The organism is Rhodococcus sp. no. 34, assembly GCF_054589475.1.
The window spans coordinates 363,278-419,753 of sequence record NZ_BAAILK010000047.1 but is presented as its reverse complement, the minus strand read 5'-3'; the positions used below and the strand labels follow the sequence as shown (position 1 = coordinate 419,753).

At 62.7% G+C, this 56,476-nt stretch carries 55 protein-coding genes; 29 read left to right on the top strand and 26 right to left on the bottom strand.

Annotation, left to right across the window (positions count from 1 at the left end; genetic code table 11):
- The first annotated feature begins 6 nt into the window (after positions 1-6).
- Genes ACYP01_RS27645 through ACYP01_RS27630 form a run of 4 tightly spaced genes read left to right on the top strand, consistent with a single transcriptional unit; the run spans position 7 to position 4,432 of the window.
- Positions 7-438 carry a type II toxin-antitoxin system Rv0910 family toxin gene (locus ACYP01_RS27645; RefSeq protein ID WP_003944139.1) on the top strand — a complete coding sequence of 144 codons (432 nt, stop codon included), beginning with the start codon at positions 7-9 and terminating at the stop codon, positions 436-438.
- A gap of 7 nt (positions 439-445) precedes the next feature.
- Entirely contained in the window at positions 446-1,321 is an 876-nt protein-coding gene (locus ACYP01_RS27640) for a MaoC/PaaZ C-terminal domain-containing protein (protein ID WP_019746344.1), read from the top strand.
- Between the two features lie 41 nt (positions 1,322-1,362).
- Positions 1,363-2,229: an SDR family oxidoreductase gene (locus ACYP01_RS27635; RefSeq protein ID WP_007735961.1), complete on the top strand. Its 867-nt coding sequence runs from the start codon at positions 1,363-1,365 to the stop codon at positions 2,227-2,229.
- 4 nt (positions 2,230-2,233) lie between these two features.
- Positions 2,234-4,432 (top strand): acyl-CoA dehydrogenase, encoded by a 2,199-nt coding sequence (locus ACYP01_RS27630; protein ID WP_459683222.1) that lies wholly within the window; start codon positions 2,234-2,236, stop codon positions 4,430-4,432.
- A 19-nt stretch (positions 4,433-4,451) separates the two neighbouring features.
- Here ACYP01_RS27630 and ACYP01_RS27625 read toward each other — a convergent pair whose 3' ends face one another.
- From ACYP01_RS27625 to ACYP01_RS27610, 4 genes are all read right to left on the bottom strand, one after another.
- Positions 4,452-5,864 (bottom strand): amidase, encoded by a 1,413-nt coding sequence (locus tag ACYP01_RS27625; RefSeq protein ID WP_459683220.1) that lies wholly within the window; start codon positions 5,862-5,864, stop codon positions 4,452-4,454.
- Positions 5,865-5,954: 90 nt separating this feature from the next.
- Positions 5,955-6,113, bottom strand: coding sequence for a hypothetical protein (locus ACYP01_RS27620; protein ID WP_003944172.1), 159 nt, complete (start codon positions 6,111-6,113; stop codon positions 5,955-5,957).
- Positions 6,114-6,256: 143 nt separating this feature from the next.
- Positions 6,257-6,907: a sterol desaturase family protein gene (locus ACYP01_RS27615; RefSeq protein WP_030535853.1), complete on the bottom strand. Its 651-nt coding sequence runs from the start codon at positions 6,905-6,907 to the stop codon at positions 6,257-6,259.
- Positions 6,904-7,626: a FadR/GntR family transcriptional regulator gene (locus ACYP01_RS27610; RefSeq protein ID WP_042920615.1), complete on the bottom strand. Its 723-nt coding sequence runs from the start codon at positions 7,624-7,626 to the stop codon at positions 6,904-6,906. Before ACYP01_RS27610 ends, ACYP01_RS27615 begins: the two co-directional genes overlap by 4 nt.
- 166 nt (positions 7,627-7,792) lie before the next feature.
- On the opposite strand from ACYP01_RS27610, the gene ACYP01_RS27605 reads away from it, so the two are divergent.
- Positions 7,793-8,815, top strand: coding sequence for an ABC transporter substrate-binding protein (locus ACYP01_RS27605; protein WP_459683217.1), 1,023 nt, complete (start codon positions 7,793-7,795; stop codon positions 8,813-8,815).
- The gene (locus ACYP01_RS27600; RefSeq protein WP_459683215.1) at positions 8,812-9,825 is read left to right on the top strand and encodes an ABC transporter substrate-binding protein; all 1,014 of its coding nucleotides are present in this window, start codon (positions 8,812-8,814) and stop codon (positions 9,823-9,825) included. Before ACYP01_RS27605 ends, ACYP01_RS27600 begins: the two co-directional genes overlap by 4 nt.
- A gap of 12 nt (positions 9,826-9,837) precedes the next feature.
- Here the strand turns inward: ACYP01_RS27600 and ACYP01_RS27595 are convergent, their stop codons facing one another.
- Genes ACYP01_RS27595 through ACYP01_RS27585 form a run of 3 tightly spaced genes read right to left on the bottom strand, consistent with a single transcriptional unit; the run spans position 9,838 to position 13,807 of the window.
- Positions 9,838-11,289, bottom strand: a complete 1,452-nt coding sequence (locus ACYP01_RS27595) for an amidase (RefSeq protein WP_459683213.1) — start codon at positions 11,287-11,289, stop codon at positions 9,838-9,840.
- A 33-nt stretch (positions 11,290-11,322) separates the two neighbouring features.
- A complete protein-coding gene (locus tag ACYP01_RS27590) occupies positions 11,323-12,585 on the bottom strand; it encodes an amidohydrolase (protein WP_030535849.1) in 1,263 nt (420 codons plus the stop codon).
- A gap of 13 nt (positions 12,586-12,598) precedes the next feature.
- Positions 12,599-13,807, bottom strand: a complete 1,209-nt coding sequence (locus ACYP01_RS27585) for an MFS transporter (protein WP_030535848.1) — start codon at positions 13,805-13,807, stop codon at positions 12,599-12,601.
- A 99-nt stretch (positions 13,808-13,906) separates the two neighbouring features.
- Here ACYP01_RS27585 and ACYP01_RS27580 point away from each other — a divergent pair, with 99 nt between their 5' ends.
- Positions 13,907-14,941 carry an Lrp/AsnC family transcriptional regulator gene (locus tag ACYP01_RS27580; protein WP_459683210.1) on the top strand — a complete coding sequence of 345 codons (1,035 nt, stop codon included), beginning with the start codon at positions 13,907-13,909 and terminating at the stop codon, positions 14,939-14,941.
- Between the two features lie 3 nt (positions 14,942-14,944).
- Here the strand turns inward: ACYP01_RS27580 and ACYP01_RS27575 are convergent, their stop codons facing one another.
- Together ACYP01_RS27575 and ACYP01_RS27570 are read right to left on the bottom strand one after the other, a co-directional pair.
- Positions 14,945-15,658 carry a TMEM165/GDT1 family protein gene (locus tag ACYP01_RS27575; protein ID WP_058227350.1) on the bottom strand — a complete coding sequence of 238 codons (714 nt, stop codon included), beginning with the start codon at positions 15,656-15,658 and terminating at the stop codon, positions 14,945-14,947.
- Between the two features lie 294 nt (positions 15,659-15,952).
- Positions 15,953-16,480 carry a hypothetical protein gene (locus tag ACYP01_RS27570; protein ID WP_003944138.1) on the bottom strand — a complete coding sequence of 176 codons (528 nt, stop codon included), beginning with the start codon at positions 16,478-16,480 and terminating at the stop codon, positions 15,953-15,955.
- A 165-nt stretch (positions 16,481-16,645) separates the two neighbouring features.
- Between ACYP01_RS27570 and ACYP01_RS27565 the strand changes: the two genes are divergently transcribed.
- From ACYP01_RS27565 to ACYP01_RS27550, 4 genes are all read left to right on the top strand, one after another.
- Entirely contained in the window at positions 16,646-17,995 is a 1,350-nt protein-coding gene (locus tag ACYP01_RS27565; protein ID WP_003944160.1) for a DUF1254 domain-containing protein, read from the top strand.
- Positions 17,996-18,151: 156 nt separating this feature from the next.
- Complete coding sequence (locus ACYP01_RS27560; protein WP_003944155.1) at positions 18,152-18,724, top strand: HdeD family acid-resistance protein; 573 nt, start codon at positions 18,152-18,154, stop codon at positions 18,722-18,724.
- A 4-nt stretch (positions 18,725-18,728) separates the two neighbouring features.
- Positions 18,729-19,877: an AI-2E family transporter gene (locus ACYP01_RS27555; protein ID WP_042920602.1), complete on the top strand. Its 1,149-nt coding sequence runs from the start codon at positions 18,729-18,731 to the stop codon at positions 19,875-19,877.
- A gap of 43 nt (positions 19,878-19,920) precedes the next feature.
- The gene (locus ACYP01_RS27550; protein WP_459683207.1) at positions 19,921-21,270 is read left to right on the top strand and encodes a YhgE/Pip domain-containing protein; all 1,350 of its coding nucleotides are present in this window, start codon (positions 19,921-19,923) and stop codon (positions 21,268-21,270) included.
- Here ACYP01_RS27550 and ACYP01_RS27545 read toward each other — a convergent pair.
- Complete coding sequence (locus ACYP01_RS27545) at positions 21,267-21,890, bottom strand: superoxide dismutase (RefSeq protein ID WP_003944189.1); 624 nt, start codon at positions 21,888-21,890, stop codon at positions 21,267-21,269. The genes ACYP01_RS27550 and ACYP01_RS27545 overlap by 4 nt on opposite strands.
- A 260-nt stretch (positions 21,891-22,150) precedes the next feature.
- On the opposite strand from ACYP01_RS27545, the gene ACYP01_RS27540 reads away from it, so the two are divergent.
- The 3 genes from ACYP01_RS27540 (at position 22,151) to ACYP01_RS27530 (ending at position 24,689) form a co-directional block, all read left to right on the top strand.
- Complete coding sequence (locus tag ACYP01_RS27540) at positions 22,151-23,329, top strand: acyltransferase family protein (protein WP_047272742.1); 1,179 nt, start codon at positions 22,151-22,153, stop codon at positions 23,327-23,329.
- Positions 23,268-23,981 carry a peptide-methionine (S)-S-oxide reductase MsrA gene (gene msrA / locus ACYP01_RS27535; RefSeq protein WP_020905733.1) on the top strand — a complete coding sequence of 238 codons (714 nt, stop codon included), beginning with the start codon at positions 23,268-23,270 and terminating at the stop codon, positions 23,979-23,981. Before ACYP01_RS27540 ends, msrA begins: the two co-directional genes overlap by 62 nt.
- A 111-nt stretch (positions 23,982-24,092) precedes the next feature.
- Complete coding sequence (locus ACYP01_RS27530) at positions 24,093-24,689, top strand: Rv1733c family protein (RefSeq protein WP_223304488.1); 597 nt, start codon at positions 24,093-24,095, stop codon at positions 24,687-24,689.
- A gap of 15 nt (positions 24,690-24,704) precedes the next feature.
- Here the strand turns inward: ACYP01_RS27530 and ACYP01_RS27525 are convergent, their stop codons facing one another.
- Both ACYP01_RS27525 and ACYP01_RS27520 read right to left on the bottom strand, forming a co-directional pair.
- A complete protein-coding gene (locus ACYP01_RS27525) occupies positions 24,705-25,634 on the bottom strand; it encodes an LLM class F420-dependent oxidoreductase (RefSeq protein ID WP_003944174.1) in 930 nt (309 codons plus the stop codon).
- A gap of 16 nt (positions 25,635-25,650) precedes the next feature.
- Positions 25,651-27,432 carry a hypothetical protein gene (locus ACYP01_RS27520; protein ID WP_214924520.1) on the bottom strand — a complete coding sequence of 594 codons (1,782 nt, stop codon included), beginning with the start codon at positions 27,430-27,432 and terminating at the stop codon, positions 25,651-25,653.
- Positions 27,433-27,847: 415 nt separating this feature from the next.
- Between ACYP01_RS27520 and ACYP01_RS27515 the strand changes: the two genes are divergently transcribed.
- The 4 genes from ACYP01_RS27515 to ACYP01_RS27500 are packed head-to-tail and all read left to right on the top strand — an operon-like array spanning position 27,848 to position 31,366.
- The gene (locus ACYP01_RS27515; protein WP_459683202.1) at positions 27,848-28,807 is read left to right on the top strand and encodes a DUF4328 domain-containing protein; all 960 of its coding nucleotides are present in this window, start codon (positions 27,848-27,850) and stop codon (positions 28,805-28,807) included.
- The gene (locus tag ACYP01_RS27510) at positions 28,804-29,568 is read left to right on the top strand and encodes a glycerophosphodiester phosphodiesterase (protein ID WP_064442952.1); all 765 of its coding nucleotides are present in this window, start codon (positions 28,804-28,806) and stop codon (positions 29,566-29,568) included. Before ACYP01_RS27515 ends, ACYP01_RS27510 begins: the two co-directional genes overlap by 4 nt.
- 11 nt (positions 29,569-29,579) lie before the next feature.
- Positions 29,580-30,494, top strand: a complete 915-nt coding sequence (locus ACYP01_RS27505) for a DUF5926 family protein (protein ID WP_459683200.1) — start codon at positions 29,580-29,582, stop codon at positions 30,492-30,494.
- 53 nt (positions 30,495-30,547) lie between these two features.
- The gene (locus ACYP01_RS27500) at positions 30,548-31,366 is read left to right on the top strand and encodes an alpha/beta fold hydrolase (RefSeq protein ID WP_003944129.1); all 819 of its coding nucleotides are present in this window, start codon (positions 30,548-30,550) and stop codon (positions 31,364-31,366) included.
- Here ACYP01_RS27500 and ACYP01_RS27495 read toward each other — a convergent pair.
- Both ACYP01_RS27495 and ACYP01_RS27490 read right to left on the bottom strand, forming a co-directional pair.
- Positions 31,363-31,908 (bottom strand): ferritin, encoded by a 546-nt coding sequence (locus tag ACYP01_RS27495; protein ID WP_030535839.1) that lies wholly within the window; start codon positions 31,906-31,908, stop codon positions 31,363-31,365. The two genes, ACYP01_RS27500 and ACYP01_RS27495, sit on opposite strands and share 4 nt — an antisense overlap.
- A 154-nt stretch (positions 31,909-32,062) precedes the next feature.
- Positions 32,063-32,989, bottom strand: coding sequence for a cation diffusion facilitator family transporter (locus ACYP01_RS27490; protein ID WP_459683197.1), 927 nt, complete (start codon positions 32,987-32,989; stop codon positions 32,063-32,065).
- A gap of 179 nt (positions 32,990-33,168) precedes the next feature.
- On the opposite strand from ACYP01_RS27490, the gene ACYP01_RS27485 reads away from it, so the two are divergent.
- Genes ACYP01_RS27485 through ACYP01_RS27475 form a run of 3 tightly spaced genes read left to right on the top strand, consistent with a single transcriptional unit; the run spans position 33,169 to position 35,130 of the window.
- Entirely contained in the window at positions 33,169-33,798 is a 630-nt protein-coding gene (locus ACYP01_RS27485) for a M23 family metallopeptidase (RefSeq protein WP_459683195.1), read from the top strand.
- Between the two features lie 28 nt (positions 33,799-33,826).
- A complete protein-coding gene (locus tag ACYP01_RS27480) occupies positions 33,827-34,186 on the top strand; it encodes a BlaI/MecI/CopY family transcriptional regulator (RefSeq protein ID WP_003944179.1) in 360 nt (119 codons plus the stop codon).
- Positions 34,183-35,130 carry a M56 family metallopeptidase gene (locus tag ACYP01_RS27475; protein WP_003944128.1) on the top strand — a complete coding sequence of 316 codons (948 nt, stop codon included), beginning with the start codon at positions 34,183-34,185 and terminating at the stop codon, positions 35,128-35,130. Before ACYP01_RS27480 ends, ACYP01_RS27475 begins: the two co-directional genes overlap by 4 nt.
- Here the strand turns inward: ACYP01_RS27475 and ACYP01_RS27470 are convergent, their stop codons facing one another.
- The gene (locus tag ACYP01_RS27470) at positions 35,131-35,775 is read right to left on the bottom strand and encodes a DsbA family protein (RefSeq protein ID WP_459683192.1); all 645 of its coding nucleotides are present in this window, start codon (positions 35,773-35,775) and stop codon (positions 35,131-35,133) included.
- 126 nt (positions 35,776-35,901) lie between these two features.
- Here ACYP01_RS27470 and ACYP01_RS27465 point away from each other — a divergent pair, with 126 nt between their 5' ends.
- Complete coding sequence (locus ACYP01_RS27465) at positions 35,902-36,843, top strand: cytochrome c oxidase assembly protein (RefSeq protein WP_459683190.1); 942 nt, start codon at positions 35,902-35,904, stop codon at positions 36,841-36,843.
- Positions 36,844-36,854: 11 nt separating this feature from the next.
- Here ACYP01_RS27465 and ACYP01_RS27460 read toward each other — a convergent pair whose 3' ends face one another.
- From ACYP01_RS27460 to ACYP01_RS27440, 5 genes are all read right to left on the bottom strand, one after another.
- Positions 36,855-37,400, bottom strand: coding sequence for a ferritin (locus ACYP01_RS27460; protein WP_003944176.1), 546 nt, complete (start codon positions 37,398-37,400; stop codon positions 36,855-36,857).
- Positions 37,401-37,437: 37 nt separating this feature from the next.
- Positions 37,438-37,908 (bottom strand): hypothetical protein, encoded by a 471-nt coding sequence (locus ACYP01_RS27455; protein ID WP_042453189.1) that lies wholly within the window; start codon positions 37,906-37,908, stop codon positions 37,438-37,440.
- Between the two features lie 99 nt (positions 37,909-38,007).
- Positions 38,008-39,243 (bottom strand): LCP family protein, encoded by a 1,236-nt coding sequence (locus ACYP01_RS27450; protein WP_192712857.1) that lies wholly within the window; start codon positions 39,241-39,243, stop codon positions 38,008-38,010.
- 160 nt (positions 39,244-39,403) lie between these two features.
- Positions 39,404-40,225 (bottom strand): CPBP family intramembrane glutamic endopeptidase, encoded by an 822-nt coding sequence (locus tag ACYP01_RS27445; protein ID WP_003945405.1) that lies wholly within the window; start codon positions 40,223-40,225, stop codon positions 39,404-39,406.
- Positions 40,226-40,235: 10 nt separating this feature from the next.
- On the bottom strand, positions 40,236-41,015 hold the full coding sequence (locus tag ACYP01_RS27440; RefSeq protein WP_003945406.1) for a DUF2470 domain-containing protein: 780 nt from the start codon (positions 41,013-41,015) through the stop codon (positions 40,236-40,238).
- Positions 41,016-41,154: 139 nt separating this feature from the next.
- Here ACYP01_RS27440 and ACYP01_RS27435 point away from each other — a divergent pair, with 139 nt between their 5' ends.
- Genes ACYP01_RS27435 through ACYP01_RS27425 form a run of 3 tightly spaced genes read left to right on the top strand, consistent with a single transcriptional unit; the run spans position 41,155 to position 43,404 of the window.
- Positions 41,155-41,793: a hypothetical protein gene (locus ACYP01_RS27435; RefSeq protein ID WP_003945395.1), complete on the top strand. Its 639-nt coding sequence runs from the start codon at positions 41,155-41,157 to the stop codon at positions 41,791-41,793.
- 31 nt (positions 41,794-41,824) lie between these two features.
- Positions 41,825-42,739, top strand: a complete 915-nt coding sequence (gene pheA, locus ACYP01_RS27430; RefSeq protein WP_003945402.1) for a prephenate dehydratase — start codon at positions 41,825-41,827, stop codon at positions 42,737-42,739.
- Positions 42,736-43,404: a histidine phosphatase family protein gene (locus tag ACYP01_RS27425; protein ID WP_042453186.1), complete on the top strand. Its 669-nt coding sequence runs from the start codon at positions 42,736-42,738 to the stop codon at positions 43,402-43,404. Before pheA ends, ACYP01_RS27425 begins: the two co-directional genes overlap by 4 nt.
- Positions 43,405-43,413: 9 nt before the next feature.
- Here the strand turns inward: ACYP01_RS27425 and ACYP01_RS27420 are convergent, their stop codons facing one another.
- The 6 genes from ACYP01_RS27420 to ACYP01_RS27395 all read right to left on the bottom strand — a co-directional run bounded on the left by ACYP01_RS27420 (position 43,414) and on the right by ACYP01_RS27395 (position 49,583).
- The gene (locus ACYP01_RS27420; RefSeq protein ID WP_459683185.1) at positions 43,414-45,516 is read right to left on the bottom strand and encodes an acyltransferase family protein; all 2,103 of its coding nucleotides are present in this window, start codon (positions 45,514-45,516) and stop codon (positions 43,414-43,416) included.
- 40 nt (positions 45,517-45,556) lie between these two features.
- Positions 45,557-46,375 (bottom strand): ESX secretion-associated protein EspG, encoded by an 819-nt coding sequence (locus tag ACYP01_RS27415; RefSeq protein ID WP_459683183.1) that lies wholly within the window; start codon positions 46,373-46,375, stop codon positions 45,557-45,559.
- Positions 46,375-47,628: a PPE domain-containing protein gene (locus tag ACYP01_RS27410; protein ID WP_459683181.1), complete on the bottom strand. Its 1,254-nt coding sequence runs from the start codon at positions 47,626-47,628 to the stop codon at positions 46,375-46,377. Before ACYP01_RS27410 ends, ACYP01_RS27415 begins: the two co-directional genes overlap by 1 nt.
- A gap of 60 nt (positions 47,629-47,688) precedes the next feature.
- The gene (locus tag ACYP01_RS27405) at positions 47,689-47,988 is read right to left on the bottom strand and encodes a PE family protein (RefSeq protein ID WP_003945399.1); all 300 of its coding nucleotides are present in this window, start codon (positions 47,986-47,988) and stop codon (positions 47,689-47,691) included.
- Between the two features lie 134 nt (positions 47,989-48,122).
- Positions 48,123-48,473, bottom strand: a complete 351-nt coding sequence (locus tag ACYP01_RS27400; RefSeq protein WP_007736028.1) for a metallopeptidase family protein — start codon at positions 48,471-48,473, stop codon at positions 48,123-48,125.
- Positions 48,474-48,476: 3 nt separating this feature from the next.
- Positions 48,477-49,583 (bottom strand): septum formation family protein, encoded by a 1,107-nt coding sequence (locus ACYP01_RS27395; RefSeq protein WP_003945397.1) that lies wholly within the window; start codon positions 49,581-49,583, stop codon positions 48,477-48,479.
- A 70-nt stretch (positions 49,584-49,653) separates the two neighbouring features.
- Here ACYP01_RS27395 and ACYP01_RS27390 point away from each other — a divergent pair, with 70 nt between their 5' ends.
- From ACYP01_RS27390 to ACYP01_RS27375, 4 genes are all read left to right on the top strand, one after another.
- The gene (locus ACYP01_RS27390; protein ID WP_047272770.1) at positions 49,654-50,049 is read left to right on the top strand and encodes an ankyrin repeat domain-containing protein; all 396 of its coding nucleotides are present in this window, start codon (positions 49,654-49,656) and stop codon (positions 50,047-50,049) included.
- A 65-nt stretch (positions 50,050-50,114) separates the two neighbouring features.
- Positions 50,115-51,368 (top strand): serine--tRNA ligase, encoded by a 1,254-nt coding sequence (gene serS / locus ACYP01_RS27385; protein WP_007736032.1) that lies wholly within the window; start codon positions 50,115-50,117, stop codon positions 51,366-51,368.
- A gap of 363 nt (positions 51,369-51,731) precedes the next feature.
- A complete protein-coding gene (locus ACYP01_RS27380; protein ID WP_459683176.1) occupies positions 51,732-54,656 on the top strand; it encodes an Ig-like domain repeat protein in 2,925 nt (974 codons plus the stop codon).
- Positions 54,657-54,876: 220 nt separating this feature from the next.
- A partial coding sequence (locus ACYP01_RS27375; RefSeq protein ID WP_459683174.1) for an Ig-like domain-containing protein occupies positions 54,877-56,476 on the top strand: 1,600 nt, incomplete at its 3' end.

Below are 56,476 nucleotides of genomic sequence, written 5' to 3'. Positions count from 1 at the left end.
TTCATCATGGCTTCCGTTTCCGTCTCCGCCGTACTGCCCGCATCCCCCGAGAAGACCTGGGATGCGCTCTCCGATCTGTCTCGCTGGGAAGAGTGGCTCACCATTCACCAGGGCTGGAAGAGTGAACTCCCCACCGAGGTGGCTTTGGGCGCCAAGTTCACCGAGGTCGTCTCCGTGATGGGTATGGCCAACAAGATCGAGTGGACCGTCGAAGAGGTCGAGGTTCCGAAGATGGTCAAGATTGCCGGTACCGGAATGGCCGGCGTCACCGTCGAATTCGTTCTCTCGGTCGAGGCCGACGGTGCGGGTTCGAAGGCAACCGTCGACGCCAGCTTCAAGGGCACCATGATCGTCGGGCCGATCGGCAAGGCAGTTGCCAAGAACGCCAAGGCTGATCTCGAGGCCTCGCTGGCCAAGTTCGCCGAGCTGGTCGGGTAACGGCTCGATGACGACACCGAAGACCAACGCGGTCGAATTCGATACGTCCGGGCTGGACGTATGGACCGATCCGGAGCACTTCGAGGTGACAGCCGAGCGCATCGCCGAATATGCCGCTGCCACAAACGACCCCATCGAGCGACACCTGAAAGGTGAGATCGCTCCGCCGGTCTTCGCGGTGGTACCCGTCTTCATGTCGATGGCACCCGCTGCGCTGTCGGTGGCGCCGGTCGAACTGCTGATGAAGCTCGTTCACGGTGAGCAGGACTTCCTGTTCCACCGTCCGATCTACCCTGGCGACCATCTGGTCGCTCGCGCCAAGCCCATCGGATTCGAGGGCCGGGACAACGGGTCCACCGTCGTCATCTACGTCGAAACCAAAACCGACAAGGGTGAATTGGTCAACGAGCAATGGATGACAGCGTTCTTCCGCAAGGTCGACGCGGGCCCCGGACTGGGCGAGAAGGCTCCCGAACACCGATTCGACGACGCTCTTCGCGCTGGTAGTCCCGCAGCGGTGGTGAATCAGCACATCGACGAGGACCAGACGTTCCGGTACTCACCGGCTTCCGGCGATCCGATGCCGATCCACCTTGACGAGGAGATCGCTCGGATGTCCGGGCTCCCCGGAATCATCAACCACGGACTGTGCACGATGGCGTTCACGTCGTGGGGAGCCCTGACCGAACTGGCAGGCGGCGAGACCGAGCGGTTGCGCCGTCTCGCAGTGCGATTCGCGAAGCCTGTGCTCCCGACCCAGGACATCGAGACGGTGTTCTACAAGTCGGGTTCGGCAGACGGAGCCACGTCGTACTCGTACGAAACCAGCGCGGTCGGTGACCTGGTCATCAAGGACGGCCTCGCGGTCATCGCCGACAAATGAGTCTTCATGTCCGACAACTGAACTGATGGGAATTTGAACTGATGGGAAGTCTCGACGGTCGCGTAGCGATCATCACCGGAGCAGGACGCGGCATCGGCCGTGAGCATGCGCTGCTCTTCGCTCGTGAGGGTGCGAGCGTCGTGGTCAACGACCTCGGCGGCGCAAACGACGGTTCCGGTGCAGATGCCGGCCCCGCGCAGCAGGTAGTCGACGAGATCGTTGCCGCAGGCGGCAAGGCCGTTGCCAACACCGACAACATCGCCACCTGGGACGGTGCCGAGGGCCTCGTCAAGCAGGCCGTCAGTGAGTTCGGCCGACTCGACGTCCTGGTCAACAACGCCGGCATTCTTCGTGACGCCTTCATCGCGGGTATGGACGAGAGCCAGTGGGACGCAGTCATTGCCGTGCACCTCAAAGGGCACGCAGCGACACTGCACCACGCTGCCGCATACTGGAAGGACCAGAGCAAGGCAGGCGAGACCGTCAACGCTTCGGTCATCAACACTGCTTCGGCTTCGGGTACCTTCATGCCCAATGCGGGCCAGGGCAACTACGGTGCAGCCAAGGCGGGCATCGCAGCCCTGACGTTGGTGGCCGCTGACGAGCTCGATCGATACGGCGTGCGCGTCAACGCAATTGCGCCGATCGCGCGTACTCGACTGACGCTGGCGACACCCGGTATGGGTGCGCTCTTCGCGGCCGAGGTCCCCGAGGGTGAGTTCGACGCGTTTGCGCCGTCCAACATCTCGCCGCTCGTGGCCTATCTCGCGGCGGCGGACTGCAAGCTCACCGGCAAGGTGTATGCCGTTCAGGGTGGGGCCATCACGGAACTCGCCGGCTGGCACGGTGTGAACACCATCGAGAGCGAGGGTCCCTGGACCACCGCTGACCTCGCAGAACGACTGTAAGCGCATGGCACGCAACGCATACGAACTCGGCCTCGGGCTGAGTGAGGAGCACACCGCGCTTGCAGATTCGGTGCGCTCCTTCGCCGAGCGCACCATCACCACCGAGCAGGTACGCGCGGCCGTGGAGTCGCGGACCGAGGACAAGTTCCCCCAGTTCTGGACGGCACTCGTCGGGCAGGACCTTCTTGGGCTCGCGGTTCCGGAAGAGCAAGGTGGTCACGGCGCCGGCCTGCTGACCTTGGCGGTGGCACTGGAAGCATTAGCCCGCACAGTCTCTCCCGGCCCGTTCGTTCCGACGGTATTGGCAAGTGCCGTTCTCGGTGTCGCCGATTCCAAGGCGGGACCCGAGTTCCTGCCCGGTCTGATCGACGGAAGTCGTACGGCAGCAGTCGCCTTGGGTGCACCGTTGGCGGCCGAGTCGTCGGACGGTGGGTACAAGATCACGGGCGCACTCGACGGTGTGCTCGGTGGTGAGCACGCCGACGTACTTCTGGTTCCGATCCAGTTGCCCGAGGGCGTTCGCTACGCGGTGCTCGAGAGCAGCGCAGTCGCGATCACCGTGCAGGACAGCATCGACGTGCTGCGCGGCAGTGCGCGGATCGAAGCTGACAATGTTCAGATCAGCGCCGAACGGGTACTCGACGGTCTCACCGAGGCGCGGGTACGGTCCATTGCCGCAGTCGTTCTCGGCGCCGAAGACGTCGGCGTCATGTCCTGGTGTGTTTCCACTGCGTCGGAGTACGCCAAGACCCGTGTGCAGTTCGGGCGACCCATCGGCCAGTTCCAGGGCGTCAAGCACAAGTGTGCGCAGATGGGCATTGCGCTCGAGCAGGCACGCGCCGTTGTGTGGGATGCGGCAAGCGCATTGGACAAGGGCGACGACACGGCAGATTTTGCCGCCGACATCGCCGCAGTCATCGTGCCGGACGCCGCAGTGCAGGTAGCGCAGGACTGCGTGCAGGTTCACGGCGGCATCGGATTCACGTGGGAGCACGACGCACACCTGTACTACCGCCGCGCGCTCTCGATCCGCGGCATTCTCGGCACCCGCGAGGATCGAGCCAATCGTGTTGCGCAGCAAGCACTTGACGGTGTCAGCCGGGCTTCGGTTCTCGAACTGCCGCCGGAGGCAGAGGAGATCCGCGGCGGCATCGCGGCCGAGCTTGCCAAGTTGGTCGAGCTCGACGAGGACGACCAGCTGATCGCGCTCGGCGACGGCGGCTGGGTTCAGCCTCACCTGCCGAAGCCGTACGGGCGCAGCGCCGCTCCGCTCGAGCAGATCGTCATCTCCCAGGAGATCAAGGCTGCGGGTATCTCGATGCCGCAGCTCCTGATGGGCACCTGGGCCGTGCAGGCCGTCGTAGCGCATGGTTCGGACAAGCAGAAGCAGGAATTGGCAGTACCGACCCTGCAGGGTGAGCTGGTGTGGTGCCAGCTCTTCAGTGAGCCCGGTGCTGGTTCCGACCTCGCATCACTGTCGACGAAGGCCGAAAAGGTCGACGGCGGTTGGAAGATCACCGGTCAGAAGATCTGGACCACGGTTGCTCAGTTCTCCGACTGGGCGATGCTGATCGCCCGTACGGACGCCGGCAAGCCGAAGCATCAGGGCATCACCTACTTCGTGCTCGATATGTCGACACCGGGCATCACCGTCCGCCCGCTGCGTGAGATGACGGGCTCGGCGCTGTTCAACGAGGTGTTCCTCGACGACGTGTTCATCCCCGACGAGAACGTGGTCGGTGAGGTCAACGACGGGTGGAACGTCGCCCGGACGACGCTGGCCGGCGAGCGCGTCGCACTGAGCCAGAAGATGGAGGCGTACGCCTCGGACTCCGATCTGCTGAAGTTCGCGAAGTCGGCAGACCTGAGCCCGATCGGACGCTACCGTGTCGGCGAGCTGGTTGCCGAGAGCCAGGCCATCGACCTCATCGGCTCCCGCGTTGTGCTCAAGCAACTTTCGGGGATCGACGTGAGTACGACGTCGAGCGTCGGCAAGCTGTTGGCGATGAAGATCAGCCAGTCGATCGCCGAGTTCGTCGTCGCCGAACTGGGTGCTGCCGGAGCGGTCAGCATCCCAGGTCAGCCAAGCGACAAGGCGATGGAGCAGCTCATTTCGGGCCGCGCCACCACCATTTACGGCGGCACAACCGAGGTGCAGCTCAACGTGATCGGTGAGCGCATGCTCGGATTGCCGCGAGACTGAGGGTATTTACCGGCGAGGCTCAGTCCTGGATTCTTCTCCAGGGCTGAGCCTCTTCCAGTTCGAAGGCCAATTCGAGGAGCGTGCGCTCGTCGCCGAGATCGGCGGAGAAATGCGCAGCCAACGGCAAACCATTGCTGGTCTGATGCATCGGTAGCGAAATCGCGGGACCTCCGGAGATGTTGTTCAGTGGCGTGAACGATGTGTACGCGATCAGCTTGTCGAAGAGTTCCTCGAAAGGCTGAGCGGGAGAGAGGTATCCCAGCTCGGGGGTGGTGTGCCCCAGGGCCGGCGAGAGCACGACGTCGTACTTCAAGAACATGGCGCTGTACTGCTGCTGGAGCCGTCGCAGACGGTAGAGCACGCGCGGCGTCTTCACCAGGTTCTTCCGGTACAGCGTGTAGAGGCCCTTGGTGAGATTGTCGGTGCCGGACTTGTCGAAGTCGGGTCCGAGCATTTGTTTGCCACCGGTGGAGATGGCAAACGACAGAAAGCCCCAGTAAATGCTGAAGTCGTCGATGAATTCGGGGCCGACGGGCAGTGCTGCGTCCTCGACATGATGGCCAAGGCTTGCAAGGAGTTCGGCCGTAGCTTCGACGGACTTGCGCGTCTCGTCGTCCGTCTTGGTGACGGTGACGGAATCGGCGATCACGCCGACGCGCAGGCGGGTTGAGCTGGGTCCTTCGATCAAGCGAACCGGTGCGAGTCGCGGATTGCGGTAGTAGTTCTCAGCCGCAGACATCCATCGTGCAGTGTCGCGAACAGTGCGAGTAACGGCGCCCTGGGCGATCAACCGGATCGGCATCGACTTGTCGGCCGGATCGGCGATGGTGCGTCCGCGAGTGGGTTTGAGTCCGACGAGTCCGCAGGCAGCGGCGGGAATGCGAATCGATCCACCGCCGTCGTTGGCGTGCGCGATCGGGAGTACGCCGGCAGCAACAAGCGCGGCTGCGCCTCCCGAGGAAGCGCCCGACGAGTACGCCGGATTCCACGGGTTGTGGACGGGTTCTTCCGTCATGTATTCGGTGGACGCACTGAATCCGAACTCGGGCAGTCGGGTCTTGCCGATCGAAATGGCCCCGGTGGAGAGGAACTGCTTCGCGAAATCGCTGTCGGCTTTGGCGGGGATCGCGGTGAAGGCGGTACTGCCCTGCTGGGTGGGAAGGCCGGCGCTGTCGGTGTTGTCCTTGATCGCGGTGGGGACACCGGCAAAGACGCCCATGGCGGGCCGGTTGCTCCTGGCGAGGGCACGATCGAAATCAGTGCAGGCCAGACCGTTCAATTGCCCCTGCACTGCCTCGGCGCGGGCGATCGATGCCTCCATGACTTCCCGTGCGGTCACCTCGCCTGATTCGATCCGGGCGGCGACGCCGGTGGCGTCGAGGTCGCCCAGGGCGTCGTCGGTGAAAGCGTGGATGGGGGTGTTCGCGGTCATGGGGATCCTTGTCAGGCGGAGGCACTCAGGTCGTCCGTCCAGCATATTGGACGGACGACCCCTGAGTGGCGCTATCTGTGGATTGCGGTATCAGCTACCGAAGATCGTCACTGCCTGCTCTGCTGCCTGCGGCGCCTGCTGGAACACTCCCTGTGGGATGAACTGCTGCGGAATGAACTGCTGGGGGCCTAACTGCTGGAAGTTCGTGACCATCGGGTGGATGACGTTGTTGAATACATCGTTGAACATGTGTTGTGTCCTTCGGTTACAGCGTTTTCGAACTTCTGACTCCATCGACACTAAGCACGGTTCTGACGAGTTTCAACGAAAATTGCTGATACACAGGCAAGTTCAAGTTCATTGCCAGCTGGGGGCCAGGAATCGGTCTTCCTTCACAGCTTGGACGCTGCGCCGTGCAGGTTCTTGGCTGTCGGGGAGGTCTCGACGGATTTGGGATCGGGGTACGTGCCCAGTACGCGATCGGCAGTTCCCGCGGTGGTGACGGTGAACCAGTAGTGCTCGTTCTTGAAGTGGTGGTTGCGGTGATTGCGCCAAACCGACCGGTAGAGAGCAGTTTTCGGCTTGTAGTCACTGTGGATGAGGAAATGTGTCCACTCGTAACCGAGGCCGAGCACGGAAATGAAGGTCAGGAACGTCAGACCGAGTTCGACGCGGGGAAATGTCAGGAGGGCGACGGCTGTCAGAACGGGAATCACGATCAGGAGCGTCTGCCACGGGATGAAGATGAGTGAGACGGTTCGCGGCGCAAAGTGGTGTTCCCGATGGCTGCGCGCCAGCCGTGAATCGAGTGTGACGCCGGCAATGGTTCGCGGCTTCCAATGGAGAACGAAGACGTGAATGATCCACTCCACGAAGGGGAATGCGGCAAGCATCACGAGCGGAACGAGGGCGTCGGTGATCTGCCAGTTGCCCACTGCGATGCGCGCCGCCGCGGCGGCCAGCAGCATGGTGCCGATCATCCACGGCGTCGGTGACTTGCGGAACGTCCGTGCGGCATCGGCGAGAGTGAGAGGCTTGCTCATGGTTTCAGTCCTTCCAGGAAGGTGAGAGCGTCGCCGATTGCCGTCGTGCCGGTGTGAAGGAGCTGTGCGGCTGACGTCTCGGCAGTTGGCTCGTCGTGTGAAGTGATGGCGGAGGCCAGTTTTCGATACAGGTCGGTCTGGCCGACTTCGGCGACCATGACGGATGCAAGTGCAGTCATAGCCGGCTCGTATGCAGCCCGAAGGCTGTTGAAGATCAAACGGAAGGCAATGGAATCTGCGCTGTCGACGACGACGTCCCAGAACGCCAGAGCGCGGTCTTGCAACTCCACTGGATCTTCGGTGGCGCCTAGTTGATCAACGGCCGTGTCGAGTTCTCGGGCGGATTCCGCGGAGATGCGACGGGCGGCCAGCACAGCGATCTGCGGTCCCATCAACTCGCGAGTTTCCAGGACGCTGCGCACCACGCTCAGGTCGGGGACGCCGTCGCGCACCAGCAGTTGGGGGAGAAGTTCGGGTCCGGCCTGGCGTCGAAAATCGCGCACCGACGTGGACTCGCCCTGGCGGACCTCGACGAGTCCGGCCTGGGCGAGCTTCTGAATTGCCTCGCGGACTGCGGGCCGCGAGACGCCGAATGCCTCGGCGAGCTTGCGCTCGCTGGGTAGTGCCTCACCCGCAGCCAGCTCTCCGGCCAGCACTTTCACCGATATCTGATCGAAGACTGCGCCGGAGGCCGAGGTACGTGCAACGGGTTGAAACATGTACCGACCGTAACCCGCTTCTCGGTAAGAGGTCAAGTGGTAATACCAGTTCAACGATTGGAGGCTTGGCGCGAAAGAGATATGTCTTGGCCAAGAGGCTTCACCGTAACGGCGCAGGTGAGAGTAATTTTAGGTAGCCCTAATTCGGATAACCGTCAGGAAACCCATGACATCGCTCCTGTTACCGACTCCAGATACCGATGCAGAGTTCGCTCGCATCACCGCTGCCCTGACTCGACGCGGCTTTCTCGGCGGAAGTGCCGCCGCGCTGTCCACACTTGCTCTCGTCGGATGCGGTAGTGGGGAGGGCGGGGACGGTGCGGACGGCGCAACTCGTACTGTGCAGACGCATTACGGACCCGTGGATGTTCCCGTCGATCCGCAGCGCATCGTCGCCGTCTCCTACAACACCCCGTGGCAGTTGCAAGCCGTCGGCGCCCGACCCGTCGCGACGCTCGACTACAGCGCGTACATCGACCAGTTCACCCCGACACAGCAGAAGTTCATCGACGGCTTGTCCACGGTGGGGGTTTTCCTCGAGGTCAACCGCGAAGCCGTCGTGGCTGCCGCGCCTGATCTCATTGTCGGCGATGCGTACGAGATCGACGAGGACAGGTTCCGCGAGCTCTCGAAAATTGCTCCGACAGCGGTGTATTCGGGCACGAACCGATCGGATTGGCGCGCTGTCGCCGAGGGTGTCGCAAACGCGGTCAACAAGGGTTCGGCATTGACGTCGAATCGCGAGAAGTATCAGGCGATGCAAGAGCGAATCCGCACCGAATACGCCGCGCAGCTTGGCGAGAATCGGTGGGCCCAGGTTGCTATCGGTGGTTCGGAAGGGCTCTTCTCCATCTTGTATCCAACCGGAGTGACCGGCGCGATGCTCGCCGACCTGAACGTGACCCGCGGCGAATTCATCCCGGACCTGCGCCCAGCCACCGGCTTCGAAGCCTTCCCGCTCGAACAACTCGAAATGCTGCGGGACGTCACCGTCGTCATCTACCCGAAGCAGCCGAACGGAACTGATTCTGCAGGAATGAAATCCGTCTTCGCCAGCCCGCTGTGGAGCCGCATTCCGGCAGCAGCTTCGGGCCGGGTATTCGGAATCAGCACTCAGGTCACCGACTACGGCACTGCAATCAACTGGCTCAACGAACTCGAAACCGGCGCCTTGGAGGCACTTTCATGACATCACTTCTATTGCCCACCGCTGACACCGATGCCGAATTCGCTCGCATCACCGCAGCACTTACCCGACGCGGTTTCCTCGGAGCCGGTGCCTTGGCGGGGATCGGATTGCTCACGGCCTGCGGAACCAGCTCCGGTGAATCGGCCGAGGGTTCGATGCGCACCATCAACACGGCTCTGGGGCAGGTGGAATTGCCCACCAACCCGCAACGGGTGGTCAGCGCCGATTACTACACGGGCCCCGCGATGTTCGACGCCGGGTTCACACCGGTCGGATTGCCGGTCGACTACGAGAACGCCGACGGCGTCCCGGAACCCTATGCGTCCGCTCTGCGGTCTCTCCCGAAGGTGGGACGCTGGTACGAGCCCAACGCCGAGGCGATAGCGGCTTTGTCTCCCGACCTGATCGTGATGACCAACCTGCTGTCGGAGAACAACCCGGATCTTTACGAGCAGATCCGGTCGATCGCACCGACCGCGGTTTTTGCCGAAGACGGGCAGTACGCATGGAAGGAGCGCGCCTTCGGAGTCGCGGACGCGCTGAACCAGAGCGCGAAGGTTCAAGAGTTGGCAGATCGGTACGAGGCGCGGATCGCCAAGTTCCGCAGCGACAACGCTGATGTGCTGAGCAAGGTGAAGGTCGTCTACACCACGTACTTCGAGGAGAGTGGTTTCTCGCTGTACTCGCCGACCAAGTATCAGACGACGGTCATCAGCGAGGCCGGGTTCCAGTTCAACGACCGTTCGCTCGCAATTCCCGCCGGCAGCAACGAGTGGTTCCCGAGGGAGCAGTTGGAGCTACTCGACGAGGCCGACGTCATCATCACCAACAGTGGCAAGGGCCCCATCAACGAGAAGTTGGCGAACGACACCATCTTCCAGCGTCTGCGCGCCGTCAAGAATGATCAGGTGTACTCGTTCGACTACGAGGGCGTCGCGTCCTTCGGTTGGGCCCTGACATTCCTCGAGCAGTTCCAGCCGATCGCTGAGGAGATCAGAGCCAAGCTCTGATCTCCTCAGCAATCAAGAGGACGCCGGCGTCACCACATTCAGCTTCGGTTGATGCTGGTCGGTGTATGCCCACGGGCGGATCTTCTCCAGTGCTTTGCCGATCCGGAACACGGTCGGTTCGTCGTACGTATGGCCGACGATCTGGACGCCCGTGGGAACACCGTTGTGTGCGTGTCCACTCGGCACCGCCAATACGGGGCACCGATTGGCGACGTTGAACGGCAATGTGAGAAGTGCTTCGGCGGTGGTGTTCACGTGCTGACCCGCCACAGTGAGGCCGTCGAGCAAAGACTCGCCTGCCGGGAAGGCGATGGTGCCCGAAGTCGGGCAGATCAGCGCATCGAATGGAGCCATCGCCTCGGCGAGCTCTCGTTGCATTTGGGTTTCTTTGCGAAGGCCGTCCAGAAATGACATTTCCGTAGCGCCCTTCGACGTGATCGCGACGTTGTCGAGCGTGTAATCGGCAAGAAGATCACCGTGGACGCGAGCAACTTCCGCGACGGATGCACCCATGATCGTTCCGAAATGGACTTTCACCGCTGCTGCCATCGAATCACGAGTCCACGGCAACTCGATCTCCTCGACGATCGCGCCGGCATCGACCAACGACTGTGCGAGAGCCCGTGTGTTCGCCTCGATGTCAGGTTCGATGGGGAAGTCACCGAGCCGCAGGCACAGGGCAATTCGCATTCCCTCGACCGACGGGTACTCGTGTGGCAGCGTGATCGCCGGCTTCAGCGAAGAATGGTCACGCGGGTCCGGCCCGATCAGAACGTTGGCCAAAAGAATTGCGTCGTCTACAGTTCGGGCCATCGGACCGTCGCCACGGTAGGAATCCATGGACAGCGGGGCGACTCCGGCGATACGCCCGTACGAGGCCTTGAGGCCGACGGTGCCGGTAAAGCCTGCCGGGCCTCTTGTCGACCCGCCGATGTCGGATGCTGTTGCCAGAGTAGTAGTTCCGGCGGACAGTGCGGCGCCGGCTCCGCCGGAGGAGCCGCCGGGACTGTAATCGAGGTTCCAGGGATTGCGGGTCACGCCCCACAAAGGAGAGTGTGTGAACGCCGCGACGCAGAATTCCGGTGTCGTCGTGCGTGCGTGAATCAGGCCGCCTGCTGCCAGAACTCGGTCGATCACGGGTGCGTTCTCGCGGGCGATGTTGCCGCGCCCCGCCAGAGAGCCTTCGGTCAGCGACTTTCCGGCAATGGAGTGTTTTTCCTTGGCAGCTACCGGAATTCCCTCCAGCGGCCGCGGGTCGGGTCCTTGGCCGCGATACCGGCTCTCGGCATCCCGGGCGCCTGCGAGTGCCTCGTCGAACATCTCTTCGGTGAAGGCATTGATGTGAGGTTCGAGCTTCTGGGTTCGGTCGATGATTGCCTGTAGCAGTTCGACCGGAGACAATTCCCGCGCGCGAAAGTGAGCAATGGCTTCGGTGGCGCTGAGGTAGTGCAGTTCGTCTGACATGGCGTTATCTCCCTGGGACAGTATGTGTGGGAATCACGCGCTCCGCGCAAGGGCTCCCAGCGCGGCCGCGGTCATGGCTGTAACACCTTCGGGTAGGGCCGCGGCGGGATCTGGGGCGAAGCGCGGTGAATGATTCGACGGCGTGCCGGGTGGTATCCGTCCCTCGGCGAGCGCGGCAAGGGCGGTTCCGTCGAAACTTTGAAGTGCCGTTCCGCCGAAATGCCAGAATACGGAGGGGCATTGGGCGGCGGTGCCGAAGATGCCGAAGTCCTCGCTACCCGAAAGTGGTTGTGACAGAGTATGCATTCCCAAGCCGGCCTGTCGCAGGTCGGACATCACCGTGGACGTGGCGTCCGGAGTGTTGACCGTGGCCGGAAAGCCGTTGTACGCATGAACGTCCGGCTGTTCGACGGCGCCTGCCCCGTCAGCTTCTGCGCGAGCGATCCTGCCCACCGATTCGAGCATGTGATCTCGCGACGACGCACTGAAAGTTCGCAGGCTGAGTAGCAGTTCGGCGTCGTCGGCAATGATGTTCGCAGCTGTGCCGGCGTGCAAGGCTCCCACCGTGAGCACAGGTGCCGTCGGGGTTGCCGCTTCATGAGCCACCAGACTTTGAATGCGCAGCGCGAAAGACGCTGCCATCAACAAAGGGTCGATGCATGCGTACGGTGAGGACGCGTGTCCACCACGGCCGTGAAAGACCACTCGTATCGTGTCGGATGCTGCCATCAAGATGTCGGGTTTGCTGACCAACATCCCCGCAGGAGTCGGGCCCACGTGCTGTCCCAGGCAGAGGTCCGGTCGTGGGAAGCGGTCGAAGATTCCGTCGTCGACCATCGCACGAGCGCCGGAGCCGGTCTCCTCAGCAGGCTGGAAGACCGCGACAACAGTCCCGGTGATCGATGTCGGATCCGCGGAAAGTGCTGCGCACGTGGCAAGTAGCGCGGTTACGTGGACATCGTGGCCACACGCATGCATGACTCCATCAGTTCTGGAGGCGTAGGACAGCCCGGTGTCTTCTGCCACCGGCAACGCGTCCATGTCGGCGCGTAGCAGGATCACCGGACCGCTGCTCCCTTCGAGAACACCGACGACACCCGTACCGCCGACCCCGACCGTGACGTCCCAGCCACCGATTCGCCGAAGTTCCTCGGCAACAATTGCGGCGGTGCGAGTTTCGTCGCCGGACAACTCGGGGTGTGCGTGTAGGTCCCGGTAGAGCTCGAACCAGTGCGGCTCGACGGTTCGCAACCGCGACGGGTCTCCGAACTCGAGATTCGAAAGCAGTTGATTCATGGTTGATCTTCTTTCAGTTGGCGGTTTTCAGTTGCACCAGGTTCAGCATCTTTTCCCGGGTTTGTGGTGCTGCCATGACCGCGACGATCGCCACGACAGGCCCGAGCGCGAGAGATACGAACGCCGCTGACCAGGAGAGGTGGTCCACGATGAATCCGAATACCAACGGCGCGACTATTCCGGCGACCATGCCGCCGAAAATGATCATCGACGAGGCTGCTCCGACCACCGACGAAGGCAGGCTACGAAGCGGAAGTGCAAAACACGGCATGAAAGCGAAAGAGGCAGCGGCAGATCCGAGGGTGACGAGAACGACGAACAAGGCCGTGTTGGAGACGAAAGGAATCGAAACGAGCATCACGATGCACGCGAGCATGGACGGCACCACGACGACACGACTGTTGCCAGCCAGCCGATCGGAGATTCGCCCGCCGATGACGGTGGTCACGGCGGCCACCACGGTAGCCGGAATCAGAAGGAGGCTTGCGCTCGAGAGGGCGATTCCACGTTCGTCATGGAGGTACGACGGAACCCACGACGACATCCCCCAGATCACGAAGTCGTATCCGAAGAACATCAAGGCGAAGAGCCACATCGCGCGGGAGCGAAGTACGGTGCGCATGTTGTCCCAGGAGGAATCCGGACCGTGGTCGTTCTCCGCCGGAAGTGCCGGCGGGAGCCACAACTTGATGCTGACGAGCGAGAGTACGCCGAGCGCCGCGACGGCCAGAAACATTCCACGCCAGCCGATCAACGGGAGAAGTGCTGCTGCAACAACGATGGCAAGAAGCGTACCGACGGCGTTTGAACTGTTCATCCATCCTGTGGCAGTGGCACGTTGCTCCGGGATGCTCCGCTCGGCAACGAGCTTTACTGCAGCTGCCGGAAACACGCCCTGCGCGAGACCGAAGAGAAAGCGAACAACCAGAAGCGTCCCGAACGACCAGGCAAGGGCAGTGAGGCCGGTGAAGACACTCCACGCCACCAACCCGATCAGAGCCATCCGGACTGCGCCGTATCGATCGGCGAGCAGTCCACCAGGCAGTTGGGCCAGCGTGTATGCAATGAAGAACGTGGAGATGATCAATCCACGCTGGGAGTAGTCGAGATCGAACTCCTCACCGAGCAAGGGGAGAGCGAGGTTGATCGCCAGCCGATCTATGTAGTCGATCGCGTACGCGACGAACAGCAACGCGACCGTGACTTTGGTGGAGCGAAGCACTGGGCCTCCAAGTGGTGAACCTGTGAAGTGATTCACACATCTTTGGCAAACAGGCAGGGATCACCGACCAGAATGCAGTAATCCGGCAATACTGGGCCGATGAAGCCGGAATCCGACGCATTTGTCATCGCGGAATCTGATCTGGAGATCATCAATGCACTTCAGCTCAACCCCCGCGCGTCGTGGACGCAGTTGTCGTCAGTGCTCGACATGGATTCGACGACGATCGCCCGCCGGTGGCGTCGCCTCGTCTCGAACGGTCATTCGTGGGTCAACGCGGTCGCAATCGGTCGAACCCACATATTCGGCTATCTCCTGATCAGGACCACACAGGATTCCGTTGCCGACGTGGGGGAGCTGTTACGTCAACTCTCCTGTGCCTATCTGTTGGCCAGGACGGAAGGCGAGTACGAATATTTCGTCGGAGTCGTGGCCGCCGACCACAAGAGTTTGGACGCCTTGGTGTGTGAGCACCTTGCCGCCGATCCTGGAATTCTGTCGATCAGAAGCCGGGTCGGGGTGAAGGTGTACCGGGACGGGTTCAGCTGGGAGCCGGGCGCTCTGGGGCAAGCGGGTCGGGCTCAGCTGGCAACGGCATCGACAAAGGGCGCTGCGGTGCCGGCAGATCCGACAGAGTTCCGCGAGTCCGACGGTGCCCTCTTGGAGGCGCTCGGCCGTGACGGACGTGCCAGCTATGCGCGTCTCGCCGCGATTTGTGGAACGAACGAGGCTGCGATTCGACGGCGCTTGGCCCAACTGACTGCGTCGCAACAGTTGATTTTCCGCTGCGATGTCTCGCAACAGGCCGTCGGTTCACCGTTCGAAGTGATCTTCGACGTCGCTGTGGACGGTTCCACCGACGAACTCGGCAATCTTGTGTCGAGTTGGCCGGAGATCAGATTGTTGGTAGCGACCACCGGAACAGCGAACATGTTGATCAGCGTGTGGCTGAGCAGCCTCGCGCAGAGTCTTGTCGTCGAGGATCGCCTCCGTCGAATCGGTAGTGTGCGGATCCTTGATCGACGTGTCTCGTTGTACCCGATGAAGCGATTCGGACAGCTGCTCGGACCAAGCGGAGTGGCGGAAGGTCATGTCCCGGTCGCAATTTGGGGTGCCGGCGACCTTCTTCGCTGAGCGTCAGTCGATCGGCGTCCGATTGTCGTCGACGAGGTGCGTAGCGGAGTCGGTCGCACGGGAGCGCTTCCAGATCATCCGAGCCAGTGCGCCCAGCACGGACACGGCCAGGACAACGCCACCGCCGATGATGCCGGCCGACGAGTCCGGGAAGATGCCCTCGAGCAGCAGCCAGACACCGAAGACGAAGAACAGCACCGCGGCGCCGATCTTGATGAATCCGTCCGGAAGGTGCTTGCCCAGCACCGAGCCGACGATGATGGCGAGAGCGTCGGCCGCCACCATGCCTACCGTCGACCCGATCCAGACGCCGATCCAGTCGTTGTCGGTGGCAAGGGTGATGGTGGCGAGCATGGTCTTGTCGCCGAGTTCTGCCAGGAAGAAGGCCGAGGCGACGGCGATGAAGGCGGATCGCGTGACGCGACCGGCCTTGTTCTGCTCGTCGTCGGTGAGATCGTCACCGCGCAAGGTCCAGAGGCCGAAGATCAGGAAAGCGATACCGCCGACGATGGAAATCGCCGCGGTGGGGAGGGCGACGCCCAGGTAGTGGCCGACGGCGACCGAGACGAGGTGAACAAGGGTGGTGGCGACGGTGATTCCGCCGAGGACGACCCACCAGCGATAGCGCAAGGCAAACGTCATTGCCATCAGTTGCGACTTGTCACCGAGTTCTGCGACAAAAATGACGCCGAAACTCAAAAGTATTGCGGCAAGCAAGATTTACTCCTCCGGTCGGTGTAGGTCGGAGGAAAAATGCGAGCCTCCGGCCTGGGCAGGCGCAGTGGGTGCGCTTGTCCGGCCGAAGGTCTCGCCCACCGAGGCCACAGGACCTTCGGTTCGCCAGGCCGGGTGCTTCGCGATCCGCACCAGGCGGAGCGCGTCGAACCAGTATGTCGACACGGGCGATTGGGGGCTACTCCCCTTCGTTGCTGCCCACGTTAGCGCGCCTGAAACGAATTGGCAAAGCGCACAGCAAGTTTGGGAGTCCGAACTTATCGCTTACCGGGGCCGTCACGAGGCGAGGAGCATGGCCAAAACAGCGGTGTCGGGATCGCTGATCGGATCGATGCCGACACGACTGATCATGGAGACGACTGTGCCGTCCGGCTCAGCCTCGACCCACGCCGCACGATGCTCCAAACCCAGATAGGGAAGGCCTGGCAGCAGTACACACCCCGACGCGCTGCCCTCGCATTCCGGCAGGCTGGGCGTGGTTTCCGACGGTGGGTGCAGCATGATCAGCGCCGGTGGCTGATGGTCGGAGAAACGGCCGGGTGTCAAGGCGAAATCGCCGAGTACCGGACCTTCGGCGACCACCAGACCGACGGTGCCTGGCTGCGGATCTTCGGGAACGTCTTCACGGACCCCGAAGACCGTCGTGGTCGGCAACAAACCTGGCATCGAGGCCACGCGGACAGCCAATGCGAGAAGCTGCGCCCACTCCTGGGTGGTGTCCGGCCAACGACCGGAAATGACGAACCCCTGCAAAGACCCAGCGGCTTGGAACGGAGAAATGCCTATTGCTTCGTTTCTGTTCATTTCTGTTCCTCCCTCGGTGCTGGGGCAAATCTCGGGCAGACGCGCATGCGTCGGTCCGGCACACCTCGTTGGGTAATCGAAATATGCACCCATTCGGTACTGGCACACAAGAGAGGGAGAGTGCCAGCCAGGTTTGCGCTGGTGAGGGCGGTGGTATGCGCAGACATGACTCTGTCGAAGAACCGTTCTCGGCTGGAAGACCTGGCAACGCAGGCGTGGATCTTCGGATATCCCCTGTTGATTGCTGCGGTATCGCGGGATGTCATGACGGCGGTGCCTTCGCCGGTGGCGATGAAAGCCCCGCTCAACCAGTTCGCATACGCGCGTACGACGCCGGATGCGACCTTCACCGATGTCGTCTCACCCAACGCGGACACTCTCTATTCGTCGGGGTGGCTGGACGTCTCGACGGAACCGCAGGTGCTCTCGCTGCCGGACTTCGGCACGCGGTACTGGCTGGTCCCCATCCTCGACGCGTGGAGCGACGTGTTCACGGTTCCGGGATCTCGGACAGTCGGGCGGACCGGGGGACCGTACCTGGTGGCCGGGCCGAATTGGAAAGGCAACGTGCCCAAGGGTTTGACGCTGCTGCGGTCTCCGACGGCGATGAACTGGATAGTCGCCCGCTACGCGACGTCGGGGGGAACAGACCTGGCAGAAGTGCACAGCCTGCAGGACCGGACGCGACTCACTCCTCTGTCGGAGTGGACGGGTGACCCGCAGGACTACACGCCCGGTGAAATGCCGGTGAACCCTGCCGTCGACACGCGGACGCCGCCGGTGGACCAGGTGGCCGCCATGGACGGCGAGGCATTCTTCACCAGACTCGACGCACTTCTCGACGACAATCCTCCGCGTCCGGAGGACACCGAGATGATGAAACAACTGTCCGACATAGGAATCGGCTCCTCCTTGCCCTGGAGGTCGCGTCCGCAGGAGGTACGTGATGCCCTCGATCGAGCTGCGCGAACCGGTATGGACGTGCTGAGCGAGATCGCCGAAGAGGCCGAGGGCAGTCCGAAGAACGGCTGGACGATGCACCGCGGCTTGGGACACTACGGAACCCATTACGCTCAGCGGGCCCTGATCGTCTGGCTCGGTTTCGGGGCCAATCTCGACGCTGATGCCGTGTACCCGCATGCCACGACGGACGTCGACGGGAAGCCGCTGACCGGGGCGAAGAAGTACGTCCTGCACTTCGAGAAGGACGAGCTGCCACCGGTCGAGGGCTTCTGGTCGCTCACGATGATGAACGAGCGGCAGTTCTTCGTGGACAACCCGATCGACCGATACGCGATTGGCGATCGAAGCGATCTGGTGTTTGCCGACGACGGTTCCCTCGACATCTATCTCCAGCACGAATCCCCTGGTGGTGAGAAGGAGCGGAACTGGCTGCCGGCTCCGTCCGGCGACTTCAACGTCTTTCTGCGCCTGTACTGGCCGAAGGCTGCAGTGCTGTCGGGATCGTGGACTGCGCCCGGTATTCGAGAAGCAAGTATTCGAGAAGCAGGCTGAAAGTCCCCTCGCTTCGTACCCGAAGAGCACAACTCGGTATCAGCCGCGCGTTTCGATGGGCGGAAAGGTCACAAGAGTCATACGATCTGTCGGTACTGCCCTGTTTGAAGAGCTGTTGAATCGGTCAGAGACACCCGCTTGTTTCGGAGGCTACTGATGGTCACGCAGAATCCGTTCGTGCAGTACGGCAAAGAGATCTGGTGGATGATCCTGATCCGCGGAATCTTCGGCGTGATCTTCGGAATCATCGCGCTCGTGTGGCCGGGAATTACCGTGGTGGCCTTGGTTTTCCTGTTCGGTATCTACTCCATCGCCGACGGTTTGATCACGATAGTTCGCGCCATCCGGGACCGCGAGCATCTGAGCTCGTGGGGTTGGTGGGTGTTCACGGGCGTCGTCTCGGTCGGAGCCGGCATCGTCGCGCTGGTCTGGCCGGGCATCACTGCGCTGGTGCTGCTGTACATAATTGCCTTCTACGCCATCATGTTCGGAATCTTCGGAATTGTCGGCGCCTTCAAGATGAAGGCGCTGCCCGGATCCAGTTGGGGATGGTTGCTCGCCGCATCGGTGCTTGCTGTCATCTTCGGCATCATTCTTCTCATCGCGCCCGGCGAAGGCATCATCAGCCTCATCTGGTTGTTGGGTTGGTACGCAATCCTGTTCGGCCTCTTCATGATCGTGGGAGCATTCCAGATCAGGAGCCGGGCAAAGGAAGCCGGTGTTCTCTAAGCCGGTGTTCTCTAAGAAGGGAAAGCCGGCCGTCGAGGCTCCCACTCCGATCCCCACGCTGTCCGGTAGTGAGAACTGGTCGATCCCGCGCGGTTTGATCGTCCTGCTCGGTATTGCCGCCACCGTGGTCGCCGTCGGCGGAATGAAGGTGTTCGGCGGCATCCTCGGACCGGTATTCCTGGCCCTGGTGCTGACGATTGCCGTTCAGCCCATTCAGGATTGGTCACAGCGCCGAGGGTGGCCCAAGTGGGTCGGGATGCTCGGCTCACTGGTCACCGTGTACTTGATCCTGCTCGGGTTGGCGGCGTCGTTGATCGTGTCGACGGCTCAGTTGGCGACGATCCTGCCGCAGTACTCCGAGGAGATGACCAACCTCCTCAACGAGGGCCGCGACAAGTTGGCCGACTTCGGAGTGAGCACCGAACAGATCCAAAGCACGCTCAGCAGTGTCGATCTCACGAAGGTTGTGGGCGTACTCGAAAGCGGGCTGGAGGGCCTGCTCGGCATCCTGTCGGATCTGGTGTTCATTCTCGCGTTGTTGTTGTTCATGGCCTTCGACGGCATGAGCATCCGCTCGCGGTTGCATGTGCTGTCCGAGCAACGTCCCGAAATCTCCTACGCGCTCTCCACCTTTGCCGCCGGAACTCGCAAATACCTGGTGGTCTCGACGGTCTTCGGTCTCATCGTGGCGGTACTCGACGGTGGCGCGCTGTGGCTCATGGGCATTCAGCTGCCCGTCCTGTGGGCGTTGCTGTCCTTCATCACCAACTACATCCCCAACATCGGGTTCGTCATCGGCGTGATTCCACCGGCGCTCCTGGGACTGTTGCAGGGCGGGCCGTGGCTGATGCTGTGGGTGATCGTCGTCTACTCCGTCATCAACTTCGTGATCCAGTCCATCATCCAACCCAAGTTCGTCGGCGACGCCGTCGGACTGTCGGTGACGATGACGTTCCTCTCACTTGTCTTCTGGTCGTGGGTTCTCGGGGCGCTCGGAGCGCTGCTGGCGATCCCGCTCTCGTTGTTGGTGAAGGCCGTCCTGCTCGACATCGACCCAGCCACGCGCTGGGCCGACATCCTGATCAGTGGGCCTCGGGACATGCCGAAGGAGGAACCCGAGGAGTCTGAGAAGCCGGCCACGCCCGCAGACTAGGGCTCTCAGTGTTTCTACAAGTTGTTGCTTTATCGTCTCGCCCATGAGCGCCGAGAACACCACAGAAAACTCCCATCGCCGGCCGTCACGACTCGGTCGACGGCTGGCAGTCGGTGGTGTGGCCGCGATCGTCGCGGCTGCGGTGGCGGGGATCGGGTTCGTGATCTTCGCGGGCGGTGCCGACACCTCGAACACCGTCGCGATCGTGAACGCCGACGCGGGAACCACGCTCGACGGCAAGGAACTTCGGGCCGGCGACACGCTGGTGGACACGTTGGGCAAGAACGAAGACTTCGACTTCCAGGTGGTCGACAACCCCGGCGGGAACTACTTCGCGACGTTGACCGTGCCGGAGGACTTCAGCGAAACCGTCGCGTCGATGTTCGGCATGGATCCACGGCAGGCGAGCGTCGACCTCGAGGTGAACGGCTCGGATTCGGAGAAGTCGGCCGAGTTGACTCGGGCCGTGTCGGCGCAGGTCGGCGCGGACGGCATCAAGGGCCTGCTGGCTCAGACGTCGGCCGCCAGACGCTCGATCGATCAAAACCTCACCACCGCACAGATTCTGGTCGCCGGAACCAACGAGGCCGGAAAGTCGATCGATCAGGTGAAAGCAGGCGCAGGCACTCTGCTGCCGTACCTCGAGACCGCACGGTCCGGGGCGTTGGAGCTGATGAGCGTCGCGGATCAGGTGTCCGGTGTTGTCGATCAGGCGTCGGGGTCGGCGGAAGAGCTGGCCACGCGCGCGGACTCACTGGGCCTGACGCTGGGGGAGGCGTCGTCCTCGACCGCGGAACTGAAGACACGAATCGACACGCTGCAGACTGCGCTGAACGGCCTTCCGATCCCGCCTGACGTGACAGCGCAACTGGCCGGTGTGAGTTCGGATCTCGGTGCGCTGAATGCGCAATTGGGCACCGTTCCGGCGCTGTTGGGTGGCTCGGTCGGGCCCGATACGGAGCTCGGGGATCTAGTCCGCACCGCTGTCGGGCAGCTGCAAGGCGCGAGCGATCAACTGAGCAGTGCTGCCGGACAATTGAACGACGGCCTCATTCCCATCGCTGATCAGGCGCCGCAGATGCTCGGTGACGTGACCGATCAGATCACCCAGGGATTCACGACGCTGCAAGGAATCGCCAAGTCACTGGTCACGGGCCTCGACGGCGCAAAATCCGGTATTCCCGCGATGACCACCCCGCAGCAGGTTCAGCTGACCTCGGTGCTGTCGGATCCGGTGGCCGTGAATCAGACCACCGCGAGCAGCGGTGACTCCGGAACTCGCACACTGGCATTGGTCTTCGGAGCCACGACGGTCCTGCTCGGTGGTGCTCTGCTGACACGAACGGCGGCGCCCCTGGTGAGGCGCCGCCGTTCGCAAGAAGAGCGTGACTAGACGATCAGACCTGCGGTCTGGGTACGTGCACGGTCGAAGCGAGCCGAAACGTCGTTCCAGTTGACGATGTTCCAGAATGCCTTGACGTAGTCGCCCTTGACGTTCTGGTAGTCGAGGTAGAAAGCGTGCTCCCACATGTCGAGGAGCAGCAGCGGCGTGAGGCCGATGGAGATGTTGCCCTGCTGATCGTAGAGCTGGACGATGATCAGACGCTGTCCGATCGAGTCCCACGCGAGGATGGACCAGCCGGAGCCCTGGATGGCGTTGGCGTTCGCGGAGAAGTGAGCGCGGAAGAGATCGAACGAACCGAAGTTGTCGTCGATCGCTGCGGCGAGTTCACCTTCGGGCTTGTCGCCACCGTCAGCGCTGAGGTTGTTCCAGAAAACGGTGTGGTTGGTGTGGCCACCGAGGTGGAACGCCAGGTTCTTCTCGAGCAGGTTGGCCTGCGCTGCGATGGTGTCGTTCTCACGAGCCTCGGCCAGCTTCTCGAGTGCAGCGTTGGCACCGGCAACGTAAGCCGCGTGGTGCTTGTCGTGATGCAGCTCCATGATCTTGCCCGAGATGTGCGGCTCGAGGGCTGCGTAGTCGTAGGGGAGTTCCGGCAGCGTGTAAACAGACACGAGGGTCCCTTCTTTGCGGGCTGGTGAGCCCTGGTGCTTTAGAGTGCGTCGATCACCGGTCACGGCGTGACGTCACTCGCGTATGTGCAAATCATTCTTCGGGTTTCCACCCAATAACATTCGTACACCGTCCGCAACAGTCCGGCTCAGGTAGCAATCACCAAAGAATAAAGTTTGGGAAACCGAACTTGCCCCGATCTAAGGGTAAGCTAATATGCGCAAATTCGTCGTAAAGGTGAACGGAACCTTAAACTTGCGCGATGCCCGCACCAGTTTTCCTCCCGGAATCACCAGAGGCGGCCGCGCCTCGGGTGAATCTTCCGGGCGCTGACCTGCTGCGAGCCCTGGCGGTTGCCGCCGTGATCTACTCCCACATCTCTTTCTACGTCATCGACGATCTCGGCTCGGGTTGGTGGGTGATCGACGTCGTCTACGGCGTTTTGATCGAGCCTGCCGAACTCAACCAGCACCTCTCTTTTGTCGGCGTCGCAGTATTCATGATGCTTACCGGCGCTCTGGTGACGCGATCCGCGATTCGCGACGGCCCCGGAAAGTTCTTGACCAACCGATTCAGTCGACTGCTGCCCGCATTCTGGGTGGCGACCGCGATTGCCATTCTTCTGGTCCGCCTCGGAATCAACGGAATGTTCAGCGGTCAGGAAGGTATTTCCGATACCGAAGCGTTGATGAGCTTTTTTCTCGGCGGATTCTTTCTCAAGCCCGAGGTAGCAGTTCTGGGAGTGACCTGGACACTCACCGTCCAATTCCTCTTTTATCTCGCATGCGTAGCGGCTCGCCCGATACTGCGGCTGCGACCGATCGTCATGCCGCTCGCCGGTGGTGCGCTGTGCTCGCTGGTGCTGCTCTACAACGTCTACGCGCCGCTGCCGTACACCGTGCCGATGCTGTCCAAGATCGCCGCGACGCTGCCGGCCGTCTTCCTCGGCCAGATCATGTACCTCGCGTGGGCGAAGCTCGCTCCCGGCCGCTGGCTGATCGCGGCCGTCCTCGTCCAGATGCACGTCATCATCGTGGCGACCCAGTTCCGCGTCTACTGGGCCGGTGAGCACTATCTGTGGACCATTTCGGTAGTCGCCGCAGCGGTAGTTCTCATCGGCCGCTACGACGGCGTCCCGACGCGCTGGCCGGTCGTGAAGTGGCTCTCGACGCGTAGTTACGTCATCTATCTCGTGCACACCCTGATCCTGTACCGCGTCGTCGAGAACACTGTTTTGTACGTCGGACCGACGCTGGCGTTTGCGCTCTTCCTTCTGGCCACGGCCGCGGTAGCAGAAATCGGCTACCGGTGGGTGGAGCTGCCCGGCGCCCGCGCGATCACGGCGTGGCGAAACAGTCGCTCGCGCGTAGCATCGAAGCATGAGCTGGTACGACGACATTCTGGGACGAGCGTCCGCAAAATCCACGCTGATCGCGCCTGAGGACGCACTCCCGGGCCGAGAGCAGAAAATGCCGGTTCCGACCGCGCACTACGTCAACGGGCATCCGTTGACGCCGCCGTTTCCGGCCGAACTGCAGACCGTCGTCGTAGGGATGGGTTGTTTCTGGGGCGCCGAGAAGGAGTTCTGGCAGCTTCCCGGCGTGTACACGACCGCTGCGGGTTATGCGGGCGGCTTCACGCCCAACCCGACGTACGAAGAGACGTGCTCCGGACGTACGGGTCACACCGAAGTCGTGCTGGTGGTCTTCGATCCCGCAGTGATCTCCTACGAGCAGATCCTGGCGCACTTCTGGGAGAACCACGATCCGACGCAGGGGATGCGTCAGGGTAACGACCAGGGCTCGCAGTACCGTTCGGCGATCTTCACGACGTCCGCGGAGCAGGAAGAAATCGCTCATGCGTCGGCCGTCGCTTTCGGTGAACGGCTTGCCGAAGCCGGATATGGAGCGATCACCACCGAAATCGGTCCGCTGCGCGACTTCTTCTACGCGGAGGATTACCACCAGCAGTATCTGGCGAAGAATCCCGGCGGTTACTGCCCGGTGCATGCCACGGGCGTCAGTTGCCCGGTCGGATTGCTCCGTCAGGATCAGGTTCCGGCGCAGACGGACATCCTTCCGCCGAGCGAATAACTGGACAGGTGTTGGAGGACACATGTGATTCAGCTCGTTAACACTTGCAACTAGATCGAAACAAAGGGAATCTCGATGTAAGAGTGTGTCGTCGAGAGAACTGAGCTCACAATGTCAGGTAGTACGCGAGGAACTGCGTCGCTGCTCCGACGCACAATTCATGTAGGCCACGATCCGATGGTTCGCCGCAGTGATCGGATCGAAGGGTTCATGTCCTTCGGTCTGATCATTTTCGCGATTCTTCTGCTGCCTCTCGCGGTATGGGCAGGGGCTGCGACTGCTTCGAGCCAGAACGCACTGATCGCCAAACAATCCGCCGAATTACACAGTATTTCGGCGACGACGACTGCAGATTCGACGCAGACCACCGCCTCGACAGCCGATTACATTGCGCCGACCACCGAAATGGCCAGCGCGCAGTGGAACTGGAACGGCCAGGTTCACACGGGTGATGTCACTGTCGACTCGGCGACGCCCGCGGGCACCGAGGTCCCCATCTACGTCAATGATCAGGGCGACAAGACCGTAGCTCCGATCACTCAGAGCGCTGCCGACGTCGCAGCCGTGGTGACCGGGGTTTTCACCTGGTTCAGCGTGATGTCGCTGCTGGTCATCGCTTTCATGCTGGTGCGCGTCTTTCTCGACCGTTCCCGCTCGGCCCAGTGGGACCGAGACCTACGCGCGTTCCTCGACGCGAACGCGCTGTAGATCCCGGCCCATTCTTTACTGCAGTTGGGGCATGACCTCGCTTGCGACGAGTTCGAGATGATCCAGATCGGCGAGATCGAGAGTCTGCAGATACACGCGCTGTGAACCGGCGTCGGCGAAAGTGCCGATCTTGTCGACCAGCTCCGAAGGTGTTCCGGCCAGACCGTTCTCACGTAGCTCGTCGACGTCGCGTCCGATAGCCTCGGCGCGCTTCTTGATCTCCGCCTCGTCGCGGCCGCAGCACAGGACGAGAGCGTTGGAGTACACCAATTCGTTCGGATCGCGCTCGTGCTCGACGCAAGCCTGACGAACCCGCGCAAAGATGTCCTTCGTTTCCTCGAGGGACTTGAACGGAATGTTGAACTCGTTTGCGAACCGGGCGGCGAGCGCCGGAGTCTTCTTCTTGCCTGTGCCACCGATCAGGATCGGCGGACCGTCGACCTGGTGCGGTTTGGGAAGCGCGGGAGAGTTCTTGATCTGCACGTGCTTACCGTCGTAGTCGAACGTGTCGCCGACCGTAGTACGCCACAGACCGGTCACGACGTCGAGAGTTTCCTCGAGCAGTTCGAAGCGATCCTTGAGCGCCGGGAACGGGATGCCGTACGCCTGGTGCTCTTCCTCGTACCAGCCGGCACCGATGCCGAGGTCTACGCGGCCACCACTCATCTGATCGACCTGTGCGACCGAGATGGCCAGCGGTCCGGCGTGACGGAACGTAGCCGACGTCACCAGAGTGCCGAGGCGGATGGTGGATGTTTCGCGGGCGATTCCGGCGAGCGTGATCCACGCGTCGGTGGGCCCGGGAAGGCCGTCGGAATTCATGGCGAGATAGTGGTCCGAGCGGAAAAATGCGCCGTAGCCGAGTTTTTCGGCGGTCTGGGCAACAGTCAGTAGTTGTTCGTAGGTAGCGCCCTGCTGGGGTTCGGTGAATATACGCAGCTCCATGACTTCCACTCTGCCACTATTTTGCGGAGGTCGGGACGACGGCACCGACTTGTCCGGCGCCGAAACACAGCGTCGGTCCCGGCGTTGTCGGCGTGATCTTCACACTGTTTCCGTGGCCGACCAGGCGCACGAACACCGAGTGCAAACCTTGGGTGACGGGTACGGATACTGCGTCGCCGGACTCCAACGCAACATCGATCGTTCCGTCGGCGCTGGCGAGGTAATTGAGCTGAACCGTCCATTCCCAGCCGGCCAGGGGGCCGTCGAGGGGGAGCTCGGTCGGGCCTTCGGCACGGGTGCCGCAGTTCGGCGCCGTTCCTTCGGGAATCCTTCTCGTCCAGGTCACTTCGGCATCGACGATCTGACCGCTGTCGTCGATGGTGCGCAGAATCGGAGTGCTGGAAGAGAATTCGGGGCGATCAGGCAGCGGCGCGAGAACATTGCTTGCCAAATTGTTCGGAAAGGCGACGGGAAGGAGCACTTCGATCGCGACGGGTTGCTCGAGCAGTGGAGCATCCTGATTCTGTGACAACGACATTCGCGCGTTCGCGAGGTAGTCGCGGGTCGGGTTCTCGCGCCAGATGTCGACGAACGTGACGGTCGAGACGAGCGAACTGATCACGAAGAGCACTGACAGGCCGGCGGCGACTGCGACGGGTATACGGGCCGGACGTCGCCGAGGCGCAGCGAGAATAAGAGCGGCGGCGAGGGCGAACACCGTCGCCGAATCCGTGAAGTAACGCAAGGTCTGCGCCAACTCGTACGTGGTGTCGGCGTCGGATCGGGTAGCGGTCATCGCCACCACGGAGGCCAGGAAGTACAGCGCCGCGGCAGCCCAGATCCAGGCAGCGCCGCGTCGGGCACGCACTGTCATCACGGCCGTCGTCAGCAGCGCGGCCCAGGATGCGACCACCAAGAGCGTCGGCGGATCGGCCCAGGCGGGGCTGGGGATCCACCGCTCCCAGCGCCAGGGGCCGCCGAGAAGAGTGGGAAGCATCCCCAAAGACGTTCCGTGATGCAGCAGTTCGGTGGACATCGAACGGCCGTATCCGGTGATCGGAGATTCGACAGTTGTCAGATACACCGGAATCCAGATCGCGAGCACGGCGGCGCAGGCCGTCCACAGGAGTCGGCACTTCGTGATCGCACTTCGTATCGGCGTTCCTTCACCTTGTGTGCGCAAGTACAGCACCAGAAAAGCGAGTGCCACGAACGGAACGAGCACTGCTTTCTCGAAGAACAGCAAGGAGATGACAAAAACCGCGGTGCCCGAGAACACGTAGCGCACCTGCCCGGTGCGGTACAGCTTGATCGCGTCGCCGCATGCCCAGGCCAGCGCGATCTGGAGCGGCAATGCATTGAGCGCGGCTGCCCACCACGAGAACGCCGGAAGTGTCAGCGGGACGAACAGATACAGGATCAACGGAATCAACAGTGCCGGTCGCCGGCCGAGGACCAACCGAAGAGTGCGCAGAAGCGCCAACGACGCGGCGGCCTGACCGATGACGAGCAGCGTTGCCGACAGCGCCCAGTTGTACGGCGCGATACGGGCGATCAACCCGGTGAAGAAGAAGGCCGCGGGCATGAAGTGACCGTCGTGGTCGTAGAGCAGGAGTTCGCTCGAGAAGAGTGGGAAGCGTCCTCCGCGGCCCATCAGGATGAGGTCGTCCCAGTAGAAGTAATTGCTCGCGGCAACCCAGACGCGAATGACGAGCTGACATCCGATCAACACGAACGCGAGCTGCGTGACCCGTCTCGGGGTGAACGTCAGAGTTGGCTCGGGCTGTGGAGAAGTCATCGACGGTCATGCTTCCAGGTGTGTCAAAAACCGACTTCTCATAAAAAGGGGATACCGGTCTTTTCTGTCTTTTCGGGAGCAATTTCTGAATGGATTGTGAACTTTGCCGGGATAAATGACGTCGACGCCCGAAAGTTCACTGACCTGCGGTGTCAAATTCATCCTCGAGCCTGTGCATCGTTCGCTAACACCTGTCAGCAAATTCTCAGGGTCTTGCCCGTGACCTGTGGATAAAGCCCGATTCATTCATCCAGAACTGTGGATGAACCTGTGGAAACTGTGGATAACTCGAGTTTTTAAGTGGCGGAGGTCACATTATTCGAACAATGCAGGTGAACGCGGTGGAGGTTCGATCACAAATCGGGAGTGAATCCATTTGCTGCCGTTACCGATACGGCGTGACAGAATCGAAGTTGTGAGTGTCGTTCAGGTCTGCGCCCGGTGCGCCGCACGCTGGCCTGTCGTCGGCGGCCCGACGCAGTGGTGCCCGCGCTGCAGCGGCGTCCTGCTGATCCCCACCCGCACCGAGATCTACCAACCGCCCAACCGCCGTGGCTTCCGCTGGATCGCGCGCTCCCCGTCCGACCCCCGCGGCGTGGGGGACGCACCAGTGCGTCGTAGCTTCTCCACTCCGCGCTACGACGCTGTCCCGCAGTGGGGACTACAGGACGTCGTCGACACCTCACCGGTGCCGCCCTCGCGAGCGGACCGGATGGCCGACCGAGTCGGGCCGTTGCTGACGCTCGCAACGATCCTCTACGGACTGGCGGTTTTCGCCGAACTGGGCAGATACGCGATCCTGGTCCGCAACCGCACCAGGCTGATCCCGCAGCCGCTGCTCACGGTCTCCGACGCCGCCGTGTACTTCACTCAGTTGGGTGGACTGCTGATCTCGGTCTTCGCGGCAATCGCCGCTGTGTGCTGGCTGCTTCGTCGGCGTCGTGAACACTTCGCAGGTGCCCGGGAATCCGATCCACGCACAGCGTCGGAAGTTGTCGTTGGCTGCGCTGTGCCGATCCTCAACCTGGTGATGCCGGCCGTTTATCTCTTCGAGTTGGTCCGCCGCGATCCGCGCGGAACCCTGCTGGTCAAGATCTGGTGGGGCTTCTGGGCATTCAGCGCTCTGCTGCTGGTGGTCAACGCGTACTGGCGATCACGCCCGGGGATTCAGGCAATGGCCGACGGGGTTCTGCTGAACGCTTTCATCGCACTGATCGCTGCCGTCACCGCGGCGTTGACACTCGTCGTGATCCGCCGGATCGAGCGCAAGAGCTGGCGCGGTGAACCGGAATCGGAAACCCGGTGGGTGCCAGTGCCGCGCTCGGTGCTGGAAGAGAAGACGGTGCTGGAACAGAAAGAGACCGCTGCCCTGTGAGCCCAGATCGTCGAGGTCCACTCGTCGTTGCGCACCGAGGTGCGTCGGCTGCGCGGCCGGAGCACACCCTCGCCGCCTACGAACTGGCCCTCGCGGAGGGTGCGGACGGGCTCGAATGCGACGTCCGGCTCACCCGTGACGGGCACCTGGTCTGTGTTCACGACCGCAAGGTCGACCGCACCTCCAGCGGGACGGGGATCGTCAGCGAGATGACGCTCGATTCGCTGAACGCTCTGGACTACGGGTCGACGAGCGAACCGGCCGAACTGCTGACTCTCTCCGACCTCATCACCCTCGCTCTGGATTTTGCGCGCCCGGTGAAGCTGTTCATCGAGACCAAGCACCCCGTGCGATTCGGCGGATTGGTCGAAGCCAAACTCCTGGCGGAACTGCACCGCTTCGGGATCGCGTCGCCGCCGTCGGCCGATCACTCGCGGGCTGTCGTCATGTCTTTCTCGGCGAGTGCGGTGTGGCGAGTGCGTCGTTCGGCACCGCTGCTGCCGACGGTCCTGCTCGGTGACGCGTCGCGGTACCTCGGCGGCGGTGCGTCGACGGCTGTGGGCGCTACGGCGATCGGGCCGTCGATCAAGGCGCTGCGCGAACATCCCGATCTGGTCGATCGGGCCGCCGCTGCGGGTCGCGCGACGTACTGCTGGACCGTTGACGACAAGGCGGATGTGGACCTGTGTCGTGAGCTCGGGGTCAGTTGGGTTGCCACCAACCATCCCGGGCGCACGAAGCAATGGCTGGGCAGCGTGTAGATTTTGCCCTCGTGGCCAAGAAGAGCAAAAGAAACAGTGGACCGAAGCAGGGCAGCGCACGCGCAGAGAAGCTGGCGGCACGCCAAGCAGAGCGTGAAGCCGCTGCCGGCGTAGTCAGCCGCCCGTTCGAGGGCCTTGCCGCCGAGTGCGATCTGGTCGCGCTGCGTGAATTCGTTCCGTCCGCCACGGCTCCGTTGCCGGTCATCGGCTCCGACCGTCCCGTCACGTTGGCAACGGTCCTCCCCGGCGCGGTTGCCGCACTCGTCCGCGACGAGGGCGAGACGGCCACAGGATTTGTCGGTGTCCAGGTTCAGGCGCACTCGGCCGACCTCGGCGCAGACCTCGCCGCTTCGGTGAACTGGATCAAGGACGCGGCCCCCGGCGATGCGCTTTCTGCCGCGAACCCCGATTCCGAGACCCCCGCAGTCACCGCTGTCGTCGATCCCGCGGCGTTGCTCGACATCACCGTGCACCAGAACTTCAACTGGTGGATCCCCGAGGGCGTCGAAACCGATCCCGAGGTTGCCGCCACCGTGCAGCACGCCAACTCGGCGATCATGCCCTCTGCACGGCTCGAAGGCGACGGCCTCGTTGCCGCGTGGTGGGTCGACGCCGGCGAGAAGGCGCACCTGCGTTGGGTTCGTCCCGAGAGCGAAGACGACCTGATGCTCGCGCTGGCGCGCGTGCACGCGACCGGTGGACTGCATCTGGGTGAGGGCTCGCGCTACGCAGGCTCGTTCCGCACCCACGGCCTGTTGGTTCCCGTCTTCGACCTCGACCGCGAAAAGCATGCAAACGAGTGGGTAGCGGCAACCGTCGAGTTCGGTGAGCGTCTTGCCGAGGCTCTGGCCGTAGATGCTCCGCTGACCTCGGCCGAGCTTCGCTCGCGCGACGGCCTGCGCGGACGCCAGGTCACGCTGCGCTGATTTTTTCGCCAGAACTATAGGCGTTACGCAAAGTTACGGTTAATGTTGGCGGCATGACTTTGTCGCACGACATCTCCGGTAGCGGTCCCACGCTTGTGCTCGTCCATGGCATCGTCCATCGACGGCAGGCGTGGGATTCGCTTTTGGACCAGCTGACGCCGTATCGCCGCGTCGTCACCGTCGACCTGCCGGGTCACGGAGAGTCGCTGCTGCCCGAACTCGGTCCGGACGTCATGGGACAGCTGATCGACGATGTCAGTGAGTTCGTCAAGGAAGTGACGCCGGCGGGGGAGCGTGCCCACGTCGCGGGAAACTCCCTCGGCGGCTGGATTGCCCTCTCGCTGGCAGCGCGCGGAGATGTCGCGTCGGCGACAGCTCTTTCGCCGGCCGGGTTCTTTGTCAATCACCTCGATCAGGTGCGGGCGATCAACACGTTCCGTGCACTGCGCGGCACGGCCAAGCTCATGGGTGACGGATTGCCACGCGCATTGCGGTACAAGCTGATTCGCTATCCGGCGCTCGCCGCGTTCTTCGCTCACCCGAGTCATGTCGGTTATGCGGCGGCGCTGGCCGACTGCCGTTCGCTCGTGTCGAACGAACTCGTCGATCTCGGTCTCGAGATGGACTTCGTGCTGCCGCCCATCGTGGATCCCACTGTGCCGGTGACGGTTGCGTGGGGTCGACGCGATCTCATCCTGCCCGTGTATCAGGCGCAGCGCGTGAAAAAGCCGTTCCCGCAGGCAAAGTTGATGGTTCTGCCCGGCCTTGGGCACGTACCGATGACAGATGCCCCCGAGCTGATCAGTTCGATCCTGCTGGCAGGAAGCGAACCGTTCGGCTCGAGGGCAAAATCCGTGAGTGCTGCAGGCTAGATGGTTCCGCCGGCTGCGCTCGGTGCACCGGTGGTGTCACCGACGGTGCTCATCTCGCGGGACACGAAGTCTTCGAGGTCGAACAGGTTGGCGCCTGCGCGGTCCGCGATGGTGAGAAGTGTTGTCATGCTTGCAACTTCCTCGACCTGCTCCTTGAGGAACCACTGCATGAACTGCTCGCCGAGGTAGTCGCCTTCTTCGCGGGCAGTGCTCGCGAGCTGGACGATCTGCTCGGTGACCGTCTTCTCCTGCGTCAGCGCGAGAGCGATGGGCTCGCGGGCATCCTTGAAGTCGGCCTTCGCGGCGTCGACGCCGGTGAGTTCGACATTGATGTCGCGATCGAGGAAATACTGAACGATCATCATGGCGTGGTTACGCTCTTCCACAGCCTGCTTGTAGAAGTGCTTTGCCAGCTGTGGCAGATCCGCATTGTCGAAGTAAACCGCTGTCGCGATGTACTGATGCGAAGCGTTGAACTCGTTGCGAATCTGGTCTCGGAGTAGTGCGTGGAATTTGGTCATGTGAGTCTCCCCAGAAGTCATGAATTCCAAGATAGTGCAGGTCAGAGGCCCTGTCATCCCAGTATGACCTTATTGTGGTAAGCGTTCCCAAACTAAAGAAGACCTAATTTTTCTTCGAATTCGGTGAGGTTATCGAGCCCGGTGAATTCGAATGTTTCATTTAGGAATGTCCATTTCACCAGGCGAGTTCCGCGTATTTACCGTCGCTTCCCTGTAGTTCCACCTGTACGGTGGCGTGCCCCAGTTCGAATACCTCGGCAAGCAAGGTTCGGGTTGCTGCGAGCACCGTTGTGGGATCGGCGTCACTGACCGCGGTGACGTGAACGGAAGCAACTTCCATCCCCGAGGTGAGTGTCCAGACGTGCAGATCGTGCGCGTCGACGACTCCCGGCAGAGCGTTGATCTTCTCGATGATCGAGGTGACGTCGATGCGGTCGGGAGCCTGCTGGAGGAGGATGCGAACGGCGTGGCGGCCCAGGTTGAAGGCACGTGGCAAGACGAAGAGGCCGATCGCGACGCCGATGACGGGGTCGGCGTAGCGCCAACCGAACGCAAGCGTGACCAAGCCGCTGACAAGGACGCCGATGGACCCGACCATGTCTGCCATGACTTCGAGGTAGGCGCCGCGGATGTTGATGCTTTCCTTCGCGCCGCTGCGCAGCATGAGGAAGGCGATGACGTTCATCGCCAGACCGACGACGGCGACTGTCGCGACGGGAAGGCCGGGAACCTCGGGCGGATCCGTGAAGCGGCTGGCGGCCTCGTAAAGCACCCACCCGGCGACTGCGAAGAGCAGGATCGCATTGGCCAGTGCCGCAAACACTTCCGTGCGGTACATGCCGAAAGTACGGTCGGGGCGCCGGGCGGCACGCTGTGCGACGAGGATCGCGGCGAGCGCCATGAAGATGCCGAAGATGTCTGTGAACACGTGCGCCGAGTCCGAGAGCAGGGCCAGTGACGAGGTGAAGAGGCCGACCGTCACCTGCAGCACGAAGGTCACCAACCCGAGGCCGGCGGCGATCCACAGTTTGTTGACATGCTTGCCGCTGTTGCTGGTCGCAGCCTCGGCGGGGGAGATTCCGTGCCCGTGTCCGTGTGACATCGAAGGTCCTTTCGTCGACGCCAGCCTAGACACATATGCATATATGCGCAATAGTGCATGTCTTAAAAACTATGCAACATAGTTGTAAGGTGGCGGCGTAGACCTTCATTTGTCATCGACGCGAGGACCGAGAAGTGGGAAGACATCGAAAATCCGAGCCGATCAGACCCGGCGGGCGCATGGCCGCGGTTTCCGTGGCGACGGGTGCAATCCTCGCGTCCGGCACTTCCATCGGGCACGCGTCGCCGCCGCCGATTGCAGTCGAGGATGCATCTGCGGTGTCGGCGCCGGAGATCCTCGACCTTGTCCGGCCGACGGATCTTGCTGGAATAGCCGAACAACTCGGCAAGACGCGACAACTCGAATCCGAGCGAGCGGCGATGGCGTTCGAGGCCGAAAAGCCACAGGTGATGGCCCCCGTCAGCGGGACGATGACGTCCAACTTCGGTCCACGGTGGGGAACCACCCACTACGGTCTCGACATCGCGAACGCGATCGGAACGCCCATCGTGTCGGCGACCGACGGTGTTGTGCTCGAATCCGGTCCCGCCGCGGGATTCGGGCTCTGGGTCCGCATCCAGCAGGACGACGGGACCGTCGGCGTCTACGGACACATCAACGAGGCGCTCGTGGTTGCGGGTCAGAAGGTGCGGGCGGGTGAGTTGATCGCGACCGTGGGCAATCGTGGACAATCGACAGGACCACACCTGCACTACGAGGTGTGGCAATCTGACGGACAGAAGACCGATCCGCTCGCGTACCTGAATTCCCGGGGCGTGTCGTTCGGGGAGAAGACCACGGGCGACTGAAGTTCTGTCACGACGCGATGGAGGAGCAATGCAGGGGCTTGGCGGACTCGAAGCCGAGGTCATGGATGTGCTCTGGCAGTCCGACGACGCGCTCTCGGTCAAGGATCTGGTCGAGACCCTGGGTGAGCGTCGACAACTTGCGTACACCACCATCCTGACCGTCGTGACGCATCTCTACGACAAGGGCTGGGTGAGTCGTGAGAAGAAGAGTCGCGCCTACTTCTATCGGCCGAGTCGCAGCCGTGAAGAGGCCACATCCAGAGCACTGCGCGAATTGTTGGACAGCAGTTCCGATTCCGCTGCCGTGCTGTTGCACTTCGCCAAGACCATGACAGATGCCGAGAACGAGGCCCTGCGCCGGGGTCTTTCCGGGGAAGGTGTGCAATGACATTGGCGTTGCCGATGTTTCTCGGTGCGATGCTCGTGGGATTCCTGGTTCCGAGAGTGTTGCGAGCCGTTTCCTCGGCTTTGTCACCGGCGGTGCTGCTCGCGGCGTGGCTCGGCAGCATGGCGTCGGCTCTGTATCTCGCTCTCTCCGCGGTCTTGGTTCTGGTGTGGCCGAGCCACGCGCCGGTCGAGGGGCTGGTCGACGGTATCGCTCGGTGTTTCAGCGCCTTCGCGCACGGCACGAGTTCATGGGTGGGTGAACTGATCACCGGCACAGCCGTTGCTGTGGTGGGTGTGATCGCCGTTCGGATCGTGCTGGCCGGCCGCAAGCAGGCACGTGAGCACGCGAGGGTCCGAGATTTCCATCGTGATGTTCTCTCGATCGTCGCGCGCCGCGACAACTCGGAGTCCGACGTGTTGTGGTTGGATCATCCGCTGCCTATGGCGTACAGCGTCGCCGGAAAGCCTGGATTTGTTGTTGCGACGCAAGGCTTGTCATCCGCTCTCAGTGGAGGCGAGCGTGATGCTGTCCTCGCGCACGAGCGTGCACACCTGAGCGGCGGTCATCACCGAATTGTCGGTGCGTGCGAAGTCTTGGCCGCTGTTCTTCCGCGAGTGCCGTTGTTCGCGGCGGCACCCGCTGCCGTCGGCGCGATCGTCGAACTGTCGGCGGACAGACACGCCGCTCGCGTCACCAGCCCGGCTGCGGTGCGTTCCGCCCTTGCCGTGGTGTCGAAATCGCCGCTTCCTCAGCCGGACTGGAGCTTGAGCGATCGCGGCAGCGCGACTGCGGTGCGATTGAGTTCCCTGGTCGACGGCGACGTGGCGTCGCCTCGGCGACTGACCTGCGCGGTGGCGGCCTGTGCGCCGGCCGCTGTCACGACGGCCGTTGCCGCAGCCGTGACGGTGGCCGTCTCCGCGGGGATCTGCGCTGTTCTGACCTGATCATTCTCCCAAGGCCGAATCGATCTGGGCTTTCAACTGCTCGTAGCTCGGCATCTGGTCCAGCTTCACGTCGTTGAGGAACAGCGTCGGAGTACCTCGGACGCCGAGGCGTCGGCCTTCTTCGAAGTCGCGCTCGACCCGCTCGCGGACGCCGCGGCTGCCGAGGTCGGATTCGAATCGGGCCATGTCAAGTCCGAGATCTTGTGCGTAGGAACGGAACAGCGCCTCCTGTGATTCGGCGGATTCACCCCATTGCGACTGCGTCTCGTACATTTGCTTGTACATCTCGACGAATTTGCCCTGGCGAGATGCGGATTCGACGACCTGCGCCGCGAGAGTGCTGTTGGTGTGACTCGGAATCGGAAAGTATCTGATGCCGAACGTGATTCGACCCTCGTACTCCGCTCTGATCCGCTCCATCGTCGGGTACAGCGCGAGGCAGGCTTCGCATTCGAAGTCGAGGAACTCGACCAGGTTCACCTTGCCGTCGGCGGCCGAGGTCAATCGGTACGCGTCGTCGGTGAGGACGGCGGTGGATTGTGCTGCCCGATCGGCGTTCTCGTTGTCTGCCCGAATCGGATCGACGGTGATGAACGTGATCAGTGCTACCGCGAACACCGCGATCAGGGCGGCGGATATCTTCATGCTTCTGGACACTGCTGTGCACCTGTACCTTCCGTCGAATTCCTAAATACTATCCAACATAGTAGTTAGGTGTAGAGTCGACGGTACCCGCATGGAGACGAAGGAGGACCCGCCGGTGAAGCGTTCGTGAATGACACGCCGCCGCCGTCGATCGGGCAGATGCTGGAGTGGGATACCTCATCCCTCCCGCTTCTTCCTGCCCTGGGAGTTGTTCTTGCACTCTGGTATTGGACTGGCGCTCAGCGAGTTCGCGCGAGTGGGCGACCATGGCCGTGGCATCGGACAGCGTGTTTCCTCGGTGGGTGCCTGCTGCTGATCGCGGTGACCGGACTGAAGGTCGAGAGCTACGGCTTCGAACTCTTCAGCGTCTGGATGTTCCAACACCTGACGCTCTCGATGGCGATCCCGCCGCTCTGGGTACTGGGCTCGCCGGGACTGCTGCTATTACGTTCGACGCCGCACCGAGGAATAGGAAAAGGCATTCTCGCGCTTGCCCTCTCGGCATTGCGCAGCCGTCCGGCGCGGTGGATGCTGCACCCCGGGTTCACGATCCCGGTATTTCTGTTCAGCTACTACGGGATCTACCTGTCGCCGATCTTCGACACCGTCTCGGCGTTACCGGCTGGACACGTCTTTCTCGAAATCTTCTTTCTCGCCAGCGGTCTGCTCTTCATCATGCCGGTGCTCGCCACCGGCCCACTGCCGGTGCGACAGAGCTACCTCGGCCGGTGTTTCGACCTGTTCGTGGAGATGCCGCTGCACGTGTTCATCGGCGTCGTACTCATGATGGCGACAAAGCCGCTGCTGACCACGTTCGTGGATCCGCCTCCGGAGTGGGGCGTGGACGTGATGCAGGATCAGCAGCTGGCGGGCGCCCTCGCGTGGTCGTACGGAGAGCCCGTCGCTCTGGTGGTGGTCGTGATCTTCGCGATGCGCTGGAACCGCGACGACAAACGGATGAATGCCGACCTGGACCGCCGCGCCGAGATCGACGGCGACAGTGATCTTGAGGCGTACAACAATTTCCTCAGATCACTGAACGCCGCCGAGCGGCCTGAGACTCGGTAGGCCGGTGACCCTCAGACGCCGCCGCCGGCGGGCGTCGGCGCCATTGCGTCGGCAGCGGCCGGGGTGTTCATCTCGCGTGCGACAAACGTTTCGAGGTGGAACAGGTTGTCGCCGGCGCGGTCGACGATGGTGAGAAGTGTTGTCATGCTTGCCACTTCCTCGACCTGTTCCTTGAGGAACCACTGCATGAACTGCTCGCCCAGGTAGTCGCCGGTATCGCGCGCGGTGCGTGCCAGCTGCGTGATCTGCTCCGTGACCGTCTTCTCCTGCTCGAGTGCCAACTCGACCGGAGCCCGGACACTGTCGAACTTCGTCACGACGTCGTCGATGCCCGGAACGTCCACGTCGAGGTCGTTGTCGAGCAGGTACTGGATCATCATCATCGCGTGACCGCGTTCCTCGGTGGCCTGGCTGTAGAAGCGCGCGGCCATCTGCGGAAGATCGTGTGCATCGAAGTACACCGCTACCGCGATGTACTGCTGCGATGCAGTGAACTCGTTACGGATCTGCTGACGCAGCAGAGTGGTGAATTCGCTCGAGTTCTTCGCCTGTGTCATCCCAACAGGTTACTGGGTCGTCGCCGCTGAGAGGGAGCTACTTCTTGTCGAGCTGATCGATGACGAAGCCCACAGTTTCCGGTCGGTACCCGTAGACGAACGAGTCCTTTTCGCCGACGTACCAATCGCCGCACTGAAAAGAACTGCCCTTCTCGACCCCCGTCGGCCACCACTGTGCGGACAACGATGCGGGACGAGTTTCGACGGTGGGTCGTGCGATGCAGCTGTTGTGATCTATCTCCGCGATGTTCGCAGTCATTCGCAGGATGCGTTCGTTGCCGGTGGTGCGGATGACCTCGTCGATACCCGTCGCGCCGGCGGGAACCCAACTCGGCAGTGTGTCGATTCCGTTGGATGCTTGTGCAAAAGAGAAGGTTTCGGTTTTCTTGTACGCCTTGGAGTCGTCGAACTTCTCGAAGGTTCCGGAGCAGGACGTCACGAGTGCAGCAGCTCCGACGGCGGCGGCAACGACGGCGAGAGTGCGGAATCGGCGGTGTGTTGTGTTCATACCTTCACGGTATTTTTCGGCCGCCGATTCCGCGTCCTGCCGGAAAGCGATTTGTTCGCCGGGCCTGTCCTCCCGCGGTACTACCGGAACTCAGGGCGATTACCCCGTGGTGATCAGATCCTGTGGAATCTGCTGATCGTTGGCCAGGGCGTCGAAGAACTGCGAAGCGCGCGCCTTGTCCCACAACAACACGTTGCCCGAACCGTCCACGTCCTCGAAACCGGCGACCGGAACCGTCGTGGTGGTCATCCCGCCGCGAAGCGCCCAGGCGAGTGAGGCCAGATTCCAGATGTGATCGCCTTCGTCGACCTGTAGAGATTTGGCGGTATCGGAGACGAGTGGCCACAACCGGAACGGATTGAGGAACGTGGTCGGACTCGTCGCCTTCGACAGCAACGCCGACATGAACTGGCGCTGGTTGTTCATGCGGTCGAGGTCGGCGAGCGCCGTTGCGCGAGTTCGCACGAACCCGAGTGCGTCCGAACCCTTCAAGTCCTGGCATCCGGCGGGGAGGTTGATCCCGGCCAGTGGATCGTCGATCGGCTGTGCCAGACACACGTTGACGCCACCGACGGCGTCGACGATGCCGGCGAACCCGCTGAATCCGATCTCGGCGTAGTGGTCGATGCGAAGCCCCGTTGCCTCTTCGACGGTCTGCACCAGCAATGGAGCGCCACCGAAGGCGAAGGCGGCGTTGATCTTGTCGGAGCCGTAGCCGGGGATGGGAACGTACGAATCGCGAGGGATGCTGACCATGGTCGTCTTCCCACTTTTGGGGACGTGGACCAAGATGACCGTGTCAGTGCGCTTGGGACCGGTGTCACCGCCCGTCGCAAGGGCTTGCTCCTGCTCGGGGGTGAGCCCCTCACGGCTGTCGGACCCGACGATCAGCCAGTTCGTGCCCGGAGTATCGGCGACGCGTCCCGCGTAGTCGGGCAGCGCGTCGATTCGATTGAGCGAACTGTCGACGTAATAGAGCGCGCCGGCCAGCGCGAGCAGCAAGACCAACAACGTGATGCCGATACGTTTACCCCAGCTACGACGCTTGCGGGGGCGTCGCTGCTTCGGAGGTTCTGGAGGGCGCGGCGGGGCGTTCGGCGGGGTTCGGCGCGGCGGTGCGGGCGCGTACTTCGCCTGGCGCTGCGGATCCTGACGCGGCGGCCCCTGCCTGCGCGGGTCGTCCTGAAACGGTTGCGGGCGCTGGGTCGGCGCCCAGTCCTCACGCCTGGGCTGCTGCGGCGCTTGTGGTGGGACCTGTGACCAGGCCTGATTGGCCGGATTCTGCTGCTGCGGGCGTCCGTCGCGGCGAATGACCGTCGGCCCTTCCGGCGGCATCGGTGGACGCCGCTGCGGGGGTGGGCCCTGACGGGGTGGATTCTGGCGTGGAGGGTTCTGCCTCGGAGGCATCGGTCCACGCGGAGGTGGCCCTGGCGGCTGGCGCCGCGGAGGGCGCTGAGGATATTCGGAGTCGCCGGTCACCAGTTCACGGTACCGGTCACGGCAGCCAGGAGACGTGATCGCGCAGGAGGGCGTAACCGATGAACGCCACCATGTCGATGAGAGCGTGGGCGATGACCAGCGGCCAGAGTTTCCCGGTGCGCTGCCAGTACCGGCCGAACACGAGCCCCATGATCACGTTTCCGACGCCGCCACCGAACCCCTGATAGAGGTGGTAACTGCCGCGCAGGAGTGACGACGCGAGCAGTGATTTGTTCTCGCTCCAACCCAGCGTTCGGAGGCGAGTGATCAGGTAGGCGACGACCAGCACCTCTTCGGCACCGGAGTTCGCGATCGCGGACAGTACGAGGATCGGCACTCGCCACCAGTGATCGTCGAGCGCACTGGCCTGGACGGTGAGGTTGATGCTCAGTGCCTGAGCCACGAGATAGAACAGCAGACCGGGGAGACCGATCACAGCGGCGAGGCCGAATCCCGGAGCGATGTCGCGCCCGAATCGAGGCTTGGGGGTCAGTCCCGCAGCACGTGGACCGATCCCCGAACGCCACAGTAGATAGAGTCCCAGCGCTGCCCACGCGAGAAGCTTTGCGACGCCCAGCAATTGGCGCGCCAGGTCGATCCAGTCGATGGCGGCCCGCGACGGGTTGAGTGCAACCGTCTGATCCGAGAGCGCAACCGGCGTCGCCAGGGATTCGGCGAGCGAGAGGATCCCGGACAATCCGCTGAGTCCGAAGGTGACCAGCAGGACGATCGTGATCTCGATCCAGACTCCGCGTCTGGCGGCCGGATCGAGGGCCGGGCCGGCCGGGACGGGAGTCGGCGGCCGTAACCAGGTGCGGACGGTTTCGCGGGCATTCACCCGCGCAACGCTAGCCGTTTGATGCGCCGCCCGATCGGAGGCCGTTGAGGAAAGGGCACCCGACCAGCATGCGGATGGCGCGGCTCAGCGCGGGAGCGTCGTCGACGGGGTTGGCGAACGGCATCCACACGTCGCGGTCACCGGTGTGATCCTCGACCCGCAGGCGAAGTCCGTAGCGGTCGATGCCGAGTGGGCGAACGCGTCCGGTGCGCATGTACGGGGGAAGCTTGCGCACGAGCAGGTCCACGAGGTCGCGGTGGTCTTCGTCGAGATGCTGCAGCCATGCGGTCTCCATTTCCCAGAAGGGATCGGGGCTGGCGTTCAGCAGTTCGTCCACGGCGACGGGTTCTGCCCCCGTTGAATCAGCGACTACAGCCGAGGCCAGGCTCAAGCGAAGGAGGACCGAGGTGTGGCCGATGTCGAGTAGCCCCGGGTGGGGATGTTCGGATGCGACGTCGTCGGCGAGAACGCGTGCCTCGTAGTCGGGCACGGCGTGCAACGAGCCGCGAAGCCACACGAGGGAGCGCACGGGCTCACGCAGCCGCAGTGGTGCGTGATCGGTGATCTCGAGGACGGCAGGCAGGCCGCCGCCGCCGGAGTTCCAGGCCAGAGCCGCAGCAGCGGAGGCATGTGGGACTGCAACGACGACGTCACCGTTCGAACGCAGGTGATGCACCGACGTGACGGTGGGATCGCTGCCTTCGATGGCGAGAACTGCGTCTTGTGCGCGCACACAGGCGCTGCGGACGCGTTCGGCGGTGGACGGGCCGGTGCTGGTCTTCGTTGCCATGCTGCCCCCTTGGCGGGTGTTCTCTCGAACTCCATCGGATGATGAGGTAACCCTAACCTAAGACGCTTCGGTGTGAATCGCAAGACTTTTGCGCAACTCGCGTGGAATCCGCCGCCTGCGCCGGGGTTACGGTTTGTCTGTGGCCATTCCTCTCTCACTCGGGCTGCCCGCCCCGAGAAACTCGCGCGGACTCCTCGAAGCACTCTTTCTCCCGGTTGTTCCGGCGTCGGCTCTGATCGGTGGCGAAGCAGCAGGCCGGGTTGTCGTCCGTCTCGATATCGATCCGGAAGAACTGCGTGCGGACACGGAAGCGTCGTACGAGGCCGTCCGTTTCGACGTCGACGTCACCACCGACCAGATCGACGACGCGATCGCGCTGCGCCTGCCCGCTCCACTCGCTGTGTACGTCGACGGCGGCGAAGAGGATCTGACACCCGCCGAAGCGGCGCTGCGTCTGTGCGAAGGTGGCCGGATCCCCGGACTCGCCGCCGGTCTTACGCCCACCGAAGTGGCTGATTTCCTGGCGGTACTCGCGCACGAGTCCGTCGGTTTCGTAGCCCGCGCGGCCGACGGCGACGAGGTGATCGCCCTGCTGTGTGGCACCGTCGCTGCACTGCGCGGCGACGACGTGCGCGCCGCGATGGTCGATCCGAAGCCGGAAAAACTTGCCGCGCTGATCCCCGAAGCCGCGTCGGCCATGCGTGAGGTGCTGCTCACGATCGAGGTCGCGGATCTGCCTGCAGTGGAAACGGCTTTGCGTGCCGCGGGTTTGCAGTGACCGGCGTGGGTCGGTGCGTAATCTTTTAGGCGTGCCAAGAATCGCGTATTTCGGTCCGTCGGGAACCTTCACGGAGATAGCTCTCGCCCAGTTGGAGGCTGAGGGCGCGTTCGGCGAAACCGTCGAGCGAGTACCGGCCGGCAGTCCGCCGGCGACTCTCGACATGGTTCGCGATGGTTCCGTGGACGGGGCCGTGGTTCCCTTCGAGAACTCGGTGGAAGGGGGCGTAGCTCCGACGCTCGATTCACTCGCTCTCGGTTCGCCGCTGCAGATCGTCGCCGAAACCGATCTGGACGTGAGTTTCTCCATCCTGGTTCGGGCCGGGACCACCGCCGATCAGGTCCGCACGATCGGCGCGTACCCGCATGCGGGCGCGCAGGTCCGCGGATGGATCGCCGAGAACCTGCCCCAGGCCGAGGTGGTGCTGGCGTCGTCCAACGCCGGTGCGGCCCTGGATGTGCAGGCCGGAACCGTCGACGCCGGTGTGTCCACGGCTTTGGCAGGTCAGATGCTCGGACTCGACAGCCTGGCGGACAACGTCGCCGATGTAGGCGGCGCCCGCACACGTTTCGTGTTGGTTACCAAGCCGGCCCCGGTTCCGGCGCGGACCGGTGCCGATCGCACCGCGCTGGTGCTTCACCTCGACAACGCTCCCGGCTCCCTGGTGCGTGCACTCTCCGAATTCGCCGCTCGCGGTATCGACCTGACTCGGATCGAATCACGGCCGATGCGAACGGAATTGGGCACGTACCGGTTCTTCGTGGACTGCGTCGGACACGTCGAGGACTCGCTGGTGGCCGAGGCGATGCGTGCCCTGCATCGTAAATCCGGAGTCCGCTTCCTGGGGTCGTGGGCGACAGCGAATTCGACCGGGCCACAACCTCCTTCGGACGAAGAAGCGATTCGGTGGATCGACGAACTCAAGCATGGAGGGGGAGAACGATGACCGGAAGGCTCATCCTCGTTCGGCACGGTCAGACGGAGGCGAATGTCGCCAAACGTCTCGACACCGCACTACCCGGAGCAAAGCTCACGCCGGAAGGGTTGGCGCAGGCCGAGACTTTGGGCATCGGCCTGGCTTCGGCGCCTCCTCTGGCGCTCGTATCGTCCTTGGCTTTGCGTGCCCGGCAGACAGCAGGTTTCGTGGAGCAGGCCGCCGGCGTATCCCTGGATGTGCGGGACGGATTGCACGAGGTGCAGGCCGGTGACCTCGAAGATCGTACCGACGAGGCCGCGCACCGACTGTTCATGGAGACGTTTCATCACTGGCACACCGGCAACCTCGGCGCTCGCATCCCCGGTGGTGAAACGGGATACGACGTCCTGGAGCGGTACGTCCCCGTCGTCAATGCGTTGCGCGAAGAATTTCTCGAAGGCTCACGAGACGGCGGCGACATCGTCGTGGTCAGTCATGGTGCTGCGATCCGTCTTGTCGCAGCCCAGCTTGCCGGTGTCCCCGGTCTGTTCGCAGCCAACAACCACTTGGCCAACACCGAGACCGTCGAACTGTTGCCTTCGGTCGACGGCGGTTGGGAGTGCCTGCGCTGGGGAACCGTCAACCCGCCGTTCGAGCATCGACTCATCCCCGGTGCCGACGACGTGATGGGCTGACGGCCGGCTTCACCACCAACCGGTCTGGACGCTTAGTTGGCGCCCTAGTTCAGCGGACAGCGTTCTCACGTAGCTGGCTGTCAGGTGGTGGGAATCGTGATACACCAACACATTTCCCTCCACGACGCGGCACAGCTCCGGTCCGCACACACCGTCGCTGAGATCGAGTAGGCGGACGTTGGTCAGATCGGCAATTGCCGACGGCGCCGGATTGACGTCGCTGAGCATTTCGGACCGTGGCATCGCGCAGTGATCGGGTGACGTGGTTGTCGCCAGACAGTCGATCGCGCGGTAGGCGACGCCGTCGTGGTGCAGCCAGGGGGTATCGCGGATGGCGAGTACGTCGATACCGTCGCGCTCCAGTTCCTGCCAGACGTGAACGTACGACTCGGGCGTCACGTCACCAGGGCCGTCGGAACTCGGCCTGGTTGCCGTCGTGAACACGAAATCGGGTGAGGCGGTGGCCAACTCGGTCAGCACTCCACGCGACCAGTCGACGCAATCCGGATAGTCGTTGTCCGACAACGTCTGCATGGAGTCGATGGTGAGCGGGCAGCCCATCTTCAGGTACGTGTCGACGCGGAACCCGTGACTCTTGCCGAGTTCGTCGAGCGCAGTGAGCCAGTGCTCGGAGTGCGAACCACCCGCGAGCGCGATGGTTCTGTCTGCATCGGCGTCGCCGTAGGTGCAGTGGACGACGTCCCGCTCGAGAAAATCGGCGATACAGCCGTCGAGCGTACTGGCCGGAAGGTCCAGTGGCGCATCGAAGATCGAGGGAACCATCGACGCCTTGGGTACTTCGGCACCGTCGGTGAGCGCGAGTGCGCCGGGATGGGTCGGGAGGTCGAGGGTGTCGACCGCCCGCTGGCCCGTCGTCTGGCTGCTCGCGTACGACTGCCAGGCGACCGAAGCGGCGAGGACCACGGCAGCGGTGACGACGCATACCAGGACGGTGTACCGGCGCGAGCGGCCTCCGCGCTCCACCGGAACCTCGACCAGGCGCCGGAGTGCAAGCGCCCCCGCGACGGAGAGGGCGATGATCAGTGCCCCACCGAGCAGGCTGGCTTCGGGGCGTCCGGTGATCACGAGTGCAAACACCAGAATCGGCCAGTGAATCAGGTACAGCGCGAATGCGAACGAGCCGAGCCACGTCAGTGCCGGATGGGCAAGCGTCTTCGACGTCCAAGGCGTGTCGTCGCCGACTCCGGACAGGATCAGCGCAAGAGTGGCCAGCACCGGCACCAGCGCCCACGGGCCGGGGAACTGCTGGGCGCCGTCGAGCACTATGCCGCACAACAGGATCGACGAAAGCCCCGCCCAGCCGATCGTTGCTCTGACCGAGAACGGCAGGGATGCGATCTGCCGACTGCGTGTGCTGGTCATCAGAACGGCCAGCAGACCACCGAGGGCCAATTCCCACAACCTGGCGCCGGAGTCGTAGTACGCCCAGGCTTGGTGACGCGAAGATTTGGCGAGTGCGTAGAGAAAAGATCCTGCGGTCAGAACCAGAAGGGTGACCGCGAGTGACGGGCGGAAATAGTTGGGATTCACGCGTGAAGCGACATAAGCGATCACGGAGACCAGTGCGATGGCCAGGAGATAGAACTGACCTTGTACGGCCATCGACCACAGGTGCTGCAGGGGAGTGACCGAGCCGTCGGCGGCCAGGTAGTCGCTTGCGGTGCTGGCGAGCTGCCAGTTCTGGAAGAACCCGAGCACCGCGATCAGTTGATCGCCCAGATCGGCCCAGCGTGTGCGTGGCAGCAGCAACGCGGTCCCCAGTGCGGTCAAAATGCTGACCACCGCGATCAGGGGGAACAGCCGCAGAAACACCCGCCGCAGTGCCGGGACCGGGTTGAGTGAACCCCCGGCTTCGGCGCGTCGAACCAGTGAGCCGACGAAGAAGTATCCGGACAGAACCAGGAAGACGTCCACCCCGCCCGATACCCGTCCGAACCACACGTGGAACACGACCACCAAACCGATGGCGAGGCCACGCAGTCCGTTCAGGTCTTGTCGGTGCGGTGTTGTTGCCCGTTCTTCGTTCGGCCGGTCGATCGTGGCGACCGAGCCTTGTTCGCCCGGTGACGACGGTTGACGCGAGAACTGCATGCTGAAGTAAGGCTCCGGGCGTTGAAGGGACGCCCCGAGGTTACCCGGAAGTCTCCGGCGCCGATTCCTCGAGTTCCGTTACCAGAGCGTTCACGGCTTGTCGGAGGCGATGGGATGTTCCGGAACTGATGGACGTCCACTCGGTGCCGTCGGCAGCCCGAGTAGTCGAACCCACGAGCCGGCCGGCCAAGGTGTCGTACACAGTCACTGCGCCGGTCATGAGCGTCGTCGCTCCCAAACTGTGTGGTATTCCAACCAATTCGGCGAAGGCGGTGCATGTGACGATTGCGCTACCCAGTTGGCGTGCGTCATCTTCGAGTATCCCGGCGTTGATCAAGGCCGAGCTCACGCTGTCTGCATCCGGGCCGGCGCCGAATGCCAGGCTGAGCATCTCGGTCGGTGCGTTGATCACGGCAATCGGCATTGCTTCGGCGCTGCCGAGCGCGGTGACAACGGGTGCAGCTGGTTCGGCGGTGACGCTGCACAATGCGAACGAAGAATCGGTTGAAGTCGCTTCGACACAAAGGAACTCGCCCTGTGCGACGCAGAGGCGTGAAATCCTTCCACCGACATGCCGACGCAGCGCCAACTCCCATTTGGGGTGGGTCAGGACGCGCAGGCGGGCACTGAGTTCGTGATGGATCTCCCCGCCGGGGAGGAGATCGCGCTCGGAGAGCGAATCTGCCGCGGACTGCATCGCCATACGGTGAGCGCTCGCACTGGCGTGAACCGTCGCGCCACCGAGAACCACGGGAAGCGCATCGAGCCCGAGTCGCTCACGTACATAGTCGATTTCGTCCTGTGACAGGGCGACGACAGGTAAATTCCACCCATCAGGTGAGGTGCCGAGGTCCACCATCAATGCTCTGCAGTTTCGAGTGCGCCACCGATCACGGACGGGATGACTGTTCGGCCGTCGGCGAAGTGCTCGAAGTGCTTCAGGTAATCGGGTGTGTCGTGCTCGGTCTCGTCTTCAGATTGGGCCGCATGACGGCCGCCGGCGATCGGCGCAGATCCGCCTGCGGTTCGGGCCGGATCCACCCTGACGGTATCTGTGGTGCCCTGAACCGGCGAGGTCACGGGGTTCTGGCGCGAGGCGCTCTGGCCGGTGGAGGGATCAGGAAGAGCGTGCCGACCGGTGCTGCTGCTCGACGACGAGCCCGCGATTGCTCCGGTTCCGGTAGTCGCGGAAGCTGCGCTGACCTGTGCCGGTGCCCGGCTTGCCGACGGGGTGCCGAACAGTGATGGTGTGGAAGCGCCGAGTCTTGCGCCGCCGAGTCCCGCGCCGCCCAGTCCGGTGAGTCCTGCTCCTGCCGTCGCGAGAGCTGATGCGGCAGTGGTGGCGCCTGTGACTGCGGTGGTGGTGGCGCTGGCTGCGGTGGCAACTCCACCGGAGATGGCACCGGCCTGTGAGGCAGCGGCGGCAAATACCGGGTTGGAAACTACGGATGCGACAGCAGCGGTGGCGGCGCGCACGGGATCCGCGATTGCGTCAGCGAGCGTGGATGCCGCTTGCACGACGGACTGTCGTGCGGCGCTGCCTGGGCTTTCGGCCGAAGCGGATGCCCCAGCTGTGGGTTCCGCGATGGACGGTGGTGAGTCGAAGTTCTGCTGCACGGCCAGATGGGCCGTTGCGGCGTCGTACGTTTCCATTGTCACCGCCGCTCGAATTTTGAGAGCTTCTTCGGCAGCCTCGGCTGCAGCGGCACCGCCGACCAGGGCACCGCCGATGGAGTACGCGGCGACCTTGGCCGCTTGAACTGCTGCAATCTCGGCCAGGGACGGCATGGCGAGGGTGGCAACCGTGTACGAACCGGACTGCACCTGGGCCTTACCTGCAGTTTCTCCCGCGAGCAACGCGGCAGCAGCAGCCCATTCCTGAAACGGCGCGAACTTACTCAATGCGGCATCCGCTGCTTCTCCGGACCACCCGGTGCGAAGATCCGCCATCACGCGAGAGATGGACGCAGCGGTGTCGGTCAGTCCGGACGACACGGTGGACCAGGCTCCGGCCGCCACGCCGAGAGGGACCGGCCCGGCTCCGGCGACCAGTGCTGCGGAGTTGGGTGCTGCGCCCCGTGGATACCAGATGACGCCGGTGATGCCGACCATTGTTCTTCCCCCCAGGAAGTGTGACTGTGTTGCCGAGTTACCGAGCTCGATTTCTGTCGATCAGATCGGTGCGGCTGCCAGGCTGGACTTGGTGAGCTGGTCTTCGAGCTCGTAGGCAGCTGCATTCTTGCGCAGAGCTGCCGCAGCCGCGGTGAGCTCCTCGATTGCCCGATCGGTGGACGAGGCAAGGCTGCCCGAGATGGTGTTGAAGTAATTTGCCGCGCTACCGGACACTTCTTCGGATCCCGCTGGGAGAACGCGTAGCGTCGGCTGCGCAGTAGAGACGATTCCGCGCAATCGCGTCGCCGCGGACTCGAGTTCCATTGCGGCGGCAACTAGGGCTTGAGGGTCGACGTGCATAGTGCCGAACTCCTTCCTGACCAGGGCGGATAAGTGGTCGGGAGGCCGTGCGCACAGCCGTCGATATCCCCCCGCACATACTTTGATGCCTACCGCCCGCTTTTGGTTCCCCCCGAAATCGGACGACTTTGCCCTCAGCCCCAGCCGAGTTCGTGCAATCTGTCTTCTTCGATGCCGAAGTAGTGCGCGATCTCGTGGATGACGGTCACGGCGACCTCGTGAACAACCTCGTCCTCGGATGCGCAGATGTCGAGTATCGAATCGCGGAAAATAGTGACCGTGTCCGGCAGGTACCCACCGTAATGAGAATCCCGCTCGGTCAGAGCGACGCCCTGATACAAACCGAGCAGCCCCGGTTCTTCCTCGTCACGTGCTTCGACAAGCACCACGACATTGTCGATTGCCTTGGCAAGTTCGGGCGGAATCAGATCGAGCGCCTCGCCGACCAGTTCCTCGAACCGGTCGGGCGTCATAGTCACCGTCATGGCTTACGACGGCGGAGCTGCGCCGGGCAACGGCGTCGGCAACGACCGACCTTCCGGTGCAGCGGGTGGCGGGACCGGAGCGGCGCCGTTGATCAGGATGTCGCCCTTGGCGCTTCCGGTGATCGCGGCAAACCCGCCGGTTTCGACCTCTTTGCCGATCGAACAATTGACTCGGCGGCTGCCGGCCAACCAGCTTTCCAGTGAAATGTTGTCCCAGAACAGTGTCAGCGTCTTGTCGCGAAGCGCGTCTGCGGAACCAAGGTACTCGTTGGACGCCTGAGTGCAGACGCCCTCGAGATAGCGGTCCTGATCTTCGACCGACGGCATTGCGCCCGGGAATTGAGTGCCGAGGTCTATCACCGAAATAACCTCGTATGCATGCGGTTTCGCGCAATCGACCGGATCGGTCGGGAGGTTCTGGTTGATGCCGATGCACGTGCCGACGTCCCACACGTTCGACTGGTCCTGGTCCGCCACGCGGCCTACGAACGGTTGTAGTTCGCCGGTCGTGGTCGAGAACTGCAAGCCGCAACGCAGTGCGCGCTCACCCGAAGCCCAACCCGATTCGCTCGGGAACATCAGGCCGACGCTGAACTTGCCCTTGGGATCGAACTTCGAATCGAGGTAGGACATGACGATGGGTGTGCAGTGCTCGTCGCGGAGTTCGGCGAACCGAAGGGCGCCCGGGTACCGGGAACCGGGGCCGAACTCGGCGCCCGGGAACACCGAGAGATCGAGTGGTCCGGCTACCTCGAAGCGGTGTTCAGTTCCGCACTGAACCTTCGACATGTCCGTGCGGTCTCCGCCCGACTCGGTCGCAGGCGTCCAGTTGAGACAGTCGCCGGCCGCAGCCGCGGTGAAGGCGTCGTCGCGAGTCGATCCCGTCGCTGCGGGACCGCCGCCACTGACACTGACCGAGGACGAGTCGTCCTTGTTCAATCCACCGGAAATCGCGATCGTTGCGATCGCGGCGACCACCGCACCTACCGCCACAGCAGCCAGGACCCGACGGGTGCGACTCGCTGAGACAGTTTTCTTCGCCGGCGTCCCCTGGGGATCTGCCGGATCTGGCGACTTCTCGATCTTGTCTTCGGACATCGATTCCATCATGCCTGTTGCCGTGGCGATATCGAACCTTCACTACAAAACTCACAATCGCGTCTGTGAGTATTTTGTAGTCATGAGCGAAAACACCCCACTCGATCCCGAGGCTGTCGAGCTGGCGGGCCGGCTCTTCGACATGGCACGAACCGGTGACGCAGCCGGGCTGGCGTCGTACGTCGATGCCGGAGTTCCCGTCAATCTGACCAACGAGAGTGGCGACACGCTCGTCATGTTGGCGGCGTACCACGGTCACGCTGACGCCGTCGTTGCCCTGATCGAGCGCGGCGCCGACGTCAACCGGCCCAACGACAAGAACCAGACGCCCCTTGCCGGAGCGGTCTTCAAGGGTGAGGATGCGGTGGTGAAAGCGCTGGTGAGCGGGGGAGCCAACCCGAAAGGTGGACACCCGACTGCCGTCGACGCGGCTCGGATGTTCGGACGCGAGGACTACCTGAGTCTGCTCGAATCGTGATCTCCCCCTCTCCGACGTGGACGTGACCGTCGGAGAGCTGCAGTGAGTGGGTAAAGTTCGAAGTCGTGATTGACCTCAAGTTTCTCCGTGAGAACCCCGAAATCGTCCGCGAGTCGCAGCGCACCCGTGGAGAAGATCCAGGACTGGTCGACGCTCTGCTCGAAGCCGACGCGTCCCGACGCGCTGCCGTTCTGACCGGAGACAACCTCCGTGCAGAGCAGAAGGCCTTCGGCAAGAAGGTCGGACAGGCATCTCCGGAGGAGCGTCCCGCACTGCTCGAAGGTTCCAAGGAACTGGCGGCAAAGGTCAAGGAAGCCGAGGCCGCGCAGCACGAGGCGCAGGCCGCGCTCGACGCCGCACACCGCGCGATTTCCAACGTCGTACAAGAAGGTGCGCCGGCGGGCGGCGAGGACGATTACATCGTTCTCGAACACGTCGGTGAGATTCCGAAGTTCGACTTCGAGCCGAAGGATCACCTCGAGCTGGGCGAGTCGCTCGGCCTGATCGACATGGAACGCGGCGCCAAGGTTTCGGGTTCGCGCTTCTACTTCATGACCGGCTACGGGGCCATGCTCCAGCTCGGACTGCTGCAGTTGGCTGCGCAGAAGGCGATCGCCAACGGATTCACGATGATGATTCCGCCGGTGCTCGTACGCCCGGAAATCATGGCCGGTACCGGCTTCCTCGGTGCTCACTCGGACGAGATCTACCACTTGCAGGATGACGACCTGTACCTCGTCGGAACTTCCGAGGTACCCATGGCCGGCTACCACTCGGGCGAGATCCTCGAACTGAACGAAGGCCCGAAGCGCTACGCCGGTTGGTCCTCGTGCTTCCGCCGCGAGGCCGGAAGCTACGGCAAGGACACCCGCGGCATCATCCGTGTCCATCAGTTCGACAAGGTCGAGATGTTCACGTACTGCCGTCCCGAGGACGCCGACGCCGAACACCAGCGTCTCCTAGGGTGGGAGCGAGACATGTTGGCAGCCATCGACGTTCCGTACCGCGTGATCGACGTCGCCGGCGGAGACCTCGGTTCTTCGGCTGCGCGTAAGTTCGACTGCGAGGCATGGGTCCCGACGCAGGGCACTTACCGCGAGCTGACATCGACGTCCAACTGCACGACGTTCCAGGCCCGCCGCCTCGGAGTTCGGTACCGCGACGAGAACGGCAAGCCGCAGACGGCCGCCACTCTCAACGGCACCTTGGCTACGACGCGCTGGATCGTGTCGATTCTCGAGAACCATCAGCAGGCCGACGGCTCGGTGCGAGTGCCCGAGGCATTGGTGCCGTTTGTCGGCACGGATGTGCTTCGCTGACACGCTGAACCAACACAATCAGGGCCGCGACGGACTCCGTCGCGGCCCTTTTCGTACTTTCGTACTGGTAGGTTTGGAACTTTTTCTGAACTGACGAAATATCAACTTTTTCCCGCCGATTGGCGCGGTGACCACCAAAAGCGTTGTCGATGGGCCGCTTTGGCGATAGTTTTGCGTTCAATCGAGTTTCCATACCCTGCTTTTCCATCCCGCGTCTGGTGATACGAGGGTGAGTCCGGGGTGAATTGGACAAGTGTCTTGCCAAAAGTAGTACACGTACTAGTTTTTTCGTTATGTTGTGACGGCGCGCACACGTTTTGTCCGAATCCACTGCTCATGTTTGCCCTTCCGAAGGAAGTGCCCATGCCCCAAATCTCTCAGTTGCGGCGATTCGCCGTGCCCATAACCGGAACCGCCATGGTCGCCGGAATGCTGCTGGTCGGCACGCCCGCGTCAGCTGCTATCTCGACCACCGGTTTCAAAACAGCGTGCGTTGCCGGATCGATTATCGGAGACGTCCACAAGGTCACCGACAACCTCATCACGGTCGACGCCCCGGCTTCTGTCCAGCCCGGCGAGACTTTCACCTACCGAATTCAGCCGAGCGGAACGTCATATCCGGACAAGGACTCCGGAGCGACTACTACGAACTTGTCACGTCTGAAAATCGACTATGCCATCCCGAGCAATGCGACGTACGTTTCCGCTACCGTCGTCGCAGGTACCTCCATCGGACTCGACAATGTCGCACCGAATGTTCTCAGAGTCAACGATTCTGGCAATGTCGACGGCAGCGGCGGGATCCTGCGGTTGTCAGGAAACAACCAGGTGATCGGCAACAGTCCGACGACGAGCACGAACTCGGAGGGTGGAATTCGAGTACCGAAGTCCAAGAAGAACCTCGATGGCTCGACAAACGGCAACGGAGACACCTGGTTCCGACTTCCCGCAGTCGACGTAACAATGGTCGCTGGTGCGACGGGAGTGATCCAGCCGAAGGTGAGGACCGCGGGTGCGGCCGGCAACCTCGGTGCCAGCGAAAACTTCAGCACTCAGCTCGCAAAGGCGAGTTTCCTTGGTACACAGTGGGCTCCGACCCGGTGCTCGCCTCGCGAGAACAAGGACACCACGCCTCTCAACGCTGGTGCAGGTCCACTCGCGACGATCAGCATTGCTTCGGCTCCGGTGGATGTCGAGACCACGACGTCACTCTCGGTTCCGGCTACGGCAATCACGGGTACGGCGGTTGATCTGACGGCGACGGTTGCTCCGAACAATGCTGTCGGTACGGTGCAGTTCAAGTCGAACGGCACTGCAATCGGTTCGCCGGTCACGGTGGCTGGTGGTGTTGCGACATTGAGCCACACGTTCGATGCTGCTGGCGCTCAGAGTGTTACGGCTGACTTCACCGCTGGTGCAGGGTTTGTCAGTTCGTCGGCGTCGGCTCAGACGGTGACCGTTTCTGATCCGGCTCCGGTGGATGTCGAGACCACGACGTCGCTCTCGGTTCCGGCGACGGCGGTCACGGGTACTGCGGTTGATCTGACCGCGACGGTTGCTCCGAGCAACGCTGTCGGTACGGTGCAGTTCAAGTCGAATGGCACTGCGATCGGTTCTCCGGTCACGGTGAGTGGTGGTGTTGCGACTCTGTCGCATGCGTTCGATGTTGCTGGTGCGCAGAGTGTTACGGCTGACTTCACCGCTGGTGCTGGCTTTGTCAGCTCGTCGGCGTCGGCTCAGACGGTGACGGTCTCTGATCCGGCTCCGGTGGATGTGGAGACCACGACGTCGCTCTCGGTTCCGGCGACTGCGGTCACGGGTACTGCGGTTGATCTGACCGCTACCGTTGCTCCGAACAATGCTGTCGGTACGGTGCAGTTCAAGTCGAACGGTGCGGCGATCGGCACTCCGGTGACGGTGGCTGGCGGTGTTGCGACATTGAGTCATGCGTTCGATGCTGCTGGTGCGCAGAGTGTTACCGCTGACTTCACTGCCGGTGCAGGGTTTGTGAGTTCCTCGGCGTCGGCTCAGACGGTGACGGTCTCTGATCCGGCTCCGGTGGATGTGGAGACGACGACGTCGCTCTCGGTTCCCCCGACGGCGGTCACGGGTACTGCGGTTGATCTGACGGCGACGGTTGCTCCGAACAATGCTGTCGGTACGGTGCAGTTCAAGTCGAACGGCACTGCGATCGGTTCTCCGGTCACGGTGACTGGTGGTGTTGCGACTCTGTCGCATGCGTTCGATGTTGCTGGTGCGCAGAGTGTTACGGCTGACTTCACCGCCGGTGCTGGCTTTGTCAGCTCGTCGGCGTCGGCTCAGACGGTGACCGTTTCTGATCCGGCTCCGGTCGATGTCGAGACCACGACGTCGCTCTCGGTTCCCCCGACGGCGGTCACGGGTACTGCGGTTGATCTGACCGCTACCGTTGCTCCGAACAATGCTGTCGGTACGGTGCAGTTCAAGTCGAACGGCACTGCGATCGGTTCTCCGGTCACGGTGACTGGTGGTGTTGCGACTCTGTCGCATGCGTTCGATGTTGCTGGTGCGCAGAGTGTTACGGCTGACTTCACCGCCGGTGCTGGCTTTGTCAGCTCGTCGGCGTCGGCTCAGACGGTGACGGTCTCTGATCCGGCTCCGGTCGACAAGGCGACAAAGACGGTGCTGAGTGTTCAGGGTGAAGCCAAGGTCGGACTGCCTGTTGATCTCTTCGCGACAGTGTCCGAAGATCCCTCGGACGCCCTGGTGCCTTCCGGCGGAACGGTCCAGTTCAAGATCGGTGGAGTCGATCTGGGTGCCCCGGTCGCGGTTGTGGACGGAGTTGCCAAGCTGCCGCACGTATTCGGAGCAGAAGGCACCTTTGCAGTCTCGGCTGTATTCAGTGGATCCGGTGTGTTCACGTCGTCCACTGCGGAGTCTGTCGACGTCAATGTCACGGTTCCGACCCCGTCGGATGTCGAAAGCTCTACGTCGTTGACGGCTCCGTCCTCGGCAAAGGTCGGCACGGCGGTGCAGCTGAAGGCTGTGGTCAGTTCTTCCGGCGCGACGTCGGGAACCGTCCAGTTCTTCGACGGAACGACTCCGATCGGAACTGCCGTTGATGTTGTCGGTGGGCAGGCTGTGTTGAGCCACACCTTCACCACGACCGGCAACCATTCGATCACCGCGGTCTACAGCGGCGCCCAGGGTGTCACGGGTTCCACGTCGACTGCATCGGTTGTGAACGTCGGCAACGGGGGCGGTGACTTCGGTTCGCTCGGATCGTTGTCGCTGCCGTTCGGTTCCTGATTCTCCGATGATGTGATGCCCCTTGTGCCCCACAGGCGCAAGGGGCATCACTCTTCGCAAATCGATGATTGGTCGTTAGCGGAACTATCGGCAATTCGTGATTTTTTGTCGGTATTTGTCCGAAAAAACTGATACAAGTACTACTTTTGACGGGTACTGTACGGGCGTCCAGCTTCAATTCTGATTTTCGCTCTGTTCGAGTATTCCGAGAGAAGAACCAATGCACATCTCGACGCTCCGGCACTGTGCCGCGCCCCTGACCGGCGCTGCCCTGGTGGCCGGGATGCTGCTTATAGGTGGTGGGCAGGCCGCTGCGCAGACCACCACGACCTCGTTCAAAAGTACGTGCCGCGCATCGGCGACCATCAACGTCGACAAGACCAAAGACGATTCCGTCATCGTCAATGCGCCGACCACAGTGGTATCCGGAGAGACATTCACATTCACGATTCAGCCGGGCCCCGCTTCATACCCGGACAGTGATTCCGGTGCGACTACCAGCAATCTGTCGAGGTTGAAGTTCGATTTCGAGATTCCGAACAACACGACATTCGTTCAGGCCGCGGTGCTGCCGAACACGGGTAAGAACCTCGATGGGGTTCCGGCAGGCGTGCTGAGGATCAACACGTCGGGTTCAGCCGATTCGGCAGGGCCTCTGCTTCGGTTGTCGGGCAACAACGAAGTCATCGCCAACGGCACTTCGAACAGCACCAACAGCGAAGGGGGAATCCGTGCTCCCAAGCTCAAGAAGAATCTGGACGGATCGTCCAACAGCAACGGGGACAGTTGGTTCCAGATGCCGGCCGTCGAGGTAACCGTCGTCGCAGGCACCGCCGGGACGGCCATCACTCCGAAGGTGCGGACGTCCGGCAGCGCCGGAAGTTACAACGCAAGCGAGAATTTCAGTACCCAGCTCGCCAAAGCAACTTTTCTCGGTGGAACCCAGTGGGCGCCGACCAAGTGTTCTCCGCGGGACGGAACGGGATCGGGGCTCAATCGTGGCGCAGGCGCGCTGGCGACCATCGCAGTATCGAGTGCTGATGCACCCTCGACCACACAGCTCAACCTACCGGCCTCGACATACGTAGGCACCGAGATAACCCTGACTGCAGGCGTTTCCGGTGGAACATCCGGTGGCACGGTTCAGTTCAAGGACGGAGACAACCTGATCGGTGGACCGGTCGCGGTTGTCAACGGCACCGCCGCGCTTCCACACACGTTCACGACGGCCGGCGACCACAGCGTCACTGCCGAATACAGCGGCGTATCCGGAGTCTCCGGATCGACATCGGCGCCCAAGGTGATCAAGGTCCAGTCCGCACGCACTGCGACATCGGTTGCAGTCACCGCGCCCGAGAATTCGGCGATCAACGTGCCAGTGGACTTGAGCGCAACAATCTCACCGACACCGACGGGTGGCACGGTTCAGTTCAAGGACGGATCGAACAATCTCGGTGCGCCGCAGCAGGTTACCTCCGCCCAGGTCAAGCTGACCACCACCTTCACAACTCCCGGACAGCACTCGATAACTGCGATCTACAGCGGAACAACCGAATTTGCCGGCTCGACGTCAACTCCACAGATCGTCGGAGTCGCAGCAGCAGATTCGGTGACGACAACATTCGTCAACCTTTCCGGGTCGGCTGCGACCGGTGACCAAGTAGCGCTGTCCGCATCAGTCTTCCCGACGCCCACTGGCGGAACGATTCAGTTCAAGGACGGTGGAGTCGATATCGGTGCCCCGGTCGAACTCGTCGGAGGGACAGCAAACCTTACCCACAGTTTCGATTCGGCAGGCAGTCATTCGATCACCGCGATCT

Coding starts and splice junctions, on each gene's coding strand:
- ACYP01_RS27525 (WP_003944174.1), bottom strand. CDS start 25,634: ATGGAGCTGCGTATATTCACCGAACCCCAGCAGGGCGCTACCTACGAA.
- ACYP01_RS27455 (WP_042453189.1), bottom strand. CDS start 37,908: ATGAACACAACACACCGCCGATTCCGCACTCTCGCCGTCGTTGCCGCC.
- ACYP01_RS27565 (WP_003944160.1), top strand. CDS start 16,646: ATGACTCTGTCGAAGAACCGTTCTCGGCTGGAAGACCTGGCAACGCAG.
- ACYP01_RS27390 (WP_047272770.1), top strand. CDS start 49,654: ATGAGCGAAAACACCCCACTCGATCCCGAGGCTGTCGAGCTGGCGGGC.
- ACYP01_RS27440 (WP_003945406.1), bottom strand. CDS start 41,015: ATGGCAACGAAGACCAGCACCGGCCCGTCCACCGCCGAACGCGTCCGC.
- ACYP01_RS27640 (WP_019746344.1), top strand. CDS start 446: ATGACGACACCGAAGACCAACGCGGTCGAATTCGATACGTCCGGGCTG.
- ACYP01_RS27495 (WP_030535839.1), bottom strand. CDS start 31,908: ATGACTTCTGGGGAGACTCACATGACCAAATTCCACGCACTACTCCGA.
- msrA (WP_020905733.1), top strand. CDS start 23,268: ATGAGCTGGTACGACGACATTCTGGGACGAGCGTCCGCAAAATCCACG.
- ACYP01_RS27635 (WP_007735961.1), top strand. CDS start 1,363: ATGGGAAGTCTCGACGGTCGCGTAGCGATCATCACCGGAGCAGGACGC.
- ACYP01_RS27610 (WP_042920615.1), bottom strand. CDS start 7,626: ATGTTTCAACCCGTTGCACGTACCTCGGCCTCCGGCGCAGTCTTCGAT.
- ACYP01_RS27615 (WP_030535853.1), bottom strand. CDS start 6,907: ATGAGCAAGCCTCTCACTCTCGCCGATGCCGCACGGACGTTCCGCAAG.
- ACYP01_RS27595 (WP_459683213.1), bottom strand. CDS start 11,289: ATGTCAGACGAACTGCACTACCTCAGCGCCACCGAAGCCATTGCTCAC.
- ACYP01_RS27520 (WP_214924520.1), bottom strand. CDS start 27,432: ATGACTTCTCCACAGCCCGAGCCAACTCTGACGTTCACCCCGAGACGG.
- ACYP01_RS27500 (WP_003944129.1), top strand. CDS start 30,548: ATGACTTTGTCGCACGACATCTCCGGTAGCGGTCCCACGCTTGTGCTC.
- ACYP01_RS27490 (WP_459683197.1), bottom strand. CDS start 32,989: ATGTCACACGGACACGGGCACGGAATCTCCCCCGCCGAGGCTGCGACC.
- ACYP01_RS27540 (WP_047272742.1), top strand. CDS start 22,151: ATGCCCGCACCAGTTTTCCTCCCGGAATCACCAGAGGCGGCCGCGCCT.
- ACYP01_RS27425 (WP_042453186.1), top strand. CDS start 42,736: ATGACCGGAAGGCTCATCCTCGTTCGGCACGGTCAGACGGAGGCGAAT.
- ACYP01_RS27450 (WP_192712857.1), bottom strand. CDS start 39,243: ATGCCGCCGGAAGGGCCGACGGTCATTCGCCGCGACGGACGCCCGCAG.
- ACYP01_RS27420 (WP_459683185.1), bottom strand. CDS start 45,516: ATGCAGTTCTCGCGTCAACCGTCGTCACCGGGCGAACAAGGCTCGGTC.
- ACYP01_RS27570 (WP_003944138.1), bottom strand. CDS start 16,480: ATGAACAGAAACGAAGCAATAGGCATTTCTCCGTTCCAAGCCGCTGGG.
- ACYP01_RS27560 (WP_003944155.1), top strand. CDS start 18,152: ATGGTCACGCAGAATCCGTTCGTGCAGTACGGCAAAGAGATCTGGTGG.
- ACYP01_RS27470 (WP_459683192.1), bottom strand. CDS start 35,775: ATGAAGATATCCGCCGCCCTGATCGCGGTGTTCGCGGTAGCACTGATC.
- ACYP01_RS27395 (WP_003945397.1), bottom strand. CDS start 49,583: ATGATGGAATCGATGTCCGAAGACAAGATCGAGAAGTCGCCAGATCCG.
- ACYP01_RS27530 (WP_223304488.1), top strand. CDS start 24,093: ATGTCAGGTAGTACGCGAGGAACTGCGTCGCTGCTCCGACGCACAATT.
- ACYP01_RS27380 (WP_459683176.1), top strand. CDS start 51,732: ATGCCCCAAATCTCTCAGTTGCGGCGATTCGCCGTGCCCATAACCGGA.
- ACYP01_RS27605 (WP_459683217.1), top strand. CDS start 7,793: ATGACATCGCTCCTGTTACCGACTCCAGATACCGATGCAGAGTTCGCT.
- ACYP01_RS27630 (WP_459683222.1), top strand. CDS start 2,234: ATGGCACGCAACGCATACGAACTCGGCCTCGGGCTGAGTGAGGAGCAC.
- ACYP01_RS27460 (WP_003944176.1), bottom strand. CDS start 37,400: ATGACACAGGCGAAGAACTCGAGCGAATTCACCACTCTGCTGCGTCAG.
- ACYP01_RS27410 (WP_459683181.1), bottom strand. CDS start 47,628: ATGGTCGGCATCACCGGCGTCATCTGGTATCCACGGGGCGCAGCACCC.
- ACYP01_RS27550 (WP_459683207.1), top strand. CDS start 19,921: ATGAGCGCCGAGAACACCACAGAAAACTCCCATCGCCGGCCGTCACGA.
- ACYP01_RS27415 (WP_459683183.1), bottom strand. CDS start 46,375: ATGGTGGACCTCGGCACCTCACCTGATGGGTGGAATTTACCTGTCGTC.
- ACYP01_RS27405 (WP_003945399.1), bottom strand. CDS start 47,988: ATGCACGTCGACCCTCAAGCCCTAGTTGCCGCCGCAATGGAACTCGAG.
- ACYP01_RS27620 (WP_003944172.1), bottom strand. CDS start 6,113: ATGTTCAACGATGTATTCAACAACGTCATCCACCCGATGGTCACGAAC.
- ACYP01_RS27480 (WP_003944179.1), top strand. CDS start 33,827: ATGCAGGGGCTTGGCGGACTCGAAGCCGAGGTCATGGATGTGCTCTGG.
- ACYP01_RS27580 (WP_459683210.1), top strand. CDS start 13,907: ATGAAGCCGGAATCCGACGCATTTGTCATCGCGGAATCTGATCTGGAG.
- ACYP01_RS27645 (WP_003944139.1), top strand. CDS start 7: ATGGCTTCCGTTTCCGTCTCCGCCGTACTGCCCGCATCCCCCGAGAAG.
- ACYP01_RS27600 (WP_459683215.1), top strand. CDS start 8,812: ATGACATCACTTCTATTGCCCACCGCTGACACCGATGCCGAATTCGCT.
- ACYP01_RS27625 (WP_459683220.1), bottom strand. CDS start 5,864: ATGACCGCGAACACCCCCATCCACGCTTTCACCGACGACGCCCTGGGC.
- ACYP01_RS27475 (WP_003944128.1), top strand. CDS start 34,183: ATGACATTGGCGTTGCCGATGTTTCTCGGTGCGATGCTCGTGGGATTC.
- ACYP01_RS27400 (WP_007736028.1), bottom strand. CDS start 48,473: ATGACGGTGACTATGACGCCCGACCGGTTCGAGGAACTGGTCGGCGAG.
- ACYP01_RS27590 (WP_030535849.1), bottom strand. CDS start 12,585: ATGAATCAACTGCTTTCGAATCTCGAGTTCGGAGACCCGTCGCGGTTG.
- ACYP01_RS27485 (WP_459683195.1), top strand. CDS start 33,169: ATGGCCGCGGTTTCCGTGGCGACGGGTGCAATCCTCGCGTCCGGCACT.